Genomic DNA, 49,482 nt, shown 5'->3' with positions numbered 1-49,482 from the left:
CCCCGACCACCCCGACCACCCCGACCACCCCGACCACCCCGACCACCCCGACCACCCCGACCACCCCGACCACCCCGGACGCCCCGGACGCCCCGGGGAGCCCTGGTGACCCCGCGAAGGACGGGCCGGGGGAGGACGCGTGACAGCCGAGACGCCGGGGTTCTGGCCGCCCAGCGGCCCGGAGGTGGTGTTCCTGCTGCTCGGCGTCGTCGTGCTCGGATCCGCGCTGCTGGTGGTCACGACGAGGCAACTCGTCCACGCGGCGCTGTGGCTCGTCGTCTGCTTCGGCGCGCTGGCCGGGAGTTACCTCGTGCTGACGGCGGAGTTCGTCGCCTGGGTCCAGGTGCTCATCTACGTGGGCGCGGTCGTCGTGCTGCTGCTGTTCGGGATCATGCTGACGCGGGCGCCCATCGGGCGCTCGGCCGACCTCGACTCCGGCAACCGGTGGGCCGCGGTCCTCGTCGCCCTCGCCACGGCCGGAGTGCTGGTGAGCGTCGTCGTCGCGGGGTTCGGCACGGCCTACGCCCCGCTCGATCCCGGCCAGGGGGCGGCCAAGCCGCTCGGGTCGAGCATCTTCAAGACCTGGGTGCTGCCCTTCGAGGCCCTGTCCGTGCTGCTGCTGGCCGCGCTGATCGGGGCCATCGTCCTTTCCCGCACCGACATCAGGGGGCGGGAATGACTCCTGCCGCGTGCGACGGGACGGTGGCCTGAGGTGCACATCGTCTACCCCGTCGTCGTCTCCGCCCTGCTCTTCTCAATCGGCGTGTACGGCGTGCTGGCCCGCCGCAACGCGATCCTCGTGCTGATGTCGGTCGAGCTCATGCTGAACGCCGTCAACCTCAACCTCGTCGCCTTCGACGTGTGGCTGAGGGACCGGCTGCACGGCGGCCAGGTGCTCACGCTGTTCGTCATCGTGATCGCGGCCGCCGAGATCGGCCTGGGACTGGCCATCGTCCTGGCCGTCTACCGCAACCGGCGGAGCATCGACGTCGACCGCCTCCGCGACCTCGCGGAGGGCGGCTCGCCGGAGGTCTCCCAGCAGTCCGAGGCCTCCCCCGACCGGGCGGCCGTGGGCGAGGACGCCGACAGGGAGGCCAGGTCGTGATCTCTGTGGTCGCTCTGATCGTCCTTTTACCGTTCGCGGCCGCCGTGGCGGGGCTGCTCGGTTCGCGGTGGCCGCGCGGCGGGAGCCGTACAGAGGAGAACGACCGCGCCGCCGCACGCCGGGCGGCGTGGTTCGCGATCGCGCCCGTCACGGCGTCGTCCCTCCTGACGCTCTGGCTGGCGGTGTGGTCGGCCCGCGCGCTGCCACGCGGCTCGGCGTCCTATACGGGTTCGGAATTCTGGGCCGGGCTCCTCCCGGGCAGCACCGAGGGCACGCTCACCGTGGTCGACACGGGGTCGGTGCCCATCTCGGTCACGTTGCGGGCCGACGGGCTGTCGATCCTGATCGGCGTCCTCGTGGTCGTCGTGGCGCTCGCCGTCCAGGTGTACTCGGTCGGGTACATGCGCGACGATCCGCGCTACGCCTCCTACAGCGCCTTCATCAGCCTGTTCACCAGTGCGATGCTCCTGGTGGTCTACGCGGGGGACCTGATCGTCCTCTACGCCGGCTGGGAGATCATGGGCCTGTGCTCCTACCTCCTGATCGGGCACTGGTGGGAGGACCGCGCGAACTCCAGGGCCGCGGTCAAGGCGTTCCTCGTCACCCGGCTCGGCGACGTCGGCTTCCTGTTCGGGATCTTCTCGCTGGGGATGGCCGCGGGCAGCTTCCGGATCGACGCCGTGCTGAGCGCCGACATCCCCCGGGGCACCCTGATCACCGCGACGATGTTGCTGCTCGCCGGCGTCGCGGGCAAGAGCGCGCAGGTGCCGTTGCAGACCTGGCTGCCGGACGCCATGGCCGGTCCCACCCCGATCAGCGCGCTCATCCACGCGGCCACGATGGTCGCGGCGGGCATCTTCATCGTCGCGCGCCTCTACCCCGCGTTTCTCGGCGCCCAGCCGACCCTCGACGTCCTGGGCGTGGTCGCGGCCGTCGGCATGCTGGGCGCCGCGCTGGCCGCCCTCGCGCAGAACGACCTCAAACGGGTCCTCGCCTATTCGACGATCAGCCAGCTGGCGTACATGGCGGGAGGACTCGCGGCGGGATCGGACAAGGCGGCGATCTTCCATCTGCTGACGCACGGCGCGTTCAAGGCGCTGCTGTTCCTCGGGGCCGGCGCCGTGATCCACCATGTCGGGTCCAACCTGATGAGCCACATGGGCGGGCTGCGCACCTCCATCCCGTTCACGTTCGCGGGGATGACGATCGGCTTCGCCGCCCTGATGGGGCTGCCTCCGGCGAGCGGCTTCTTCAGCAAGGACGCGGTGATCGCCGCCATCGAGCACTCGCACTCCCCGGCCCAGCCCTTCCTGTACGGCGCGGCGTTGCTGACCGTCGGAGTGACCGGCGCGTACGCGATGCGGGCCTGGCTGCGCACGTTCTTCGGGCCGTCGAGGGTCGAGGCGCTGCCCGAGCCCCCACCCGGCACGGCCCACGTGTTCGACGGCCGGGAGGCGCCGAGGTCGATGCTCTGGCCGATCGGCGTGCTCGCCGTGCCCGCCCTGCTGCTGGGATTCGCCGGGGTCTCCGAGGTCGACTGGGGGTCCGCGCTGGTGAGCCTGATCGTCGCCCTGCTGGGCGCCGGCGTCGTCTACACCTTCTGGCGCGGAGCGCCGCACCAGGACCCGGCCCGGATGCTCGGCCCGTTCCGAACGGCGTGTGAGCGGGCCTTCTACGTGGACGAGGCGTACCGGGCGGTGTTCGCGCGGCCGATCCTCCGGCTGGCTCACGGGGTCGTCAGGGCCGACCGGCAGGTGGTCGACGGCGCCGTCCGAGGGTCGGGCCGGCTGACGATGGGCCTGTCCGGGGTCGTGCGCCTCGCCCAGAACGGCAACGCCCAGCTCTACGTGACGGGCCTGCTGGCCGGACTCTTGCTGATCACGGTGGCGGCGGTGGTGCTGGGATGAGCTGGCTTCTGCTCGCGCTGCTCGCGGTGCCTCTTGCCGGCGCCGCGAGCCTGACCGCGCCCGCGTTCGCCGGACGGGCGGCCGGCCGGTTCGGGATCGCCGTCTCGGCGCTGACCTTCCTGCTCGCGGTCGTCGTCGCGGTGGTCTTCGACTACGGCGACGCGGGCCGCATGCAGCTCCAAACCGACTGGTCGTGGATCCCCGGCCTCGATCTGCGGTTCCACCTCGGCGTGGACGGCATCTCGCTGCCGCTGGTCGTGCTGACCGCGCTGCTGAGCCTGCTCTGCTTCGTCCACCTCGCCTGGCGTCCGCCGGACGGCGGGCGCGTCAGGGCGCTGGTGTTCACGCTGCTCGTGCTCGAAGTCGGGATGATCGGCACCTTCCTCGCCCTCGATCTGCTGCTCTTCTTCGTGTTCTTCGAGGTCGTGCTCGTCCCGATGTACTTCGTCATCGCCATTTGGGGCGGCCGCGACCGGCGTGCGGCGGCGGTGAAGTTCATCCTCTACACGCTGCTCGGCTCGGCCGTCCTCCTGCTCGGCCTGCTGGTGATCTGGGCGCAGGCGGGCACCCTCGACATGGTCGAACTGGCCGCCGGGCACGGGGCGGGCATCGCGAGATCCATGCAGATCGTGGCGTTCCTGGCCGTCGGGATCGGCCTCGCGGTCAAGACGCCGATGTGGCCGCTCCACACCTGGCTGCCCGACGCGCACACCGAGGCGCCGACGGTCGGCTCGGTCCTGCTGGCGGGCGTGCTGCTCAAGATGGGCTCGTACGGCTTCGCCAGGATCGCGATCCCGATCCTGCCCGAGGGCGCCGCGGCCCTCGCCCCCTGGCTCGGGGCGCTGGCGGTGGTCGGGATCATCTACGGATCACTGGCCTGTCTCGCCCAGCGCGATCTCAAGCGCATGATCGCCTACTCGTCCGTCGGCCACATGGGCTTCGTGCTGCTCGGCTTCGCCACGCTCACGCCCGTGGGCATGAACGCCGCGCTGTTCGGCAACATCGCGCACGGCCTGATCACCGGGCTGCTGTTCTTCGTCGCCGGAGGGATCAAGGAGCGGTACGGCACGGCCGACATGGTCAGGCTCGGCGGCGGCATGCTGCGCCGACTGCCGTACATCGGCTCGCTGCTCACCTTCGCCTGCGTCGCCTCGCTCGGCCTGCCGGGGCTGGCCGGGTTCTGGGGCGAGATGCTCGCCCTGCTGGGGGCGTTCCGGCCCGCCGCCGGTCTGTCCCGGCCGCTCTTCCTCGTGTTCATGACCGTGGGCGGCATCGGCACGGTGCTCACGGCGGCCTACTTCCTGGTGATGTTGTCGAGGGTGACCCACGGCCGGCCGCGGGAGACGGTCCCCGTCGGGCCGGCACTGGCCTCGGCTGAGGAGGTTCGCGTCGTGCTCGGACCCGGCGAGCCCGTCGCCACCGGGACGGCCGTCGCCGAGGTCGAGGAATCCCATCCGCCGGCCGGCCGCCTGGCCGACGTGACGGCCGGTGAACTGGTCGCCTGGGTGCCGCTCGTGGCGCTGACCATCCTGTTCGGCGTCTGGCCCAAGGCGCTGCTCGACCTCACGGGTCCCGCCGTGCAGGCGATCTTCGGTCTCGGGGGTGGCGCCGGATGATCCAGTCGATCGACTACACCGCCATCGCCGTTCCGCTGATCCTCGCCCTGACGGCGGGGCTGGTCCTGGTGCTCGACGCCTTCCTCCCCGCGCGCCCCGGCGGCGGGCGGCTGCTGGGCGTCGTCGCGCTCGGCGGCGTCGCCGCGGCCCTGGCCGTCCTCGTGGCACAGGCCGTACAGGGAGGGGTGCGGCGCACCTTCTGCGTGCCCGCCTCGCTCGGGGGCGGCGAGTCGTGCTCGTTCGTCCTCGACCGGTTCACGCTCGTGTTCACGGGCCTCGTGCTCGCGGCCGGGGTCGTGGTCGTCCTGCTGTCCATGGCGGAGCTGACGAGTGGGCGGGTTCCGGTCGGCGAGTGGTACTTCCTGCTGCTCGGCACGCTGACCGGGGCGGTGCTGCTGGCGGCCTCGCGTGACCTGATCATGTTGGTCGTGTCCCTGGAGCTCGTCTCCCTGCCCGTCTTCGCGCTGACGGCGATGCGGCGCTATGACGGCCGGGCCTCCGAGGCGGCGCTCAAGCTGTTCCTCGTTTCGGTGGTCTCCACCGCGATCATGTTGTTCGGCGTCTCGTTGATGTACGGCGTGACCGGCTCGGTGTACCTGGATCGCATCGCCGCCTTCTACGCGTCCGGGCAGAGCGCCGCGCCGGCCGGGGTCGCCCCGGGCGTCACGACCGTCGCGATCGTGCTCGTGCTGGCCGGATTCGCGTTCAAGGTCGCCGCCGTGCCGTTCCACTTCTGGGCGGCCGACGTCTACCAGGGCGCGCCGATCCCGGTGGCGGCGCTGCTGTCGGTCATCTCCAAGGCCGCGGGATTCGCCGGACTGATCCTGATCCTGACGACCGCGCTGGCGAGCCAGGCCGCCGTGTGGGCGCCCGTCGTCGCCGTCATCGCCGCGCTGACCATGACCGCCGGCAACGTGCTGGCGATGCGGCAACGCCAGGCCGTACGGCTGCTGGCCTGGTCGTCGGTCGCCCAGTCCGGGTACATCCTCGCCCCGCTGGCCGCCTTCGCCGGCGTCCCCCGGGACGCGGCCGGCGCGTCGGTGGCCTACCTGGCGTTCTACGCGGCGATGAACCTGGTGGCGTTCGGCGTGGTCATGCTGGTCGCGCGGGCGCGGGAACGCAACGACCTGGACGACTACCAGGGGCTGGCCTTCCACAGCCCGGTCGCGGCGTTGTCCCTCGCCTTCTCGCTCATCTGCCTGGCGGGGCTTCCCCCCGGCCTCGCGGGCCTGTTCGCCAAGGTCGTCGTCTTCCGCGCGATCGTCGACGGAGGACTCGGCTGGCTCGCCGTCGTGATGGCGGCCAACACTGTCATCGGGCTCTACTACTACATCGCCTGGACGGCCCGGCTCTTCACCCCGCTCTCCACGGGGGCGAGCCGGCCCAGGTCCGGGCCCGTCGCGGTGGCCGTGGGACTGGCGGTGGCCGTCACGCTGGCCTTCTCCGTCGCCCCGCAGGTGGTGCTGTCGGCGGTCGGCTGAGATCACAGCGCCTGTTCAACGGGGAACGTTCAGCCAGGCCGTAGGCGTTAGTAAGGCTGAACGCACCTGACCGTGAGGAGGAGGCGTGCACCACAACGGCCTGCGGACCGCGATCCTTCTTGGAGCGCTGTCCGCGTTGATCCTGGTGGTGGGGGCCTGGATCGGAGGTGGCGCGGGGCTGCGGCTCGCGCTGGTGCTCGCGCTCGTCGCGAACGGTCTCGCGTACTTCTTCTCCGACAAGATCGCGCTGTCCGCCATGCGGGCCCGGCCGGTCGCCGAGGTCGAGCAGCCGGTGCTGTACCGGATCGTGCGGGAGCTGTCCTACGACGCCCGCCAGCCGATGCCCCGGCTCTACGTGTCCCCGACCATGCAGCCCAACGCGTTCGCGACGGGCCGCAACCCGCGCAACGCGGCCGTCTGCGTCACCCACGGCATCCTCGGCATGCTCAACGAGCGCGAGCTCAAGGGAGTCATCGGGCACGAGCTGTCGCACGTCTACAACCGCGACATCCTCATCTCCTCGGTCGCCGGCGCGCTCGCCACGATGATCACCTATTTCGGCTACATCGGCCTGTTCTTCGGCTCGGACGACGACGAGGGCCCGGGAATCCTGGGCGCCCTGCTCGTCATGATCCTCGGTCCGGTGGCCGCGTCGATGATCCAGATGGCGATCTCCCGGTCGCGCGAGTTCGCCGCCGACGAGTCCGGGGCCCGGCTGACGGGCGACCCGCTCGCGCTGGCCTCCGCTCTGCGGAAGATCGAGATGGGCATCCGCCAGCTGCCGCTCCCCGAGAACGGACGGCTGGCGTCGGCGAGCCACATGATGATCGCGAACCCGTTCCGCCAGGCAGGGATCGGCAGGCTGTTCTCCACCCACCCGCCGATCGCCGAGCGGATCTCCCGCTTGGAGCGGATGGCCGGCTACCGGCGCTGACGAGGTCAGGAACGCAGGGTCACCGGGTCGGTCTCCTCGGCCCGCAGCGCGGGCAGGCCGTCGATGCTCTCCCGGTTGTGCCTGGCCCGGTAGTCCCGCTTCTGCTGGACGTCCTTGCGGTCCGCCCACTCGTCGAGCAGCGTCCTGTCCTGGTCGTAGGTCATGAACGGCACGGAGTACCCGCACGAGTCGGAGATCCGGTCGCAGGCGACCACGATGATCGACCTGACCCCCGGATGCGGGCCGAACAGCGTGAGCAGGTCGCCGAAGTCCGCGTCGTGCGGCGTGACGACGCGGCCCGTGCCGTACAGGCGGACGATTTTCGGGGGACCGGTGAAGGCGCAGAACATCACGGTGACGCGGCCGTCGTCGCGCAGGTGGGCGATCGTCTCGACGCCGCTTCCGTCCAGGTCCAGATAGGCGACCGTGGTGTCGTCGATCACGGCGAAGGTGTCCGCGTACCCCTTGGGGGACACGTTCACGTGTCCGCCGCCCTGCGGGGCCGTCGCGACGAAGTAGACGGGCTGGGTGGTGATGAAGCCGCGCAACCGGTCGGTGAGCCGCTCGTAGATCTTCCCCATGTCGCGACGATAACCCGGCGGTCGCCAGTCGTTAATCCCCGGTCCGGGTGGCTTCGGTCACAGGCGGGTCAGACGTCCGCCGCCGCCGCCAGCCGGTCCATGAGCTCGCCGGCGAGGTACAGCAGGTGGCGCTCGGCGGGCGACAGGTGCCGGGCGATCGCGGCCGCGAGCCACTCGTCCCGGTACGACATGTCCTCGATCAGCGCCGCCTGCCCGGAGGGCGTGAGGGTCAGCAGCGACCGCCGCCCGTCGGAGGGGTCGCGGTCACGCCTCACGAGCCCGTGCCCTTCCAGGTCGGCCAGCACGCGGGTCATCGACTGGGCCTGCACGTGGTCCGCCGCGGCGATCTCCTTCGGCGTCATCCCCCCGTTCCGGTAGAGGTGAGCGAGCACGCTCAGCTTGGCGCCGCTGAGGCTCTCCGCCGGTCTCTCCGCGCGCAGCCGTCTGGCGAGCCGCATCGCGCCCCGCCGTACGGCGGCCGTCCCCTCGTGCTCTTCCACTTACGAGATCCTACGCTCTTGCTTGCTAACACCCAATATTTCAGGCAAAAATCGTAAGACTATGCGTATTAAAATTCCCCGCTCCTTCGTCGCCGCGGTAGGCACCGCCGTGACGCTGGGCGTACTGGCCTCGGGCGAGCGGCAGTCGCTGGGCGTCGTCATCCTGGGCGTCGTCCTGGCGATCTCGCTGGAGCGCGCGAAGGCGGGCCGCCGCTCGCTGCTGGTCGTGCCCGTGGTCGTCGTCACCGGCCTGATCGGCGCCCTGATGCACTGGTCGCCGCTGCTGGGAGAGGCCGTCTTCGTGGCCGCGGTCTTCGTGTCGGTCCATCTGCGCAGGTACGGTCCCCGGGCCGCCGCGATCGGGCGGATGATGTTGCTTCCGCTGATCGGGCTCTTCATCGCGCCGGTGCCCGTGGGGCACGACCCGTGGAGCGCTCTGGTGTGGGCGGTCGTGGCGAGCGTCGTCGCGGTCGGATGGACCGCCCTCACCTCGATCCGCGCCCCCGCCGGGGAACCGGCACCGGAGGGAACCGCCGGGTCGGTCCACACGAGGTTCGCCGCGCAGTCGGCCGCCGCGCTCGCCCTGGCGTTCTCCCTCGGCCATCTGATCTTCCCCGGCCACTGGCCCTGGGTGGTGATCAGCGCGTTCACCGTGTCGGTTGGGGCACGCTCCCGGGGTCACGTCGTGCACCGGAGCATCCAGCGCACCGGTGGCGCCCTTCTCGGAACGGCGACCTCCACCCTCGTCGGGGTCCTCGTCCTCGGTCACGGGTGGCTCGTGGCCGTAATGATCTTCGCGTACCTCCTGGCCGGGCTGATCCTGCGTGACCGGAACTACGCGTACTGGTCCTTCTGCGTCACCAGCATCCTCGCCCTGCTGTACGGCCTCGCCGCTCCGGCGGGGGTCTCCGGGATCGAGGTCCTTGGGGAAAGGCTGGCCGCGGTCGTCGTCGGCTGCCTGTGCGGGGTCCTTCCGGCCTGGGTCCTCGTGCCGGTGAGGACGGAGGCGGTCATGCGGAAGAACCTGGCGCGGACGCTGGCCGCACTGGGGGCGCTGCTCGAGAAGCCCGGCGAGGACGGCCGGCGCGAGTTCGACAGGAGCGTGGCGGCGCTCCGCGTGGCCGCGGAACCCGCTCTGGCCTGGCGCCGCGTCGTCCGGCGTCCAGGCCTGGCCGACTGCGTCGAGCCGCTGGCGTCCTGCGGACCCCTGTCCGACGCCCTCGACCCGGGACGGGAACCGGGGCCGGGAGACCCGGCGGCCGAGCGGGCGCGACGGGCCGCCCACGGCGCGTTGCGGCGCAACATCGGGGCCACCCGGCTGGCCCTCGCCCGCAAGCCCGTCCCCGAGTTGGTGCCGGTGACCGCGCCCGATCCGGAATCGCCGCTCGCGGCGCTCGACCGGACGCTCCGGCAGGTTCACACGACCGTCTCAGCAGCGCTCGTCCCGGCGCCGAGCCTGCAGGGCTCGCCCGCACCCGGCGCCGGGACGGCGTCCGGCTAGTCGCCCGGATGTAGGACGCGGTGGAGGAACTCGCGTGTCCTGTTGTGCTGAGGTGCGGCGATGACCTGCGCCGGCGGCCCGTCCTCGACGATCACGCCCTGGTCCATGAAGACCACCCGGTCGGCCACCTCGCGGGCGAAGCCCATCTCGTGGGTGACCACCAGCATGGTCATGCCGTCCTCGGCGAGACGCCGCATGACCTGGAGGACGTCGCCGACGAGTTCGGGGTCGAGCGCAGAGGTCGGCTCGTCGAACAACATCAGCGACGGGTTCATCGCCAGGGCCCGGGCGATGGCCACCCGCTGCTGCTGTCCGCCGGACAGCTGAGCGGGGTAGGAGTCCGCCTTCTCGCTGAGCCCGACCTTCTCCAGGTTCTCCCGCGCGATCCGTACGGCCTCCGCCCGCGGGCGCTTGAGCACCCGCTCCTGGGCGATGGTGACGTTGCGCAGCACGGTGAGGTGCGCGAAGAGGTTGAACTGCTGGAAGACCATGCCGAGCCGCCGCCTGGCGGCGTCGATGTCCACATCGGGGTGGGTGAGTTCGATGCCGTCGACGAACACCTGGCCGGAGGTGGGCTGCTCCAGCAGGTTGACGCAGCGCAGCAGCGTCGACTTGCCCGAGCCCGACGGTCCGATGACGCAGACGACCTGGCCGGTCTCGACGCTGAAGTCGATGCCCTTGAGGACTTCGAGCTTGCCGAAGGACTTGTGCAGATTCCTGATCTCGACGGTGCTCATCGGCTCGCTCCCTGGCGTGCCTCCAGGCGGCGTGCCGCGTATCCCAGAGGGATCGTGATCAGCAGATAGGTCAGACCGGACACCAGGATCGGCGTCGGGTTGGCGTACGTCGAGGCCTGGTCGTTGCCGAACTTGGCCAGCTCGACCTGGGTCGCCGTCACCCCGAGGAACAGCACCAGCGAGGAGTCCTTGAACAGCAGGACCAGTTCGTTGGTGAGCGGGGGGATCACGATGCGGATCGCCTGCGGGATCACGATCGAGACCATCGCCCGCATGTGCGGCATGCCGAGCGAGCGGGCCGCCTCCATCTGCCCCTTGGGCACGGCCTGCAGGCCGGCCCGGAACGTCTCGGCCATGTAGGCCGCCGAGACGACGCCGAGGCCCAGTGCCGCCTGGCCGTACACCTCTCCGGGGATCTGGAAGCCGGGGAAGGCCAGCGGGAGGCTGCCGATCATGAGGAAGATCAGCAGGGCGGGCAGTCCGCGGAAGATCTCCACGTAGCCCGCCGCGATCCATCGGTACGGCGCCACGGAGGACTGCCGCATGAGCGCCAGCAACAACCCGACGGCGAAACCGCCGATGAATCCGCTGATCGTGTAGATCACCGTGTTCTTCAGCGCCACCGTGAACAGCTGGGGCAGGCCCTCGCCCGCGACCTTGGAGCTGAGGAACGACTCCTTGATGGCCGGCCAGTCGGCCAGCAGGGCGAGCACGACGACGATGACGAGCAACACGCCGTACTGGATGCCCCGGCTGATCCGCTGCCTCTGGCGAGGGCTGAGCCGCCTCTGGGGAGAGGCGGCTGCCTGTTGGTCGGCCATCATGTCACGGAGTCGGGGTCGCGGACGGGGCGGCGCCGGGCTCGGTGCCGAACCACTTCTTGTAGATGGCGTTGTAGGTGCCGTCGGCCTTGGCGGCCGTGATGGCCTCGTCGATGACCTTGGCCAGGGCGGTGTTGCTCTTCTTCATGCCGATGCCGTACTGCTCGCCGGTGTTGAGGCTGGCCACCTGCGCGAACTTGGCGCCGATCTCCGGCTTCTTCAGCCAGGTCTGCACGACCGGGAGGTCCTGGACGATCACGTCGACCTGGCCGGTCTGGAGGGCGAGGAGTTCCTTGGGCGAGTCGGCGTACTCGACCGGGTTGAAGCCCTTGCCCTTGACGTAGTCGAGACCCGTCGTGGACGCCTGGGCGCCCAGCTTGAGGTTCTTGGCCTTGACGTCGTCGAGCGAGGTGATCCCGCTGTCCTTCTTCGCCATGAGCGACTGGGTGGCGTCGAAGTACGGCACCGAGAAGAGGATGTTCTGCTTGCGCTCGTCGGTGATCGTCATGCCGGCTGCGGCGACGTCGCACTTGCCGGAGTTCATGGCCGCGCCGCTCTTGATGGCGGCGAAGTCGATGTCGACGATGTCCTGCGTCACGCCGAGCTTCTTGGCCGCCAGGTTGACGATGTCCACGTCGAAGCCGACGACGTCGCTGCCCTGGTTGAACTCGAAGGGCTCGTAGGGGATATTGGTGCAGGTTGTGATCTTGCCTGCGTTGACGAGCTTGACGCCCCCGGGGGCCGGGGCGGCGGTGGAAGTGCCGCCGGAGTCGCCGCCACAGGCCGAAGCGGCCAGCGTGATCGCCAGTGCCGTCGTGCCGATCGCGGCCGCTCGTGGGATGGTGGACCAGAGAGCCACGCAGGCCTCCTCATTGTGAAACAAACCGAACTTCCTGCATGCGCAGTTTAGGGGCACATTGCAGCAGGTCATCTTCGGGCTGAACTTTAGGGTCGAATCCCCATATAGAACAACAGACCCATCCAAAACGACAGTTGTTTAGAGACCATCGCGTTACAGGGCCGAGAACGCGCTGGAGACCTCCGCGACGCGGGGGCGGCGACCGCTGTCCCGCCCCTGTCCCGGCGCTGTCGCCGACCAGCGACCCTAGCGTCGATCATGCCTCTGGCCTGCGGTCCGCTCATCCCGGCGCTTCTCGTCATTTCGCACGCGCGCACGTTGTCGTGCCCGGAAATGCGGCCTCGCCGACTCTCCGCTCGCCGGGCTGCAACCGGGGAGCGTCCATCGGGATAGAGGACGGTGTCAGCACCTTGGACAGGGAGGCAGCACCCATGAAGGGACACACCGGCCCATGGTTACGGCGAGAGTGGTGAGTCCGCCCGCGGAGAAGCTCGACGATTCGGGAATCGTCGCCGCCTCCCTGGAGGATCCCGAGGCGTTCGGCGAGTTGTTCCGCCGCCACGCGCCACGACTGCACGCCTACATCAAGCGGCGTCTAGGGCCTTCTCTCGCCGATGACGTCGTGGCGGAGACGTTCGCCACCGCGTTCCGGCAACGGGGCAGATTCGACGGGCGAGCGGAGTTCGCCGCGTGGCTGTGGGGCATCGCGAGCAACGTGATCGCCCGGCACCATCGGCAGGAGACCCGCATGTACCGGGCGTTCGCCCGGACGGGGGTCGACCCCGCCGAGGACGGCGTCGCCGAACTGGCCGGCGACCGCGTCGACGCCCAGGCATGCGGCCCTCGTCTGGCGAAGGCCCTCGCCTCACTGAGCGCTCAGGACCGCAGCGCCGTGTTGTTGCTCGCCTGGGGCGAACTGTCGTACGCCGAGATCGCGGCGACGTTGGACCTGCCGCTCGGCACCGTCAAGGCCAAGATCCACCGGGCTCGGACGAAGCTCCGCAAGGCCCTCCCCGAGGAGAAGAACGATGGATGAAATCGACGCGCTGCGGCGGATGCGGACGGCCCTGGCCCATGAGGAGAGCCCGGACCGGCTCGCCCCGCGCACCGACTGGCGGTCCGGCGTGGCACCGCGTCCCCGCCGCAGCTTCAAGGTTCCGGTCCTGAGCGTGATCTCGACGGCCGCTCTGGTCGCCGGGGCCGTCGTCGTCATCTCTGTGACGTCCTCTCCGGCACCTGACGAAGGCCGGCCGGTTCGCATGGGGGAGAGCAAGGGCCCTCTCGAGCCGGGCAACGCGCTGCTGGTGGCCGCCACGAACGTGGAGAAGGGGGCGACGGGCAAGTACTGGCACACCACCCGCATCACCGGGGAGATCTACGCGATCGGCAAGAGTGCGGCGGACCACTACAAGCTCGAATCGAGGATGCAGTACGACGAGTGGACCGACTCACGCGGCAAGCAGTGCGTCGCCTTCGGCGACCTGCCCGCCCGCCCGTGGACCGCCCTCGACAAACAGAAGTGGGAGAAGGCGGGGGCTCCCACGACGGTGGAGTTCCCCATCCCGGAGGGGACCGGCGGTCTGTTCCTGAAGCCCACGAGAACGGGGGGGCCCTGCCGCGAGGTCGGTGAGCGGCGATTCCTCGGTATGACGGTGAAGCAGCTCGCCGGGTTGCCCACCCAGCCTGAGCAGTTGGAGAAGGCCCTGTTGAACATCAAGGGCAACTGGGAGGCGGTCAGCTCGAAGCCCGGAGAGCGGCCGATTCGGGCACTGAAGGGCGACAAGCGGGTTCGGGCGCTGAGCGATGCGGCCGGCACCCTGCTGGGCGTCGCGCCCGCCCCTCCTGAGGTACGGGCGGCGGCGTTCCGCATGCTCGCCACCCTCCCAGGCGTCAAGGCCGAGGGCGAGACGACCGACCCCCTGGGCCGCCCGGGGACGGTGATCTCTCTGCCAGTCGAGACGACCGTTCCTCTCGGCATCTACACCGCGCCCAAGCAACTCGGCACCTACCGGCGGCAGTGGATCATCGACCCGGATAACGGGACGCTGCTGGCCGTACGGGATCTCGTGGCGACGCCACCGCACGGCTCACGGGAGCTCCCCCCGGGCGACGACGGAAAGCCTCGTCGCCTGACGGTCGACACCCAGCCTGACCGGTTCCACAAGCGTGGCGAAGTGTCCGATTACGAGGTGTACGCGAAGGCGGAGTGGAGCGACGCGGTGCCGCGCTAGTTGAGGATGTCGATGACGGGGATGTCGGGGTAGCGCGCCTGGAGGACTTCGGGGCGAGCGGTCAGGATGGGCCAGCCGCGCAGGTCGTAGAAGGCGGCCGCATGGGCCAGGGACAGGTCGCTGACGGTGGTGCCCTTCAGCAGCCGGTAACTGACGAGGAGCGCCTGCTGGGAGGTGAGCGCCGACTCCACCCCTCCCAGGGTGAAGTCCGCTCCGAGTATCTGTGTGATCAGCCAGCGTTCCTCGTCGGTTCCGGCCCGGGAGAACGCCTCCGCCACGCAGACGGAGGGGATCAGCAGGGAGGCCGACATCTCCTTGATCTCCCCGAGTCGCATGAAGGCTGCCGGTTCCTGGCGCGCCCATGCCTCCAGGGCACTGGTATCCATGATCAGTCCGGAGACGGTGTTCACTCGCCCTCCGCGCCGCGTTCGCGGGCCGCCTTCCCGGCGGCGAGGGCGGTACGGAAACCGGCGCCGTTGTCGTAGATGCGACGGTACTCGTCGGGGTCGGTGACCTGGAGCGCCTCGACCCGCGCCTGCAGCAGCGCGCTCACCTGTGCGGCTCTGCTGAGCTTGTATTCGGCCGCCTCGGCGAGGAACGCCGAGATGGACGACGCCTCACCCGCCTTCAGCCGCTCGCGGATCTTCGCCACGAGGTCGCTGGGGAGGCTGACGGAGAGCTTCTCTGTCGTTCCCACGCCGCGATGCTACTCGGGTAGCACCGGGCTGACCAATTGGCCTTCACGCCGTCGCCGTGGTCAGGGGGAGCCGGCAGGAGCGGCTTACTGGTTCACCCGGGGCCTTGCGGGCGCTCAACCTGGCCAGGGCCTCCTCGGAGGGGCCGGGCTCCGCCTGGCTGAGGCCACCTGCCTGCCGGGGCCTGCGCTCCATCTGATTCACAACGGCGCAAGCATGACGGCGGGCCATGCCACTCCCGGAACACCTGAGTGGGGGGAGTGGCCTGAGCCTCGCGATCAGCCCCGTCGTGACGTCGACGATGTGTCCGGCAAGTGCCCTGGTCTCGGCCGCTGTCGATGAAACGCCAGGTCGGCGCCCCTGTGTCAGCGGTAGTTCGTGAACTGCAGGGCGATGTCGAGGTCCTTGCCCTTGAGCAGGGCGATGACCTCCTGGAGATCGTCCTTCTTCTTGCTGCTGACGCGGAGCTCGTCGCCCTGGATCTGTGCCTTGATGCCCTTGGGGCCCTCGTCGCGGATGAGCTTCGAGATCTTCTTCGCGTTCTCCTGGTCGATGCCCTCCTTGAGGGCGATCGTCAGCCGGTACTCCTTGCCGGACAGCCTCGGTTCGCCCGAGTCGAGGACCTTCAGCGAAAGGCCTCGCTTGACGATCTTCTCCTTGAACACGTCGAGGACCGCGTTGGCGCGCTCCTCGCTGTTCGCCTTGATCTCGATGCTCTCGCCCGACCAGGAGATCTCGGCCCCGGTGCCCTTGAAGTCGAATCGGTGCCCGACCTCCTTGGCCGTCTGATTCAGGGCGTTGTCGACCTCCTGCCGGTCGATCTTGCTGACCACGTCGAAACTGCTGTCGGCCATCGGTGTCCGTGTCCTCTCCTCGTTGCCTTCTGAGATTAGTGGCCCAGGCGTGATCAGAGGTCTTTGCGCATCACAACACGGGGTTCCATGTCGATGCCCAGCGCGTGCTCCTGCCGTACGAGTGCGGTCAGCCCGGGCCCCCACTCCTCGGGGGGAAGCACGGCGAAGCCGTGGCCCGCGTACCAAGGGGCGTTCCACGGGACATCGCGAAACGTCGTCAACGTCATCGCCGTGGCACCGCTCGCCGCGGCCGCGTCACAGGCGGCGTCGAGCAGTCTCGTGCCGATGCCGCGTCTTCCATGATCAGGGTGTACGGCGAGCTGCTCGAGGTGCGCGAGCCCGTCGACGGTCCCGAGCATGGCGAACCCCACCGGCGGCCGGCCTGCGACGATCACGGTCTCCGGGTCGTCACACTCCTCGATCATCGTGGTCCCGGGAGGGAAGTGGATGCCGAGAGGGGCGAACATGCCGTCGGCCGCCAGTTCCACCTCCACCAGCGCCGGGAGGTCAGCGGTCTCGGCCCATCTGATCACGGTTCTACTATGGCGCGATCCGGCGGCTGGGTGGCGAAATCTACTGTTCGCCCGAGTCCTTCCCCGGAAAAACGGGCGTCACGTGCACCCTGGAAGTCCGCTATCCTTCTTGCTGTCGCTGCGGTCAGCAGCTGACACGGCAGGTTGCCCGAGTGGCCAAAGGGAGCGGTCTGTAAAACCGTCGGCTCAGCCTACGCAAGTTCGAACCTTGCACCTGCCACAGGGATTTTCCCAGCTCAGAGGCCCTACGGGGCCTCTTTTGCTTTCCAGGGCCATGCAGCCGTAGGTTGCCCTGAGCCGCCAGTTGTCGCGGGTCGCGCAATATGCACGCAATGATCTTGAGTGCATCTTCACCGGTCACGCAGAGCTTTGCTCCGATACCTGCCTCCAGCGGGCAGTCCCGCCGCTACCGGCCGAACCGAGCCGGTGACCGCGACGCCAACCGTGCCCTGCACGTGATCGCTGTCAACTGCCTGGCCCACGACGAACGCACCCGCGCTTACGCCGCCCGCCGCACCAGCGAAGGCCTGTCGAAGAAAGACATCCTGCGCTGCCTCGAGCGCTACATCGCCCGCGACGTCTACCGCATCCTCAACTGCGGCGACGTACCCGCAACCAAACCCACTACTGCCTCTTGACAGGACATAGGAGCATCCCCTTTGTCCGTACCGCATACCCCGGTCGTACCGCACCGAGCGCTATCCGTCACGAGCCGAAGACTCTACGTATTCAGCCTGTGTGGTGGGTTCGCTCCCCAGGGAGCCGTTCTTGGGCGAAGGTACGGATCTGTTCGGCGACCACGTCGGGCGCGTTCAGGTCGGGCGCGTTGTGATCCAGTCCAGGCAGGATCACATGCCTGGCGTCGGGCACGACACGGGCCAGGCGAGGCAGTACGTCGGTGACGTAGGCAGGGGTCTTCTCGCCACCGAGCAGCAGCGTCGGGGAGTCGACGCCCGCATACCTGGAGCCGTCGGAGTCCAGGCGGAAGATCTCGTTCATCTCGGGTGGGGTGGTCGGCATCATCGCCCGCGTCTCCCGGCCGTCGGTCCCGAGTAGCAGCAGGAACGCCAGCGCACGGAACACCGGCGTCGGCGCGTCTCCGATGGGGGCCAGGCGGGTGGCCTTGAGGAATGTCGCCATGGCCGCCGTGTGCTTGCCCTCGTTCAACAGACGGGTGAACGAGGGGAGCCACGAGGAGGGAAAGCCCCCGCCGATGCTGACAGCCGGTTCGTAGGCCATCAGCGCGGAGACCTTCCGCCGCAGTCCGACGTGCAGGGTGACCAGGCCGCCATAGCTGTGTCCGAAGAGCATCTGCGCGCCTGTGCGGTCCATGACGGCCAGTGCGTCGTCGGCCTCGGTCTCGATGCTGTAGTCCGGCCCCTGCGGGCCGCTGAGGCCGCGTCCGCGGCGGTCGATCACGTGCACGCTGTAGGTGTCGGACAGCGCTTGTGTCAGAGCTTGGTAGTGGTGAGCGCATCGGTTGTTGCCGGGTATTACCACCAGCCCGGGTCCTCTCCCTGCGCCGAAAAAGGAGATCCTCGTCCCGTCCTGCGAGGTGACCGTCCCGCTCTGCCATTCGGCGGGTTTCTTGCCGCTCATGTACTGCCTGCCTTCCGGTGGAGGGTCATGCTGCAGCAGGTGCACTGTTTGCAGATTATGCAAACTTTGCATAGTATGCACGCATGGAGTCTGTAGTTCAACGTCGACGCGAACGAGCAAGGCAGCTCAAGCGTCGAGCCATCGCGGACGCCGCCGTGCAGCTGGCCTTGAAGGAGGGGCTCGACGCGGCGACCATTGAGGCGATCAGTGAGAGCGCGGACATCTCGCCGCGGACGTTCTTCAACTACTTCTCCACCAAGGAAGACGCCCTTGCCATGGGCCCGTCGGTGGCGGTGGATGAGTTGGTCGCATTCGTTGCGGCCCGGCCGCCAGAGGAGCCGGCCGCACGTACGATGCGGGCGCTGGCCAAGCACGTGGCCGACTCCTTCGTACCCAGCCAGGACCAGATCGCGCTGTGGAGGCGGTACCCGCAGCTTCTGGCCCGCGCCCAGTCGGGCCAGAAGGATGAGCTGTTCCTGGCCGTCATGACGGCCGTCGCCGACAGGGAGCACCGCGACCTCACTGCCGACGTCTATCCGAGCGTGCTGGTCACCACCACGTTCGCAACCATCCAGTGGGCTGTGCGCGCGTCCTGGGTCCCCGAGATCGGCAAGACCGTCGACGAACTCCTCGATGCCGCTTTCGACTTGCTCGAACGCGGCCTGTAAGGCAACTGATCTCTGCACCGCGGCCGAGCCGTCGGCTCGGCCGGCGAACAACGCTGCGCGTGAGGAGCCACCATGTCATCGCCCCCACCGCCCATCGGCACACCAGTCGCGCCCACCCGCATTGCCGTCGCTGCCACAGCCTGGGTCACGTTGATCCAGTTCTTCGTCGTACAAGTCGTGGCGCAATGGGCGAGCACAGCCCCCTACCACGTGACACGACAGTTCATCAGCGATCTCGGCAACACGGCCTGCGCGCCGTACAGGTACTACACCACCGACGAACTTGTCGAGGTGTGCTCAGCGCAGCACGCCCTGGTCAACACGTCGTTCATCGTCTCCGGCCTGCTTCTGATCACCGGCCTGCTGCTGGCCTGGAGCCACTGGCCCCGGCATCCCGCGATCACGACCGGCAAAACCATGATCGTGTTCGCCGGACTCGGCTGGGCCATAGCCGGGCTCAGCCCCGAGAACGAGAACATCTTCGTCCACAGCATGGGCGCGATGCTGCTCGTAGTAGGCGGCAACGCCGGAGTACTCATTCTCGGACTGGTGTCCCGCAGCCGTGCCGGATGGCGCGTACACGGCACATGGACACTGGTGACCGGCGCGATCGGCACCGCCGCCACGATCCTGTACTTCACCAACCAGTACCTCGGGCTCGGCCTGGGCACCATGGAACGCCTCGCCGCGTACCCCCTCGTCGCGTGGGCCATCGCAACCGGCCTCGGATGGCTCACCTCTCGACGCCGGAGCCTGGCCAGCCCGGCCATCCGGGTCTAGGAGGGCGCTTTGCCCGCGGCGCCGTTAGGGCCGAGGAAGCCGAGGGATCTTGCCTCGGTGGGCGGCCAATGTCGATGCCGCGTAGGGCGTGTACGGGACCCTCACCTGCTCACCGACTGCGTTCTTGCTTTGGGCGGTGCCGCCGGTCTGCTGGGTGCTGGAGGCCGAACTCTCGGCCCGTTTACGGATCTTGACTGTGGGGGGCGTGGGAGGGCGCCGACAAGTCCGGCAGCCACGCGAATCGGGGCGCCGCCGACGGGGATGGTGGCGATCACGGTGTCGGCCGCGGTGTTGATCACCGACACCGTGTTCGAGTTGAAGTTGGTGACGTAGGCCAGCACTTCGTGCATCCGACACGGACACGCCCGCTCCACGCATTACTAATACAGCGTGATCTACGTGTCTTCGCCGCGCACATGCGAGAGCAGCGCGGATGGGCTGTCGCGACAAGTCAAGGCTGGGGTAGTAGTGGCGGCCAGGGGGGACCACCTACTCGGTTCGCGTGCGACGCAAGAGCCTGCAGACGACGGCGGTGTGTCGTGAGTGACCGTGGTTGCCCCCTTGTTAGCCTGTCTAGTCGCACGCTAATTGCATGGCGATCAGCCCGTGACCTGGCTTCCCTGCGCGGCAGGCATACCTCGCCGGGACCGCGAGCAGTCTCCCGCCAACCACGCGAAGTTGGCACCGGGCGTGCGCACGCGCTCACTGACCTCGATGGTGAACTTGTCGGGGCATCCTAGGGGCCCTGGATGGCCATCGTTAAGTGTGATCCAGTTGGTCACTTTGCATGTTGTTGACCTGTGATTTTTTATCGTGCCTGGCATGAGCACTCCTCTTGGGGAGTTCCTGCGCGCTCGGCGCCAGCTCATGACCGTTGATCAGGTGGGGCTGACGCGTGTAGGCGGGCGTCGCCGGACTCCGGGGTTGCGCCGCGAAGAGATCGCGATGCTGGCCGGCCTGAGCGCCGACTACTATGCGCGGCTGGAGCAGGGGCGGGATGTCAACCCGTCGGATCAAGTGCTCGCCGCCTTGGCGCGGGTTTTCCAACTCTGTCCTGATGCAACCGAGTACCTGTACAAGCTGGCACGCCCGCGAGCGTGTGTCGAAGGGGTCGTTCCCTGCGTGGATCAGGTCAGTCTGTGTGTGTTGAGGTTCATCGAGAAATGGGATGACGCGTCAGTTTTTGTGGTGAATCGTCGGCTAGACATTCTGGCCAAAAATCGGGTGGCCGCCGCGCTCTTCGAGGGGGTGGATTACACCGACAACCTGATCAGGTTGGCCTTTCTCAACCCTGCGGCACGAGAGTGGTGGTTGAACTGGGAAGAGGAAGCGGCTGAGAATGTCGCTCACCTGCGTGCCGCGGCGGGAACAGATCCCGACGACCCATACTTGCTCGAGTTGGTTGACGAGCTGTCACGTGAAAGTGAGGACTTTCGCCGGCTCTGGGCTCGCCACGATGTACGTGGCAGGAATCAGGGTCTCATCCGCTTGCACCACAGCGAAGTTGGCGAGATGACCTTTTCCCTTGAGACGTTGCGTATCGAGAGCGCTCCCGGCCTGCGCATCCTCGTCGCTGAGGCTGTGCCACGCGGCCCCGCTGACGATTGCTTGGCCAAGCTACGCGTGCTCACCGCTAGCCGGCGGTGATTCGAGCGGACGTGCGGCTTGCCACAGCCCCGCAACTCGCTGCGGACTGAGTGACTATCCAGGGGCCGTCTGTGGGCCGTCCGAAGGCGACCAACGATGACGGACAACGACCATCATCGAGCGGCGGACCGCGAGGAGCTGCGGAAAACGACTCCAAAAACCCCATGTCAGTCCTCGTCGTCGACATACTCCCGTGCCGTCTCGAGGAACTCGGCGACCGTCTCGGTCAGCATGTCGTCGGGGCCCAGGGCCTCGGTGCAGGCGGCGAGCGTCTGCTCGTACAGGGCGATGCACTCCTCCCGCCCGGCGTTGAAGAGGAACCACGCCAGGTTGGACTGGCAGGTCAGCGTGTCCGGATGATCCTCTCCGAGGGGCCGGCGATAGGCGGCGAGGGTCTCCTCCTGCAGGGTGATCGCCTCGTCGTGCCGCTCGACCAGCGACAACGCGGTCGCGAGGTTGTCCTGGCAGTGCAGGGTGAGCGGATGGTCGGGTCCGAGCAGTTCCCGGCACTCCGCCACGTTCTGTTCGTGAAGATTCAGCGCGTTGTCATGCCGGGCGGCGAACAGGTAGGCCGCCGCCAGCTGATCGGTCACCACCAGGGGCTCTCCGCCGTCAAGCGCCTCGCGGGCGAGATCGGATCGGATCGCGTGCTCCCGCCGCTCCTCCGCGTCGATCAGTTCGACGAGTGCCTTGATCTTGCGGTCCGATTCGAAAAGGGTCACGTCGATCACCCACTCCGGCGAGGGCTCGTGTTCGCGTCTTACACCATGAACTCGCATAAGAGCGCCGGAAAGGCCCGGCCTGATGTCACAACGACACCCATTGCGCGCCCGTCAGGTCCTTCGGCAGCGCGTGCGGCGGCACCCCGGTCGCCCGCAGCCATTCGCGTACGGCGAGGCGGTCGATGCGTCCGGTCCTGTGGAGGGTCTCTCCCAGCCCACGCGCCTCGGGCCGATCAGTGGTCGTAGCCGTCAGGTGGAGGCGGCCGTTCAACGACGTGGAGGCTCGGGAGCCGGCCGGCTGTCCCGGCGGTGTGCCGGGCCGGTCGGCCGGTCGTCGTGGGCGGGGTGGAAGCCCTCGAGCAGCCTGGTGCGGACGGAGCGCGTGTCCTGATCGCCTTCCAGCCAGCGCCTCGTGACGTCGGAGGCCATGGTGATCAGATCGGCGGTTCGCCGGAAGTCGATGGGCAACACGTCGACCGGGCACAGCGGCGGGAGCAGGTGCAGTCTCGTGGGCTGTTCGACTCGGGCGATGGAGGCCGCCATGCGCTGCTCGGCGAGCAGGTTGTACGCGTGGAGCATCATGCCGATCACGCTGGACGGCAGGCTCGGCAGCCGGCAGGAGAACCCCGGGCTGAGCACGTACACCTCGTCGGCTCCACACGTGACGGCCGCGTCGAGCGTGGTGTGCCGCGCGAGGCCACCGTCCATGAGCATCCGGCCGTCGACCTCCACGGTGGGGTAGAGGCCCGGGATCGCCGTGCTGGCCAGCAGGGCGGGCAGTGCCGGCCCGCGCGAGAGCAGTACCGGATCCCCGTTGCGCGCGTCGGCCGCCAGTACGGCCAGCCGGATCTCGGTGTTCTCCAGGCGGTCGATGGGCAGGGCCCGTTCCAGGAACCGGGCCAGTGCCTTGTTGTCGAAGAGATGGTTCCGCCTGCCTGTGGCCACCGCCTCGATGGTGAGCGGATTCACCGGAAACGCGTAATTCCGCAGACCAAGCGCGCGCAAGCCCCCGCGCAACGGATGCCACGGGAGGTACTGGGCCAGGACGTGGGCCATCTCGGCCGCGCTGAGCGGATAGACATCGTGACGGCCCACCGACAACCACAGTTTCGCGAGGTCCTCGACGCCTTCTGCGCTGGGGTGGGTCGCGTGATGCGCCGCGTTGAGCGCACCCACGGACGCCCCCACGACGAGATCGGCCCGGATCCCCTGTTCGGTCAGCGCCCGCAACATCCCCACCTGGGCGGCGCCGAGGCTTCCCGCGCCCCACAGGACGAACGCTCTCATCGCCCCACCCCCGTGAATGATCCGGCGTCGGCGGAAGCCGGAGCCGATTCGAGAGCATCCCTCACAGCTCAGGGGCAGCGTCGCCATCGAGGGAACCGAGGGTCGTCGCCTTCGTTGCTCGGGCCGAGTCCGCTGGCCGAAATCAGGGCCTGGAGAAGAGCCGGAAACGGCCCGGCAGCGGGCACGTGCCGGTTACCAGTGGCCCACCCAGTAGTTCTGCGTGATGTGGCAATTGTTCTTCCACTTGCAGGACGCGGACTGAACGGCGGTGACGCCGCTGTTGCTGTTCAGCAGTTGTGTCCCACGTTGGAAGACGGGGCTGTGCTTCAACCGCACAAACGACATGCTTCTCTGGTTGTGATGAGTCTTGTTCTGGCTTTCGTTGCCCTGTGCTCCGAGTTTGTTCTTGTCCTTCTGCGAGCCGGCTCCGGTGTTTCGCCCGCCGGTTCCGCTGGGGCCCTCTCCAGCCGACGTCGCGACCGCCGGCGACGCCATGACGATTGTGCCCAGCGCGATGACAGCCGGCAGCAACGCCATTCGGCGCCGGGTGAGCCCTGCCCTGGCAAGCGGATTCACCGTACGATGTCGACTCATTTTCAGCGCACCTTCAGGGTGACTAGTGCTGGCACTTCGGATCGGTCGGATATGTACCCCGCGATCCGGAGCAGGTCCTTCTCCGAATGATGCTCGGTGCAGAACGTTGCCGGCTCTTTGTGATGGGCGGTCCGACTCGGCGGCGCACCCGTGTTTCACCCGTAAAGGATCACATGGTCGCGGTCGAATGGGCCGTAGGCGTGCGCCATGCGGGCTCCAAAAGACCCTGCGGGCCCGCGATCTTCGAGGCGGCCGGCGATCCTCCGCGGCAGCCGGCCGACACCGTCTCGTCGCGGGCCCCTCATTCGGGGTTCGGTCCGGGTGCGCGGTGCACACGCTCGGGACCCGTCTCGAAGTAGGCGTGGCCGAGTTTCGGAAAGCGGCTGGCCTCGGCGATGACCAGGCGGCGCACACGCAGTTGGGAGGGCTGCGTGAGCATGTGGACGAACTTGTGCGCGACCGTCCGAAGGGTGGTCGCGACGTCGTCCGGTCCCCGTACGGACGGCCGTCCTCACGCCGAACGTCAGGACCTGCCGACGGGTTCGGGCTCGGGCATTCCGAGAGGGATGTCGCGCATTCCACGCAACGGTGAGAAGAACAACCACAGTCCCGCGCAGCAGCCGCCGACGACGGCGATCCACAAGGTGGTCTGTACGCCGAGGGCGGTGGCGAGCGCGCCGCCGGCCAGGCCACCCAATGGCAACGTGCCCCAGTTGATCCAGCGTGCGGCGGCGCTGACCCGGCCGAGCATGTCCGGAGGGCAGGCGGCCTGGCGGTAAGTGGTCAGCGAGATGCCTGCGACGGTGGAGGCGAAGGTCCACGAGATCCAGCCGAAGCCGAACAGCAGCACCCACCAGCCGTGCCCGGCCAGTGGGATCAGCAGGCCGGGCAGCGACAGGACGGTCATCGCGATCCAGCTGATCCGGGCCGAGCCGACCTTCCGGGCGAGGAACCGCGCCGCCACTCCGCCGGCCACTCCGCCGACGGCTCCCAGCGCCAGCAGGAGCCCGACCAGTCCCGGAGACAGATGCAGCGTGCGGATCAGGAACACCGGGCCGAGGGTCTCCACCATGATGACGAAGAAGTTGGCGGTGCCGTTGAACGCCACCGAGTTCCGCAGGATGGGATCGCGCGCCACATAGGCGAGCCCCTCGCCGATCTGCGACCGCAGTGTGGGCCGCGGTCCGGCTTCGGCCCGGGAGGGACGCGGCTCGCGAGTGCGGATCGCCGTCAGCGAAGCCGCCGACACCGCGAAGGAGAACGCGTCGGCGGCCATCGTCGTCGCGGCGCCGACGAGCGTCACCAGTCCCGCGCCCAGACTGGGCCCAGCGATCTGCGCGACCGACCGTGAGGCGGCGAGCTTGCCGTTGCCGTCCATGAGCTGGTCGCGGTCGAGCAGCACGGGCAGATAACTCTGGTAGGCCACCGAGAAGAACACGGCGAACACGCCGGAGACCAGCGCCACGGCGTAGAGCTGGGCGAGCGTCAGCGCACCGAAGGCGTGGGCCAGCGGCACCGAGCCGATCACCAGGCAGAGCGCGAGGTCGCACCAGATCATCAGGCGGCGCTTGGCTACCCGGTCCACTATGGCCCCGGCGGGCAGCGCCACCAGCAGATACGCGCTCGTCTCCGCCGCCGCCAGCAGACCGACCTGGAACGGGGAGGCGTGCAACACCACGACGGCGACCAACGGCAGGGCGAGTACGGAGACCTGCGTCCCCATCTCGCTGACCGTCTGGCCGCCCCATAACAACAGGAACTCGCGATGACGCCAGATCGAGGGGTGTTGTCCATTAGGGGCGGGCATCCGCCCAATGGTGTCATCGGTCCCACTCTTATGGACGGACGAGCACACACGCTCCGAGCGAACAGGTCGCTCGTGGCCGGCGACCCATTCGCCAGGGTTCCCTAGGAAACTCCCGGGTCACGGCACAAGATCATGCCCGCTCAGTGCCTTCTCCAGATCGGCGATGCCTCCGTACAGGACGCCGGTCATCCCGAGTGCCTCGGCGGCCTCGACGTTCTCCCTGCGGTCGTCGACGAACAGGCACTGTTGCGGAGAGACGCTCGCGCGTTCGGCGGCGATCTCATAGATCCGTCTCTCCGGCTTGACGACGCCGACGCGGGCGCTGCTGACGACGTCGTCCGCGAAATGGCTCAGCCCGAGCGAGAGGAGGTCGGCTTCCAGGGACAGCGTCGCGTTGGTCACGAGCACGACGGGCACGTGAGCCTGTACGCGGCGAAGCAACTCGAGCACGTCTTCGTCGACCCGGAACTCGGCGGAGGCGAACGCCTCGGCCAGTCCTCGCGCCTGTTCCTCCGGGACCAGCTCGGACAGCCCGGTCGCGATCGACTGCACCCACTGCTCGGTCGTGATCTTTCCCAGCAGCGCCGGCAGGTCTCGCTCCTGAGAGAAGGCGATCCTGCTCGTGGTGCCTTCCGGCAGCCCCGCGGCCCGCTCCAGGCGGGCCACCTCGGCGGTGTCGTAGAAACGGATCACTCCGTCGAAGTCGCATAACACCGCGGCGAAGGGCAACGTCATCGGATCTCCCTGTCCAGCAGCGAACCCGGGTCGGGCGCGATGCTCGTACGATCTCTCCGGCCGCGACTTCCGGGACGCGGTCAGGCGTGATCAGGGTAGTCAGAGATCGTGTGATCGGATGCGGTCCGCCGTGCGGGCCACAGCGTGTGGTATTCGACCCCCGGAACGAGAACGCGCCCGCCGCGGGAGAGATCCCGCGACGGGCGCGCCGCCTGGCTGAGGATCAGCCGAAGAGGTTGAAGGACGTGAGTCCGGTCTTGACCCGCTTGGCGCCGGCGAAGTTGCCCTTGCCGTCGCCCTTGTAGAGGTACATGTAGCCGGAGCTGATGACCGTCACGATGTCGGACTTGCCGTCACCGTCCACGTCGCCCGGGCTGAAGAAGTACTTCGCGGACTTGAACTTGGTGGTGCTCAGCAGCTTGCGGGAGCCCATGGAGAAGGTCCCCTTCGTGTTGCCCGCGTGCAGGTAGACGGCACCCTTGCTGGTGCGGCCGATGAGGTCGGGCCGCCCGTCGCCGGTGTAGTCGCCGTGCCCGATCACCTGGGCGTAGGCGAGCCAGCCGGTGCTGAGCCCTCGGGCGCCGACGAAGGTGCCGTTCCCCTTGCCGCCGTAGAGGTACAGGGAGCCCTTGGAGGTCACCGACAGCAGGTCCGGCTTGAGGTCGCCGGTCACGTCGCCCGGAGTGATGAGCTGCTTGACGGTCTTGAAGGCGGACGAGATCTTGGTGTTGACCATCTTGGACCCGGACTTGTGCCGCCAGTAGAGGTTGCCCGCGGTCGTCCGCACGATGTAGTCGTTGACGCCGTCCCGGTTGAGGTCCGACTGCAGGACCTTGTTCCAGCTGCTGAAGCCGCTGCCGGCCGACGAGTACGTGCTGAGCGTCTTGCCCTTGTAGACCCTCGCGGTGCCGCCCTTGGTACGGGCGAACACGTCCGCGTTGCCGTCACCCGTGTAGTCGGTGTCGTAGGTCCGTGCCTTGGCGACACCGGCGTACGTGCTCACCTTGGTGAAGACCGGGTAGGTGCCCTCCACGCCGCAGTTCTTGATCCACTCGCCCGAGCTGTCCTGGATGCCGATGCCCCAGGAGACGATGCCCACGACCTTGCCGCTGACCAGCAGGGGGCCGCCGGAGTCACCGGGGCAGGTGGAAACGGTGGTGGAGTCGTTGCCGGTTCCGGGCGGGCCGGCGCAGACCATGTGTCCGTTGACGAACATGTCGCCCGCCGAAGGATCGCGCAGTGCCGCGTCGCAGGTGGAGTCCGCCTGGATCGGCAGCGTGGCCTTCTTCAGCACATTCGACGGACCGGCGGGGGCGGAGGTGGTGGTGCCCCAGCCGAAGACCGTGGCCTTGGTGCCCGTCTTGTACAGCGCGGTGTCCGAGCCCATCGCGATCGGGGCGACGCTCAGCGGCATCGGCCGGTCGAGCGTGAGGATGGCGATGTCGTTGTCGAGCGCGTTCTTGTTGTAGGACGGGTTGACCCACTGACGCTTGACGAGCGCCCACTTGTAGTTCGTGGCGCTCAGGGTGCTGACGCCGCCGTCGACCTCGCCCTTGTGCACCCAGTCGAAACCGGAGACACAGTGAGCGGCCGTGAGCACCTTGTTCGGTGCGATCAGCGTTCCGGCGCAGTAGAAGAGCACGTAGTCCGGACGGTTCGCGTCCTGGTACCACAGCTGGACGACGTAGGGCGCCGAACTGATGGTGGTCGTGGAGCCGCCGACGATCTGCGGCCTGGGAGCGGATGTCGAGAGCGCGGACGAGTTCGGGGTGGAACTCGTCTGCGACCCTTGCCTGACCGACTTCCTGATGATGCCGCGCTTCTCGGCGACGGCGCGGAGCTGCTGGGTACGGGCCACGGCTTCCCGGGGGGTGTCGGTCACGGGTGCCGAAGCGTTGGCGGAGGTAGCAGAGACGGTGGTGGCCACGCCGGTGCCGACCAGCCCTAGCGCGAGGATGGCAGCGGAGAGGGCACGGCTGATGCCAGTCCTTCTCCCGCCGGGCTGAGCAGGATTCAAGGGGTCCCCTGTGAGAAGAAGGCACACTCCCCGAGTGCGCCTGACGCTTGATGTCAGAGGGCCTCACACGCCTGAGGAACGCGTGTTAGCGCACATCCGACGATGGAGATGCTAGCCGGACGTATCAAGGCAAGGTAGATCGTGAGATCTCTTTGTGACTCATCAAAGACATTGGCGACGCTGCTGACCGTTTCGGACTATTTCTCGAGTTCTCACTTCGAAAAGGCCGAACGGAATTCCGGGTTCGGATCCCTGGACAGCGCGATCGTCCTGTGCTGTCGCGTCCGGCCGCGAGTGACGGTCCGCGGTGGGGCGGATCGCGGCGGGGGCGGATCACGATATTTCGTGATCGAAGATCCTCTGTTATCGTCAGTTTGACGATTAAGGAGATGGTCGTGGCGCTCGCCGATCTGCTGGGGCCCTTACTGGAGCCCGCGTTCACCTTTCGGGGCGTGTCCACGAGTTGGGCGGAGGTGCTCGGCTTCGCGTCGGGCGTCCTCACCGTCTGGCTCGTGGTCCGCCAGCACATCTCGAACTGGCCGATCGGCATCGCCAACGTCGTTCTGCTGGGCCTGGTGTTCCTGTCCGCCGGTCTGTACGCCGACGCGGCCCTGCAGATCGTCTACGTCCTGCTCGGGCTGTACGGCTGGTGGCAGTGGTTGTACGGCGGAGCCGGACGGAGCAGGCTCTCGGTCACCCGCACCGGCCGGGCCGAATGGACCGGCCTCGTGCTGGCGGGTGCCGCGGCGACCGCCGTGCTCACGGCCGTCCTGACCGCGTGGACGGACTCCGCGGTGCCGTTCTGGGACGCCCTGACCACCGCGCTGTCTCTCATGGCGACCTACGGCCAGTGCCGGAAGCTGGTGGAGTCGTGGTGGTTGTGGATCACAGTCGACGTGATCTACATCCCGCTCTACGCCTACAAGGACCTCTACCTGACGGGCGCCCTCTACGTGATCTTCCTCGCCCTCTGTGTCGCGGGGCTGCTGTCGTGGCGCAGGGAGATGGCCGTCCGTCCGGCGCAGGTGACCGCGTGAGCCGGCGCTTCGCCCACGGCCTCGTGATCGGCAAGTTCTATCCTCCCCACGCCGGTCATCACCATCTGATCGACACCGCCGCCGCACGCTGCGCCACGGTCACCGTCGTCGTCGCGGCGTCGAGCGTGGAGAGCATCCCCCTGGCCTGCCGTACGGCATGGCTCAGAGAGGCGCACCCGCAACCGAACGTCGTGATCGCCCCCGTCGTCGACGACGTCGACATCGACTACGACGACCCGGAGATCTGGGCGGCCCATGTCGCCGTGTTCAGGCACGCGCTGGCGGGGGCCCACGGCACGGTCCCGGAGATCGACGCGGTCTTCTCCTCCGAGCCCTACGGCGCCGAACTGGCGCGCAGGTTCGACGCCGACCACGTCGGCGTCGATCCGGCACGTGAGCGGTATCCGGTCAGCGGCACGGCGGTCCGGGCCGACCCGGTTTCGACGTGGCACCTCCTCCACCCCGCCGTGCGCGCCTCCCTCGCCCGCCGTGTCGTGGTCGTGGGGGCCGAGTCGAGCGGTACCACGACCCTCGCCAGGGCTCTGGCGGCGAGCTACGCCGCACGCGGCGGAGCCTGGGCCGGCACGCGCTGGGTCCCCGAGTACGGCAGGACCTACTGCGAGGAGAAGCTCGCGACGGCACGCCGTACGGCGAAGGACGACGGCGAACCCGAGCCGTGGCTGGACGACCTGACCTGGGAGTCGGCGGAGTTCACCCTGATCGCCGAGCGCCAGCTCGTCTGGGAGGACGCCGCGGCCCGGGTGGGCTCGCCGCTGCTCGTGTGCGACACCGACGCCCTGGCCACCTCCATCTGGCACGAGCGTTATCTCGGCTCGCCGTCGCCCGACGTCGTCCGGATCCACGAACGGGCGCGACACGATCTGTGGATCCACACGTCCGTCGAGGGCGTGCCGTTCGAGCAGGACGGCTGGCGGGACGGCGAGCTCATCCGCGCCGACATGGACCGGCGCATCCGGCACGTCCTGCGGGAAGGGCGCCTGCCGCACGTGGTCGTCACGGGTTCCCCGGACGAGCGGTTGGCGAGGGCCGTACAGGCGGTCGACGCGCTGCTGGACGGAGGCTGGGCGTTCACGCGTCCGCTCACGGCGGAGGAGTGAACCGCCTTCCTCCGGCCTGCCGAACAGAGTCGCCGGATCGCATCGCCGAAGATCCCACGATGAACGCACGTGGTCTCCGGATGCGCGTGTCATTTCGAGAAATGGGTGGGAAAAGCAGCTAGCTTGTGCACCTATGGGCAGGCGATGGGTGGGACCTGACGGTTACGAGATCGTGCCCGCGGATCGCTGCGGTCGCCAGGTCCTCCGCATCCGGCGCAGGGGCTGGATCGTCGCCGACTGCCTGTCCGTCGAGGAGGTGGCCCGATTCGTCGATCTGGCCGACCTCTGCGAAGTGATCCCTCATCCGCGTGCGGGAGACTACCTGCGGACGGCCGTCCGTTAGGCCGGTGCGCGAGGCGTAACCCCTCTAGCGTCGGGGAAACAGAGACGCGAGGGGGAACCAATGCGCCTGACCGCCGCACCCACGACGGTGTCGATCTCCAAGACGCGCCGTTTCGCGGCGCTGTGTCTGCTGACCGTCGGCCTGGTCGCGCCGGCTGCGACGTCCTGCGGCTCGCCCGGCTCGGCGACGGGTGCGGACGACGGCACGGAGATCCCGGTGTACGTCCTGAACTTCCACGGCGCGGAGGAGGGCCGGAGCGACCAGCGGCCCGGCGACCTGACGCTGTCGGAGTTCAGCACGCTCAACCAGGTGGTCTGGCAGAGCTGGGGGCCCACCAAGGCCGCCGGCTCGGGGAAGCTGACCGGGACGTGGTGCCTGCCCGGATGCATGGACAGGCCCTACGAGGCCACGGTGACGCTGAGCAACGTGTCGCCGGTCAAGGGCAAGGGCTACTTCACGAAGTACGAGATCACGGCACCTGTGCCGGAGGAGCTGCGGGAGAAGGCCGACCTGACCGGCGCGCTGCCCACCCCCTGAAACAGCCTCCCGGACCCGCCCGGAAAGGACTCGGAGATTGATTTCGCATCGGTCGTCGCGGACGTGTAAGGTTGCACCTGTCCGCAGCGCGAAAGCCCCTGCGGGCGCGCCCCTATAGCTCAGTCGGCAGAGCGTCTCCATGGTAAGGAGAAGGTCAACGGTTCGATTCCGTTTGGGGGCTCTGGCACAAAAGTCCTATCCGATCGCTTTCGGGTGGGGCTTTTGGCTTGGTAGGGGTAGCCTCCCCTGCGGTACCCGATCATGGTCTGCTCGCGCGCGTGCGCAGGTGCCGTACAGGTCGGGTATCCTTGCGTGGCCGGTCCCTGTTTTTCCGGTCAAGGCGGAGTAGCTCAGTCAGGCAGAGCAAGCGGCTCATAATCGCTGTGTCGCCGGTTCAAGTCCGGCCTCCGCTACCACCCCAGCCGGGTCCCCCTCAAAGGTGATCAGGCCGGGGTTGTCCAGTAGTCCCGAACGCAGAAAGGCACTCCCACGTGGCTGCCACCGACGTTAGGCCTAAGATCACGCTGGCCTGCCAGGAGTGCAAGCACCGCAACTACATCACGCGGAAGAACCGGCGTAACGACCCGGATCGGCTTGAGCTGAAGAAGTACTGCCCCAACTGCAAGTGCCACCAGGCGCACCGCGAGACCCGCTAGTCGTTCTCGCGATGTACCGCGAGACCTGCTGGTACTGCGAGTCCGCCGGGCACCCGCGGCGGTCGGCTGGACGGGGTTGAGGCGTCACCGTGCCCTTGGGGCAGGGCGGACGCCACCGGCCGCACCGAGACTCGTTGAGGCGTACAGCCGATCGAGTTGACGGGATCTTCAGCGACACTTCAGGACATCTCCATACATACGACCGGCGGTCTCCTTGCGGGATCGCCGGTTCGTCATGTCCGCACACGCGTACGCCGGTCCTTGTGTCGGCCGACGGATCTCCCGCCCTCCCTCCTCGCTAGGGTTGACTCGGCCGACGGGGGCGGTCAGCCGTCCCACGACAGCGGAACCTTGTTCTGTTAGCGTCGGCCCCGACAGCTCTTCAGCCGCGAAGGAGCCCCACCTCATGGCTTTGAACCGCGATTTCGTCGGGCGGACATTCGAGGCGTCCGCTCCCTACGAGGTCAGCCGTACGAAGATCAGGGAGTTCGCCGCCGCCATCGGCGACGACAACCCGATCTACCGGGACAAGGACGCCGCCGTCGCGGCCGGTCACCCCGACGTGATCGCTCCGCCGACCTTTCCCATCGTGTTCAGCCTCTCCGGCGCCGGCCAGGGGATCTCCGACCCCGGCCTGGGGCTCAACTACGCGATGGTCGTCCACGGTGAGCAGCGCTTCGAGTACCGCCGCCCGATCTACGCCGGCGACGAGCTGGTCTGCACCTCGACCATCACGGAGATCCGCAGCGTCGGCCGCAACGAGTTCCTGACCATCCGCAGCGATGTCACCAGCACCTCGGGCGAGCTCGTGTGCCAGACCTACAACACCATCGTGGAGCGGGGAGGGGCGGCGTAACCATGGCTGCGACGATCAAGTACGACGAGGTCCAGGTGGGCCAGGAGATCCCGGCCGTCGAGTACCAGGTCCGGCGGGTCAACCTCGTCATGTACGCGGGCGCCTCGGGCGACTTCAACCCCATCCACTGGAACGAGCGGCACGCGAAGTCGGTCGGCCTGCCCGACGTCATCGCGCACGGCATGTTCACCATGGCCGAGGGCGGCCGCTTCGTCACGGACTGGGCCGGCGACCCCGGGGCCGTCGTCGACTACGGCGTGCGCTTCTCGTCGATGGTGGTCGTGCCCGACGACGACCAGGGGGCCACCATCACGATCAGCGGGGTCATCGAGGACAAGCTCGAGGACAAGCGCGTCGTGGTCGCGCTCAACGCGCGATCGGGCGACGCCCGGGTGCTGTCCAAGGCGCGGGCCGTCGTTCAGCTGTCCTGAAGTCGATCTTTCGGCCGCCGCCGGCGTTCCCGGGACGACGCGCCCCCGCGAGATCGTAAGCTGGCAGAGCCGTGGGATCGCCTCGGCGTCTCCGCCCGGTCATCACGGCCGGGCGGTTTCCGATATTCCTGAGGAATCCCATGGCTGACCGGCTGGCAGAGGTACGGCTCGGGCCGTACACCACATTGCGGATGGGCGGTCCCGCGCGCGCCTTCATCGAGGCCAGCACGCAGGACGAGCTGGTCGCGATCGTCTCCGAGGCCGACAGGGAAGGCGAGCCGGTTCTGATCCTCGGCGGGGGCAGCAACCTGGTCGTGTCCGACGAGGGGTTCGACGGCCTGGTGGTCCACGTGTCCAGCAAGGGAGTGGACGTCGCGGACACCGGTGACCGGATCGTGGCCACCGTCCAGGCGGGTGAGGACTGGGACGCCTTCGTCGCCCGATGCGTCGCCGAGGGCTGGTCAGGGCTCGAGTGCCTGTCCGGCGTGCCCGGGCTGGTGGGCTCGACGCCGATCCAGAACGTCGGGGCCTACGGGCAGGACGTCTCGCAGACGATCACCGGGGTGCGGGTCTACGACCGGATGACCGGCGAGATCAACGATCTCACCGCGGCGGAGTGCGGGTTCGCCTACCGGCACAGCGCGTTCAAGGACGATCCGGGCCGTCACGTCGTGCTCGCGGTGACGTACGAGCTGGAGCGGTCGGAGCTGTCCGGGCCCGTCGCGTACAAGGAGCTCGCCGACCGGCTGGGTGTGGAGGCCGGGGCCCGGATGCCGCTGGCCGACGTGCGGGGGGTCGTCCTCGGCCTGCGCCGCGGCAAGGGCATGGTCCTCGACCCGGCAGACCCTGACACCCGCAGCGCGGGGTCGTTCTTCACCAACCCGATCCTGAACGCCGCGCAGGCGGCCGAGCTGGAGCTGCGAGCGCCGGGACATCCCCGGTGGGACATGCCCGGCGGATCGGTCAAGGTGCCCGCGGCCTGGCTGATCGAGCACGCCGGCTTCCCCAAGGGCTACGAGCGCGGCGCCGTGCGGATCTCCACCAAGCACACGCTGGCTCTGACCAACCCGTCAGGCGAGGCGAACGCCCAGGACCTGCTCGCCCTGGCACGCGAGGTACGCGACGGCGTCGCGGAGAAGTTCGGCGTGACGCTGGTGAACGAGCCCGTCCTGGTCGGAATCAGCATCTGACCGCCACCCGCGGCAGGGCATTTGACTCCTGCCGCTAAACTCTGACAGAACCATCCGAAGGGGAGTAGTCCACAATCCACTGATCGACACACTGGCCCGAGCCTCCCCGGCTCGAACGGCCCGGTCGTGGAGCCCATGCGGCGGACGAGACTTTCGGCCCGACAGCCATGCTGCCGGGCCGAAGCCATGCCCGGACTCCCCCGGGTGAGGATCGCCGGCCCGGTCGCGCGTGAAGAAAGGCGACCTGTGCAGGCGTTCTGGATCTCTCTACTTGTGATCTTCGTGGCGGAGCTCGGCGACAAGAGCCAGCTCATGGCCATGACCTTTGCGACCCGGTTCAAGCTCTTACCGGTGCTGACGGGCATCACGATCGCCACGGCGCTGGTCCACCTCGTGAGCGTCGGCCTCGGCGGTCTGATCGGCGACAACCTCCCCACCACCGCGATCTCCATCGCGGCGGGCATCGCGTTCCTGGGCTTCGCCGCGTGGACGTTGCGCGGCGACGAGCTCACCGAAGAGGAGCGGAGCAAGGCCGCCAGGGCGCGGCGCACCGCCATCATCGCCGTCGGGATCGCGTTCTTCCTCAGCGAGCTCGGCGACAAGACCATGCTGGCGACCATCACGCTGGCGACGCAGCACGGCTGGTTCGGCACCTGGATCGGCTCCACGGTCGGGATGGTCGCCGCGGACGCCCTCGCGATCGGCGTGGGCCGCGTGCTGGGCAAGCATCTGCCGGAGAAGTGGATCCGGTACGGCGCGGCCGCCGCGTTCGCCGTCTTCGGCGTGATCCTGGTGGCCGAGCCGCTGCTCGCCTGAGTTGTTCGCCTGAGCTGTTCGCCTGAGCTGTCTGCTCGAATCGGGGGTCAGCCCAGCAGGGAGAGGCGGTGCGCGGCCGCCGCCGCCTCGCCCCGGCTGGAGACGCCGAGCTTGGGCAGGATGTTCGATACGTGCACGCTGGCGGTCTTGGCCGAGATGAACAGCTCGGCGGCGATCTCCCGGTTGCTCCGCCCCGCGGCCACGAGCCGCAGGACCTCCAGCTCACGTGGCGTCAGAAGGATCTGCTCGTCGGCGGCCTGCCGTACCGGCTCGGAGAGCAGACCCCCGACGCGGCGGGCCAGGGACTCGATCTGGGTCACCAGGGGAGCGGCGCGGAGGGAGACGGCGAGCGGGTGGGCGACGCGGAGCCGCTCACAGGCGCCGTCCCGGTCGCCGCCGGCGGCGGCGTCGCCCGCGGCATGGAGGAGCGCCTTGCTCTGGGCGTAGGGACGTTTGAGCTGCTTCCACACCTCGGCCGCGGCGTCGAAGTCACCCGCGTAGATCAGCCGGAAGGCGTCGACGACGGGCCCGCTGCTCTTCATGCGGTCCGCCAGCGCGTCGCCCCCCGCACGTACGGCGGCCGTCCGCGTCTGGTCGATGGGCGCGGCCACGTCACAGACGAGCCGGATGGAGGCGAGCAACCGCCAGCCCAGCATGGCCTTCTGCGCCAGAGGCGGGTTCGTCAGCGCCATCTCCGCCATCTCGAGGGCCTTCAGAGGCTCGCCCTGGAGCAGGTGCCAGGCCAGGCGCAGGCGGGTGTTGTAGATCCATTCCTGCGTCCACTGGGCGGGCAGGGGAGCCAGCGCACCCACCTCGGCCAGGATGTTCTGGGCGACGTCTTCCTCGCCCCGCCCGATCGCGATATCCGCCCTGATCCGCAGCAGATGCCAGCGGTTCCTCAGGGACGGGCCCATCTTCATGGCGTGGTCGACGATCTCGATCGCCTCGTCCCAGCGGCCGAGGGACTCCAGTGCCTCCGCCCGATTGTTGGCGATGAACACTCCCTGCTGCCGGTACCTGCCGTACTGCCGTGCGAGCTTCTCGCCCTCGATGGCCAGCGCGACGGCGTCCTCCGAGCGGCCCAGGTTGTCGAGCGCGTCGACGTTGTTGCCGAGCGCGCGGAGTATGACACGGGCCGACTTCAGCCGCGTGCCGATGGCCAGCGCGCGTTCGTTGGTCGCGAACGTCGTCTCGAGATCTCCCGAGATCGAGTGCCCGAGGGCCAGGTTCATCAGCAGGTCGGCCTCCTGGACCTCGTGCCCCCTCTGACGCGCGACCTGCAGCGCCTCCTCGGTGAGCGCGGTCCCCTCGGCGACCTCGTTCATCAACATCAGCTCGGCGCCCAGCCGGGCGAGCACGAAGGTGCGCATGTCGCTTGGACGGGGGACGAGGCGCTCGGCGTGCCGGAGCTCGTCCAGGGCGCCCGGCTTGCCCCTCTGCTGCTTGATGTTGGCCATCCGCACCAGGAGCTCGGCCACCCGCTCCGGTGTCTCCTGCTCGTCGAGCTCGCTCAGCGCGCCCTTGACGAACTTCATGCTGCGATCCATCTCCCCCGAGACGTACGCCGCCTCGGAGGCGCGCTCCAGCACCGTGACGTGGTCGGCGCCGATCCGCTCCGCGGCGTCGGGGACCTTGTTCCACAGGGTCAGCACACGTTCGAGGAGCTGGATCTGCTCGGTGTAGGCGAACGACTTGGCCGCCTTCTTGGCCGCCTCCCACGCGGAGATCAGAGCCCACAGGTCGTCGCGGGCGGAATACCAGTGGTGGGCGATCTCGATCGCGGCCCGGCCGTGGGGCACCAGCCTGCGGTCCCTGTCGATCTCCTCGGCGTACCGCGCGTGCATCCGCGCGTGCTCCCCGGGCAGCAGCTCGTCGTGGACCGCCTCGCGGATCAGGGCGTGCCGGAAGGCGTAGGTCTCGCCGTCCGCCACCTGGAGCACGTTGGCCGCGATGGCGGGGCGCAGCGCGTTCTCGAGGTCGATGTCCGACAGGTCGCTGACCAGCGCGAGCAGCGTGTGGCCCACGCGCATGCCTCCGGCGGCGGCCGTCCGCAGGACCCGTTGCGTCTCCTCGGGAAGCCGCTCGACCGAACCGATGATCAGGTCGTGGAGCGACTCGGGGAACGAGCAGTCGTCATGCTCCAGGAGCGCCTCGACGAAGAGCGGGACGCCGCCGCTGCGGTCGTAGACGTTGTCGACTCTGGCGAACTCGGGCGCGACGCCGAGGATGCCGGCCATCTGCGCGGCGACCTCGTCCTGGGTGAAGCGGGGCAGGTCGACGCGGATGACGCCCTCCACGCGGGCGAGCTCCGCCAGCACGGGACGGAGCGGATGGGTCCGGTGCAGCTCGTCGGACCGGTAGGTCATGACCATGAGGACGGGAGAGGTCCTGAGGTTGCGGCTGAGGAACGCGATGAGGTCACGGCTCGACCGGTCGGCCCAGTGGATGTCCTCGATGAGGAGGACCAGCGGCCGCCGTTCGGCCAGCCGTTCCAGCAGGGTGAGGATCAGCTCGAAGAGCCGGGCCCTCGCGGAGTCGCTCTCCTCGTCGCCGCTGGGCTCGCCGAACTCGGGAAGCAGCCTGGCCAGTTCGCGGGCCGCCCCCTCGGGCAGGAGAGCGGCCACCTCGCCCGCGCTGGACTCACGGACGAGCTGCCGCAGGACCGCGGTGAAGGGGGCGTAGGCCAGACCCTCCGTGGACAGCTCCACGCAGCCCCCGACGAGCACGTGGGCGCCGTCCTGAGCGGCCTGCTCGGCGAACCGGACGGTCAGGCGGGTCTTCCCCACACCGGCCTCGCCGCCGACCAGCACGGCTGACGTCGCCTGCTTACGGGCCTGCTCGAATGCCTCGTTCAGGGTCCCCAGTTCCGCACCCCGCCCGACGAAGACAGGGCTCACCGCACGGCGCGTCATGTCGTTCAGCATTTCATGCCCTCTGCGTTGGCTTCCCCTGATTTATCTGGAGGTGAATGGTTCGCTCGCGGATGTCCCCGTAGGTGTGTTCACGGGGGTACGAAAGCCCGGCCGGGAGGGAGGTGCCGGCCGGGCTTCGGGACGGTTCTCATGAGGTGGTGGTCTTGCCGAACACGCCGCGCCGGCGCTCGCCGCGCTCGTGCGCCTTCCTGGCCGACTTCGCCTGGCGGGCGCGGCGGTGGTTGGCGGCCTCCTCCTGGAGGTCGGCTACCCGGTTGATGATGAGCTGGTACTGAAGCTCGGGACCCATTTCGGTGTCTCCTTGTGTTGCCTCTTCTCTGACAACTCAAGGTTCGGTCTAAGGCCCCCACCGCCACATCGGGCGGATGCCCTATCTCGGGCACTACCTGAGGCGTAGGACGTCTAAGGCGGGCGTACGGCCGCCTTAGACGGGCAGTAGAGATCACTTCGGGCCAGATTTGCCAAAAAACCCAGGGGAGGCTCGGCTGTGGTCAGTTTGGAATCATTCGGACTGGTCGGCGATGCTGGTGCGGTGTCAACTACGACTGCTCCGCTCGCGGAGGTCGCCGCTTCCAACTCGACGCTGCGGGCGTTCCTGCACGGCCTACCCGGTGTGGACCGGGTGGGCGCGGACGCCCGGGCCGCGATGCTGAGCACGCGATCCATCAAGACCACGGCCAAGAAGCAGGCCATCGACCTCGCCATCAGGATGGTAGACCTCACGACGCTCGAGGGTGCGGACACCCCGGGCAAGGTGAAGGCGATGTGCGCCAAGGCGGTTCACCCCGACCCGACCGACTCCTCCGTCCCCTCGGTGGCGGCGGTCTGCGTGTATCCCGACCTGGTCGCGACGGCCGTACAGGCTCTCGGCGGTTCGGGGGTGAAGGTCGCCTCGGTCGCCACGGCGTTCCCGAGCGGCCGGTCGTCGCTGGACGTCAAGGTCGCCGACACCGCGCTCGCGGTCGCGGCCGGCGCGTCCGAGATCGACATGGTGATCGACCGCGGCGCGTTCCTCGCGGGCGACTACCTCACGGTCTTCGAGCAGATCGCGGCCGTCAAGGCCGCCTGCGGCAGCGCGCACCTGAAGGTCATCCTGGAGACCGGCGAGCTGTCGACGTACGACAACGTGCGCAGGGCGTCCTGGCTCGCGATGATCGCGGGGGCCGACTTCATCAAGACCTCGACGGGCAAGGTGTCGCCGGCCGCGACCCTGCCGGTCACGCTCGTCATGCTGGAGGCCGTCCGCGACTTCCTCCGTACGGCGGGCAGGAAGGTCGGCGTGAAGCCCGCGGGCGGCATCCGGACCACCAAGGACGCGATCAAGTATCTGGTGCTGGTCAACGAGACCGCCGGCCCGGACTGGCTCGATCCCGACTGGTTCAGGCTCGGCGCCTCGTCGCTCCTCAACGACCTGCTCATGCAGCGCCAGAAGATGGCCACCGGCCGGTACGCCGGGCCCGACTACTTCACCCTGGACTAAGGCGGCCGTCCCATGTTCGAGTACGCACCCGCGCCAGAGTCGCGGGACATCGTCGACATCAAGCCGTCGTACGGCCTGTTCATCAACGGCGAGTGGGTCGAGCCCCTCGGCGAGGGGCGGGACAAGACGGTCAACCCGGCCAGCGAGGAGGTGCTCGCGGAGGTCGCCGTGGCGGGGGAGGCCGACGTCGACCGCGCGGTCCAGGCCGCACGCAAGGCCTTCACCGTGTGGTCGGCCATGCCGGGCTCCGAGCGGGCCAAGTACATCTTCCGCATCGCCAGGATCATCCAGGAGCGGGCCCGCGAGCTCGCCGTCCTGGAGTCCCTCGACAACGGCAAGCCGATCCGCGAGTCGCGTGACGTGGACCTGCCGCTGGTCGCGGCCCACTTCTTCTACTACGCCGGGTGGGCGGACAAGCTGTCCTACGCCGGGTTCGGCCCCTCGCCTCAGCCGCTCGGCGTGGCGGGGCAGGTCATCCCGTGGAACTTCCCGCTGCTCATGCTGGCGTGGAAGGTCGCGCCCGCGCTCGCGTGCGGCAACACGGTCGTCCTCAAGCCCGCCGAGACCACGCCCCTCACGGCGCTGGCCTTCGCGGAGATCTGCCGGCAGGCCGACCTGCCTCCCGGCGTGGTGAACATCGTGACGGGCGCGGGTTCGACGGGCGCGGCGGTTGTCGCCCACCCCGACGTCGACAAGGTGGCCTTCACCGGCTCGACGGAGGTCGGCCGCCTGATCGCGCGATCGGTCGCCGGGTCGCGCAAGAAGGTCACACTGGAGCTCGGCGGCAAGGCCGCGAACATCGTCTTCGAGGACGCGGCGCTGGACCAGGCGGTCGAGGGCATCGTCAACGGGATCTTCTTCAACCAGGGTCACGTCTGCTGCGCGGGCTCGCGCCTGCTGGTTCAGGAGTCGGTCGCCGAGGAGTTGCTCGACGCGCTCAAGCGGCGGCTGTCCACGCTCAGGCTCGGCGACCCGCTGGACAAGAACACCGACATCGGCGCGATCAACTCGGCCGCCCAGCTCGCCAAGATCCGGGAGCTGTCGGACGCCGGCGAGGCCGAGGGGGCCGAGCGGTGGTCGCCGGCGTGCCCGATCCCCGACAAGGGCTTCTGGTTCCCGCCGACCGTCTTCACCGGGGTCGCCCAGTCGCACCGCATCGCCCGGGAGGAGATCTTCGGCCCGGTGCTGTCCGTGCTGACGTTCCGTACCCCGGCCGAGGCGGTCGAGAAGGCCAACAACACGCCGTACGGCCTGTCGGCCGGCGTCTGGACCGAGAAGGGATCGCTGATGTTGTGGATGGCGTCCCGGCTCCGGGCCGGCGTCGTCTGGTCCAACACGTTCAACAAGTTCGACCCCACGTCGCCGTTCGGCGGCTACAAGGAGTCCGGCTACGGCCGCGAGGGCGGGCGTCACGGTCTGGAGGCCTACCTTGCGGTGTGACGACTTGTGTGACGACCGCCGGCGCCGCCGTCTCGTGCGCCGCATGAACGCGGGCGCGGGTGAGGGCTACTCCCGTGCGCTCCGTTCCTCCCGCTTCGCCGTACGGCATGGCTGGTTCGCTCACCGGGGCGGCGTATGCCGATGCGGCCAGACCTACCAGCCGGCCCGTCCACTCCAGATTGGATCCTTCGATGAGTGAGCGCCTGGCCGTGCGCAAGACGTACAAGCTGTTCATCGGTGGCGCTTTCCCCCGGTCGGAAAGCGGAAGGTCGTATGTCGTGAACTCCTCGAAGGGCGAGTTCCTGGCGAACGCGTCCAAGGCATCTCGTAAGGACGCCAGGGAGGCGGTGGCCGCCGCGCGGAAGGCCTTCCCCGGCTGGTCGGCCGCGACCGCGTACAACCGCGGCCAGATCCTCTATCGCGTCGCGGAGATGCTGGAGGGACGTCGCAGCCAGTTCGTGGCCGAGCTCGTCGACGCCGACGGCGTGGGCGTGCGCAAGGCAGGCGAGCTGGTGGACGCCGCCGTGGACAGGCTCGTGTGGTACGCGGGCTGGTCGGACAAGATCGGCGCGATCCGCGGATCGGCCAACCCGGTCGCCGGGCCGTACTTCAACCTGTCCAGCACCGAGCCGACCGGTGTGGTCGCCGTCGTGGCCCCCGAGGCCGGGCCGCTGCTCGGGCTGGTCAGCGTGATCGCACCGGTGATCGTCACGGGCAACACCTGTGTGGTGGTCGCGTCGGAGCGGGCGCCGCTGCCGTCGATCACGCTGGCCGAGGTGCTGGCCACGTCGGACCTGCCTGGAGGGGTGGTCAACATCCTCACGGGCTCGGCAGCCGAGATCGCGCCCTGGCTGGCGGGACACATGGACGTCAACGCCATCGACCTGACCGGCGCCGACGCGGAGTTGGCGGTCACGTGTGAGGAGGCGGCGGCGGAGAACCTCAAGCGCGTCCTGCGCCCGCCGTCCGCCAAGGTCGACTGGCTGGCCGACCCCGGTACCGAGCGAATGACGGCCTTCCTTGAGACGAAGACCGTCTGGCACCCGATCGGCACCTGATGACGCTTGTGGCGTGATCATGCACAGGTTCGGGGGTCGGTGTGTCGACCGGCCCCACCCCTGTGCATGATCACGGCACCTGGGGGTGGGAGTCAGCCGCGGAAGATCAGCTCGGCTACGGTGACGCGGTAGTGGTACCGGGTTCTGACGCCCATGACCATCGTCAGCCACATGTCCTCATTGATCCGGTAGACGGCCCTCTCCTGCGGAAGCGCAGGGTGTTTGGGCGAGTGCGCCATCGCGAGCTCGTGGGCGATCGCCCGGGCCTCTTCGCGCTCACCCTCGACCTCGTAGATGTCGGAGATCCGCCACTCCTTGTGGTCGGCGCCGCCGATGTTCTCCTCGATGAGGACACGCCACTGGCTCATGCGTGTGATCATGCCTGGTTCGTACGGTTCTCACACGCGGACGCCCGGGCGTCACGCGTTCCGGAGTGAGAGGAGCAGCTCCGCGTTCGAGCCGGTGCCCTTCAGCGTCGCGAGGAACGGCTCGACCGTGCCCTGGTCGTGCAGCGCCCTCCGCAACTTCCACAGGAGGGGCAGCTCGGCCGGGTCGACCAGGAGTTCCTCCCGGCGGGTGCCCGACCCGGTGACGTCGACGGCGGGGAAGACCCGCTTCTCGGACAGGCTCCGGCTGAGCCGCAGCTCCATGTTGCCGGTGCTCTTGAACTCCTCGAAGAGGTTGTCGTCCATCTTCGAGCCGGTCTCGACCAGGGCGGCCGCCAGGATGGTGAGCGAGCCCGCGCCCTGAAGGTTGCGCGCGGCCCCCAGTACGCGCTTGGGCGGGTGGACGGCCCGGACGTCGATGCCGCCGGTCAGGATGCGCCCGCCGCTGGGCGCCGTCATGTTGTACGCCCGGCCGAGCCGGGTGATCGAGTCGATGAGCATGACGACGTCGTGCCCCAGCTCGACGAGCCGCTTGGCCCGCTCGACCGCGAGCTCGGTGACGGCGATGTGGTCTGTCGCGGGACGGTCGAAGGTGGAGGCGATGACCTCCGCCTGGACGGACTCCCGCATGTCCGTGACCTCCTCGGGCCGCTCGTCGACGAGGACGATCATGAGGTGGCACTCGGGGTGGTTGGTGGTGATCGCGTTCGCGACCGCCTGGAGGAGCATGGTCTTGCCGGCCTTCGGCGGGGCGACGATCAGGCCGCGTTGTCCCTTGCCGATCGGTGCCAGCAGGTCGATGACGCGGGTGGCGAGGACGGCGGGGCCGGTTTCGAGACGGAGCCGCTCGGTGGGGTGAATGGGGACCAGGTCGGCGAAGTCCGGCCGCGGTGCGCCGGGCGGCAGGCCGTTCACCGTCTCGACGCTGATCAGCCTGCCGTTCTGGGCGGTGCCGTCGACGACGTCTCCGGTGCGGAGCCCGTGGTCGCGGACCAGCGCGGGCGGTACGGAGACGTCCTTCGGCCCGGGGAGGTAGCCGCCGCCGCGGATGACGGCGTTCTTGGCGGCGCCGTCGAACAGGCCGCTGACGGTCGTGGGTTCGGCGGCGGGTCGCGGCGCACGGGCCGCCCCGTTCACGCCGGAGGTCTTGGCCGCGGTCCTGGATCCGTTCCTGGATCTGGTTCTGTGCGCGGTCCGCGGGATGGTGTCTGTAGTCGTCATGGTGGATTCCTTGTCTCGGGGGGTTCGTGCGGATGGCGCTCGAATCGGTCCGGAGCTTGAGTCCGTCCGTCGGTGGGCGCTCACCCGTAGCGGGCGATGGCATCCGCGGCTCTGGGACGTGGTCGGCGTCGCCGTACGGCGGAGGACGCCGGCGGCATGCCGCGCCCGCCCTCTCGTGCATGATCACGCAAGGAGAAACGGCAGGTCACACGAGGAACAGAAGAACTTGCGCATGATCACGATGTGGGAAAGCGCAGGTCGACCCGTATGATCGCGAACTTCTGCATGATCACGCCCGAGGGGCGGGGTGGTGAAGAGAAAAACCAGGTGCATGTGCCTGAGATCAGGCCAGAACCATGCGACCTATGGTCAAGATAACACGGCATTCGGTCCGGGGATTCCCGGGCCGCGCCGTCGAATTCGGGTCAGCGGGCCTGGAGGGCGTCCAGGGCGACGGCCATCGCGATGATCAGACGCCGGTCGATGCGCGGGTCGTGGATCTCGATGAGGTACCGGTCGCGCAGCCCCCACTGGCGGTTCACCGAGAAGACGATCGAGGCGCCGACGCTGAAGTCGAAGTGGTACGGCAACCATGACAGGGAGTCGGCGAACCGGCGCAGCAGAGCCACGACGAGGCGACGCTCCTGGCCGGTCATCGTCGGCAGGCCGTGCTGCTGGACGTGCCACGTCGAGCGCAGCAGCGACTTGGCGAAGTCCTTCCGGAACGAGCCGATCTCCGCTCCGGTGCCGTCGGTGACGTCGTACTCACCGGCGAGGTCCATGACCTTGCGGGCCTTGAATCCGGCGAGCGCCTGCTGCCGCGACTCGTCCGTGAACAGGGTGACCTGCTCCTTGAGCGCCATCCGCTTCTGCTCGGCGAACGCCACGATCGGACCTTCGGACCCGTCGGGCTCGGCGACGTGGACGACGTACCTGTTCACCATCATGGTGATCTTCTGACGCAGGATGAGCCGACTCTGCGCCTGGAGTTGTGAAATATCCATGTGATCTCCAAAGACGGTGTGACCACACCCTATACGCGCTAAGCAAAAGGTAGATCGCCGGTGAGATAACGCTGGACGGCCGGGGCGACGCAGGCCACGAGTTGCTCGCTGTCGAGCGAGGCGACCGGTCCGATGTTCAGTACATAGCGGGTGAAGGCGATTCCGATCAGATGGGATCCGGCGAGGATTCCCCGGGTCTCCGCCCGGTCGACCCCGAGTTGTTTGGCGAGCGGCTGAAGCACCTCGCTGGTGATGAACTCCTTGAGCATCACGGCCGCCGCCGGGGAGGACGCCGCCGAGCCCACGACGGCCCGCAACTTGGGGCCGTGCTCCGGGCTCTCCCAGAGTGAGAGATAACGGCGCACCAGCCGCTCGCCGACCCCCTCGATGTCGCCCTCCATGACCTCGCCCAGCTCGCGCAGGGGCAGGCCGCTCGCCCTGATGGCGGCGTCGAACAGCCCGTCCTTGTTGCCGAAGAAGTGCATGACCAGCGCCGGGTCGACGCCGGCCGTACGCGCGACCGCCCGGATCGTCGTCGCGGCGTAACCGCCTTCGGTGAAGGCCTCGACCGCCGCGTCGAGGATCGCCTCCCGCGTCTGGGGCGATCCGGGACGCCGTCCGCTCTTGCTTTCCATGGGGGCTATTCAACCACGTTGAATTCATCTATGTTGAAGTCAACGCTGTTGAAGTCAACACATGGAGAATTACGATGCGCAAGCTGATCGCGATCGTCGGAGCGGTCACGGTCCTGGGGATGGTCTTCGCGGCCTCGTTCCTGGGCGCGCTCCACCAGCCCGAACCCCATGACGTGCCCATAGCGGTCGTCGGGCCGTCCCAGGCGGCGGCAGGGATCGACGCCGTCCTCGACGCCAAGGCACCCGGAGCCTTCACCCTCACGCCGTACGCCGACGAAGGCTCCGCGAGGAACGCCCTCGCGGACCGGGAGGTCGACGCCGTCCTGATCCCGGACGCGGGCAGGCTCGTGGTCGCCAGTGCCGGCGGCCGGACCGGCTCGACCGTCATCACGCAGGTATTCCAGGCCGCCGCGCAGGCCCAGGGCCGTCCGCTCGCCGTGGAGGACGCCATCCCCCTCCCGCCTGGCGACGCGGGCGGCATCTCGGGGATGTTCTACGTGCTCGCCCTGGTGATTCCGGGCATCGCCGTCGCCGTGCTGACGTTCCGGGTCGCCCCCGGGCTCGGCCTCGCCGGCCGCCTCGGTCTGCTCGCCGTGGCCGCTCTTGTCGTCGGTACGGCGAACGCCTGGTTGTCCGACGTGGTGTTCGGTGCTCTGCCGGGCCGGTTCGCGGGCCTGGTGGCGGTGTCGGCCGGGGTCACGCTGGCCATCGGCCTGGTGTCCTCAGGACTCATGCGGATCGCCGGCGCTCCCGGAGTCGGGCTGGCGGCGCTGCTGTTCATCCCGATCGGCCTGCCCGCGAGCGGCGGCCCGCTCGGTGCCCGCTTCATCCCGGAGTGGTACGCCGCAGTGGGCCAGGTCCTGCCGGTGGGCCAGGCCGCGGAAGCCGTCAAGAACGTCGTGCACTTCGACGGCGCGGCGCTCGCGACGCCGCTGTTCGTGCTCGGGGGCTGGGCCCTGCTCGGTCTCGTGCTGCTGGTCGTGCCGCGCCGGCGCACGGAGACCGCCGCGCGGCCGGTGCTGGTGGGGTGACACTCTTCCCCGGGCCCGGCCGTTGGGAGAGTTGCGTCACCTTGTGGTCTCGCCAGGAATACAGCCGCGATCCCGATGGCTCTTCGCTGGTGAGGGGTCCGTTCCGGCTTGCCGGAACTCGGAAATCTCGGGCGGGGCAACTGCCGCTGATCCGGCATCGCCCCGCCGTCGCGTGAGAGCGACGATGCATCGGTACGCACACGATGCGGCCGTCGCTCACGCGGGCCGTATAGGAAAGAAGAAGTGGTGGACATGCCTCGTTGGGTGAGATGGGCACTGGGCGGCGTCGCAGCCGGTCTGGTGGTGTCCGTCGTCAAGAGCGGGTTACCCGACCCCGATGAGGTCTGGCATTCGATGTCGGGACTCAACGCCGGCTGGCTGAGCGTGGCCGTGCTGGCGCAGATCCTGTCGATGGGAACCTTCGCCCGGCTGATCCGCCGTCTGCTCATACTCGGCGGAGCGCACCTGACGGTCTCACGGGCCGTCGCGCTGACCTACGCGCGCAACGCCGTGTCCAACTCGCTCCCGGCGGGCCAGGTCGTCGGCATCGCCTACGCCACCCGACAGTTCGCGCGGCTGGGCGCGGCCAAGCCGCTCATCGCCGCCACGTTGGTGCTCAGCGGCGTGTACTCGACCGCGGCCTTCGTCGTGCTCGGGGCGGTGGCCGTGCTGGGTGAGCCGTCCATCCGCCCGGCGGGCCTGACCGCGGTGGCACTCGTGCTCGTGCTCGTCGGGACGCTCTCGCTGTTTCGGCCCCGCGCGTTCGGCGAGTGGCTGAGGCGCCGTTTCCCCAAGGCGACGGACCAGTTGCGCGCCGCACGGCGCGCGGTCACGGTGGCGGGCCGCGACCGGCTGATGCTGGCCGGGCTCGCGCTGGCCAACTGGCTGCTCGACGTGGCATGCCTGGCCGCTGTGTGCGAGGCGGCCGGCGTGCACATCGGCCCGCACACGGTGTTGCTCGGATACGTCGCCGCCAAGGCGGCCGCGGTGCTCCTCCTGATCCCCGGCGGCCTGGGAATCGCGGAGATCGGGCTGGCCGCCACGCTGATCAGCGGTGGTGTCACGGCCGGCACGGCGGCGGCCGTGGTGCTGCTGTACCGGCTCATCTCCTACTGGGGCGTCCTCGTGGCCGGCTGGGCCGCGTGGCTGCTGCTTCTCGACGGTCTGCGTGCCCGGCTCAAGGCCGGTGGGCACTGGTTCTGGGACGCGTTCGTCCGCTGGTCGGTCTCGCTGAGCCCGTGCATGCCGTACGCCTCCCGGGACCTCACGCGTTGATGTCGCGTGTCGAGCGTCTGGGGACCCGTGGGTGAGGGTGGGTCAGGGTTTTATCAGGGTTCTCGGTGGAACAGGTGTCCGACGCCGGTTCGTTGAACCGGCGACGAAAGGGGTCACCGATGTACCGGTCCAGAGAACACAAGATCATCGCGGGCGTGTGCGGTGGCATCGCGGAGCGTTTCGGGATGCCGCCCACCTTGGTCAGGCTGCTCTTCCTGCTCTCCTGTGTGCTGCCGGGTCCGCAGTTCGTCATCTACCTCATCATGTGGGTCGCCGTCCCGAAGGCTCCCGAAAGGCACTATCAGTACTGAGCGGAGCGCCGGTTCCCCAGGGGCGCGGGGCCCCGCCGCGGCATGCCGTACCGGCGCTTATGCTCGCAGGTGGAAAGGTGACGTGACGATGCGCGAACGACCTCTGGCACTGATCAAGGACGACCTCGTCGACTACGAGAAGGCCATGGAACGCATGGACGCCCTGGTCGAGGAGCGGCAGAACGACGAGCGGCCGGACACAATCTGGCTGCTCAGCCATCCTGCGGTCTTCACGGTCACGAAACGGACCCTCCAGTCGCACCTCCCGGATCCGTCGTTCGGCATCCCCGTCGTCCAGACAGGCAGGGGTGGCCAGCTCACCTATCACGGTCCCGGCCAGCTCGTCGGATACCTGATCGTCAAGCTGCGCACGGGCGAGGGCGTCGTCGACTACATCCGTGAGGTGGAGTTGCGGCTGGTCGAGGCGCTTGGGACGCTCGGCGTCCCGGCGGAGCGCCGGGACACCCCGCCCGGTTCGGAACTGCTCACCGGCGTCTGGACCAAGGACACCGTACGCAAGATCGTTTCAGTGGGGATGCGGGCGAGCCGTTCGGTGACCAGCCACGGCTTCGCCCTCAACGTCGACGGCGATCTGAGCCCATGGGAGCTCGCGATCCCCTGCGGGATGCCCGACGTGGACATGACGTCCGTCGCCCGAGAGGTCGGGGAGACGTCCATGGACGAGGCGCGTCTCGCCGTCGCCCGGGCGTTCGAAGCCTCCTGAGCCGTCAGCGGGGGTTTTCGGACCTGTGGTCGCTGTGCATCATGGGTCCGTGGATCTGAATTACTACGACACGCTCATAACGGTCGCCGACGACTGCCCTGTCGACGGCGCCGTGGTGCCCGCTCTGCGGGGCGGCAAGCAGACGGCCGCCGTGATCCAGTTCGACATGATCTCCGCTGATCCCGGCGGCCTGACGCAGGAAGACGTCCTGTTCGAGACGTGGCTGCGGCGGCAGGAATCGGATGCGCCCTCGGAGTCCGAGCGCGCGGAGTTGCGTGCGCGCTTCTTCTCCAGGTCCCAGGCCTGTCTGCGGGCCTCGCCCCTGCCCAAGAAGTACGGCTGGGGCCTGCGCTTCGACGCCGCCGGCCGGGTGACGCTGTGCCCGAAGGGTTCGGCGGAGTACGAGCAGATCATCGCCGGTGAGGTGCCGGGCGTGACCGTCCTCAAGGCGATGCGGTCCAAGCGCGCTTAGGTCGTCGTATTTCGGCACGCTGCTCGGGTGGGGCGTGCCGGCATGGCGGGTGGTCTCGGCCGTGCGGCGCATTTCGGAAATATGTTGATTTAATTCGGGCGCGATTTGGCGTCCGGTATTTCAGTTGGCCGGATTTGTTATTTTCGCGACCTTTGGTGTTGTGTCGCGTTCAAGTGAGTTGCTGCAGGTCGGGATGATCTGAGGTGGCTCGCGACAGCCGGACAATTATTGATATCTCGCCTATTCCTGTGCTTGCTAGATTCGAGCATATCGAAATTACTCGCCGATTACTCGCTGGTATTAGTTGTCCCGACGCT

At 68.6% G+C, this 49,482-nt stretch carries 53 protein-coding genes, 3 tRNA genes and 2 pseudogenes; 33 read left to right on the top strand and 25 right to left on the bottom strand.

The window, feature by feature from the left end:
• Positions 1-139: 139 nt before the first annotated feature.
• The 6 genes from Pph01_RS14125 to htpX all read left to right on the top strand — a co-directional run bounded on the left by Pph01_RS14125 (position 140) and on the right by htpX (position 7,043).
• Complete coding sequence (locus tag Pph01_RS14125) at positions 140-679, top strand: NADH-quinone oxidoreductase subunit J family protein (protein ID WP_204073535.1); 540 nt, start codon at positions 140-142, stop codon at positions 677-679.
• A gap of 33 nt (positions 680-712) precedes the next feature.
• Positions 713-1,105, top strand: a complete 393-nt coding sequence (nuoK, locus tag Pph01_RS14120) for an NADH-quinone oxidoreductase subunit NuoK (RefSeq protein ID WP_239116683.1) — start codon at positions 713-715, stop codon at positions 1,103-1,105.
• Positions 1,102-3,012, top strand: a complete 1,911-nt coding sequence (locus Pph01_RS14115) for an NADH-quinone oxidoreductase subunit 5 family protein (RefSeq protein WP_204073534.1) — start codon at positions 1,102-1,104, stop codon at positions 3,010-3,012. The genes nuoK and Pph01_RS14115 overlap by 4 nt, the downstream gene beginning before the upstream one ends.
• A complete protein-coding gene (locus tag Pph01_RS14110) occupies positions 3,009-4,628 on the top strand; it encodes a complex I subunit 4 family protein (protein ID WP_204073533.1) in 1,620 nt (539 codons plus the stop codon). The genes Pph01_RS14115 and Pph01_RS14110 overlap by 4 nt, the downstream gene beginning before the upstream one ends.
• Positions 4,625-6,109, top strand: a complete 1,485-nt coding sequence (locus tag Pph01_RS14105) for an NADH-quinone oxidoreductase subunit N (RefSeq protein WP_204073532.1) — start codon at positions 4,625-4,627, stop codon at positions 6,107-6,109. The genes Pph01_RS14110 and Pph01_RS14105 overlap by 4 nt, the downstream gene beginning before the upstream one ends.
• An 85-nt stretch (positions 6,110-6,194) precedes the next feature.
• Positions 6,195-7,043, top strand: a complete 849-nt coding sequence (htpX, locus tag Pph01_RS14100) for a zinc metalloprotease HtpX (RefSeq protein WP_204073531.1) — start codon at positions 6,195-6,197, stop codon at positions 7,041-7,043.
• A 5-nt stretch (positions 7,044-7,048) separates the two neighbouring features.
• Here htpX and Pph01_RS14095 read toward each other — a convergent pair whose 3' ends face one another.
• Together Pph01_RS14095 and Pph01_RS14090 are read right to left on the bottom strand one after the other, a co-directional pair.
• Positions 7,049-7,624 carry a pyridoxamine 5'-phosphate oxidase family protein gene (locus Pph01_RS14095; protein ID WP_204073530.1) on the bottom strand — a complete coding sequence of 192 codons (576 nt, stop codon included), beginning with the start codon at positions 7,622-7,624 and terminating at the stop codon, positions 7,049-7,051.
• Positions 7,625-7,692: 68 nt separating this feature from the next.
• Positions 7,693-8,124, bottom strand: coding sequence for a MarR family transcriptional regulator (locus Pph01_RS14090; protein ID WP_204073529.1), 432 nt, complete (start codon positions 8,122-8,124; stop codon positions 7,693-7,695).
• 61 nt (positions 8,125-8,185) lie between these two features.
• On the opposite strand from Pph01_RS14090, the gene Pph01_RS14085 reads away from it, so the two are divergent.
• Positions 8,186-9,625 (top strand): FUSC family protein, encoded by a 1,440-nt coding sequence (locus Pph01_RS14085; protein ID WP_204073528.1) that lies wholly within the window; start codon positions 8,186-8,188, stop codon positions 9,623-9,625.
• Here the strand turns inward: Pph01_RS14085 and Pph01_RS14080 are convergent.
• From Pph01_RS14080 to Pph01_RS14070, 3 genes are read right to left on the bottom strand one after another with little or no spacing between them, the layout of a single operon-like run.
• Positions 9,622-10,362, bottom strand: coding sequence for an amino acid ABC transporter ATP-binding protein (locus Pph01_RS14080; protein WP_204073527.1), 741 nt, complete (start codon positions 10,360-10,362; stop codon positions 9,622-9,624). The genes Pph01_RS14085 and Pph01_RS14080 overlap by 4 nt on opposite strands.
• On the bottom strand, positions 10,359-11,186 hold the full coding sequence (locus tag Pph01_RS14075; RefSeq protein ID WP_239116682.1) for an amino acid ABC transporter permease: 828 nt from the start codon (positions 11,184-11,186) through the stop codon (positions 10,359-10,361). Before Pph01_RS14075 ends, Pph01_RS14080 begins: the two co-directional genes overlap by 4 nt.
• Position 11,187: 1 nt before the next feature.
• A complete protein-coding gene (locus Pph01_RS14070) occupies positions 11,188-12,042 on the bottom strand; it encodes a transporter substrate-binding domain-containing protein (protein ID WP_239116681.1) in 855 nt (284 codons plus the stop codon).
• A 469-nt stretch (positions 12,043-12,511) separates the two neighbouring features.
• On the opposite strand from Pph01_RS14070, the gene Pph01_RS14065 reads away from it, so the two are divergent.
• Both Pph01_RS14065 and Pph01_RS14060 read left to right on the top strand, forming a co-directional pair.
• Entirely contained in the window at positions 12,512-13,078 is a 567-nt protein-coding gene (locus Pph01_RS14065; RefSeq protein ID WP_239116680.1) for an RNA polymerase sigma factor, read from the top strand.
• Positions 13,071-14,273, top strand: coding sequence for a CU044_5270 family protein (locus Pph01_RS14060; RefSeq protein WP_204073524.1), 1,203 nt, complete (start codon positions 13,071-13,073; stop codon positions 14,271-14,273). The genes Pph01_RS14065 and Pph01_RS14060 overlap by 8 nt, the downstream gene beginning before the upstream one ends.
• On the opposite strand, the gene Pph01_RS14055 is transcribed toward Pph01_RS14060, so the two are convergent.
• The 4 genes from Pph01_RS14055 to Pph01_RS14040 all read right to left on the bottom strand — a co-directional run bounded on the left by Pph01_RS14055 (position 14,270) and on the right by Pph01_RS14040 (position 16,355).
• Positions 14,270-14,683 carry a hypothetical protein gene (locus tag Pph01_RS14055; protein WP_204073523.1) on the bottom strand — a complete coding sequence of 138 codons (414 nt, stop codon included), beginning with the start codon at positions 14,681-14,683 and terminating at the stop codon, positions 14,270-14,272. The genes Pph01_RS14060 and Pph01_RS14055 overlap by 4 nt on opposite strands.
• A complete protein-coding gene (locus Pph01_RS14050) occupies positions 14,680-14,970 on the bottom strand; it encodes a type II toxin-antitoxin system HicB family antitoxin (RefSeq protein ID WP_204073522.1) in 291 nt (96 codons plus the stop codon). Before Pph01_RS14050 ends, Pph01_RS14055 begins: the two co-directional genes overlap by 4 nt.
• Before the next feature lie 363 nt (positions 14,971-15,333).
• On the bottom strand, positions 15,334-15,822 hold the full coding sequence (locus Pph01_RS14045) for a YajQ family cyclic di-GMP-binding protein (RefSeq protein WP_204073521.1): 489 nt from the start codon (positions 15,820-15,822) through the stop codon (positions 15,334-15,336).
• A gap of 53 nt (positions 15,823-15,875) precedes the next feature.
• Entirely contained in the window at positions 15,876-16,355 is a 480-nt protein-coding gene (locus Pph01_RS14040; protein WP_239116679.1) for a GNAT family N-acetyltransferase, read from the bottom strand.
• 138 nt (positions 16,356-16,493) lie between these two features.
• Here Pph01_RS14040 and Pph01_RS14035 point away from each other — a divergent pair.
• A tRNA-Tyr gene (locus tag Pph01_RS14035) sits at positions 16,494-16,575 on the top strand.
• Between the two features lie 112 nt (positions 16,576-16,687).
• Positions 16,688-16,993: a transposase gene (locus tag Pph01_RS14030; RefSeq protein ID WP_204073520.1), complete on the top strand. Its 306-nt coding sequence runs from the start codon at positions 16,688-16,690 to the stop codon at positions 16,991-16,993.
• A 91-nt stretch (positions 16,994-17,084) separates the two neighbouring features.
• Here Pph01_RS14030 and Pph01_RS14025 read toward each other — a convergent pair whose 3' ends face one another.
• Positions 17,085-17,999: an alpha/beta fold hydrolase gene (locus tag Pph01_RS14025; RefSeq protein WP_204073519.1), complete on the bottom strand. Its 915-nt coding sequence runs from the start codon at positions 17,997-17,999 to the stop codon at positions 17,085-17,087.
• A 38-nt stretch (positions 18,000-18,037) separates the two neighbouring features.
• On the opposite strand from Pph01_RS14025, the gene Pph01_RS14020 reads away from it, so the two are divergent.
• Both Pph01_RS14020 and Pph01_RS14015 read left to right on the top strand, forming a co-directional pair.
• Positions 18,038-18,622, top strand: coding sequence for a TetR/AcrR family transcriptional regulator (locus tag Pph01_RS14020; RefSeq protein ID WP_204073518.1), 585 nt, complete (start codon positions 18,038-18,040; stop codon positions 18,620-18,622).
• 72 nt (positions 18,623-18,694) lie between these two features.
• Positions 18,695-19,402 (top strand): DUF998 domain-containing protein, encoded by a 708-nt coding sequence (locus Pph01_RS14015; RefSeq protein ID WP_204073517.1) that lies wholly within the window; start codon positions 18,695-18,697, stop codon positions 19,400-19,402.
• 101 nt (positions 19,403-19,503) lie between these two features.
• Here Pph01_RS14015 and Pph01_RS14010 read toward each other — a convergent pair whose 3' ends face one another.
• Positions 19,504-19,752: a hypothetical protein gene (locus tag Pph01_RS14010; RefSeq protein WP_204073516.1), complete on the bottom strand. Its 249-nt coding sequence runs from the start codon at positions 19,750-19,752 to the stop codon at positions 19,504-19,506.
• 472 nt (positions 19,753-20,224) lie between these two features.
• Between Pph01_RS14010 and Pph01_RS14005 the strand changes: the two genes are divergently transcribed.
• Complete coding sequence (locus Pph01_RS14005) at positions 20,225-21,049, top strand: helix-turn-helix domain-containing protein (RefSeq protein ID WP_204073515.1); 825 nt, start codon at positions 20,225-20,227, stop codon at positions 21,047-21,049.
• A 167-nt stretch (positions 21,050-21,216) separates the two neighbouring features.
• On the opposite strand, the gene Pph01_RS14000 is transcribed toward Pph01_RS14005, so the two are convergent.
• The 8 genes and pseudogenes from Pph01_RS14000 to Pph01_RS13965 form a co-directional block, all read right to left on the bottom strand.
• A complete protein-coding gene (locus tag Pph01_RS14000) occupies positions 21,217-21,771 on the bottom strand; it encodes a tetratricopeptide repeat protein (RefSeq protein WP_204073514.1) in 555 nt (184 codons plus the stop codon).
• 85 nt (positions 21,772-21,856) lie between these two features.
• Positions 21,857-22,042, bottom strand: coding sequence for a hypothetical protein (locus Pph01_RS13995; RefSeq protein WP_204073513.1), 186 nt, complete (start codon positions 22,040-22,042; stop codon positions 21,857-21,859).
• On the bottom strand, positions 22,039-23,058 hold the full coding sequence (locus tag Pph01_RS13990; RefSeq protein WP_204073512.1) for a patatin-like phospholipase family protein: 1,020 nt from the start codon (positions 23,056-23,058) through the stop codon (positions 22,039-22,041). The genes Pph01_RS13995 and Pph01_RS13990 overlap by 4 nt, the downstream gene beginning before the upstream one ends.
• Positions 23,059-23,250: 192 nt before the next feature.
• Complete coding sequence (locus Pph01_RS13985) at positions 23,251-23,652, bottom strand: hypothetical protein (RefSeq protein WP_204073511.1); 402 nt, start codon at positions 23,650-23,652, stop codon at positions 23,251-23,253.
• A gap of 301 nt (positions 23,653-23,953) precedes the next feature.
• A pseudogene (locus Pph01_RS13980) lies at positions 23,954-24,112 on the bottom strand (TetR/AcrR family transcriptional regulator C-terminal domain-containing protein); the annotation flags it as partial.
• 63 nt (positions 24,113-24,175) lie between these two features.
• Positions 24,176-25,459, bottom strand: a complete 1,284-nt coding sequence (locus Pph01_RS13975; protein WP_204073509.1) for an MFS transporter — start codon at positions 25,457-25,459, stop codon at positions 24,176-24,178.
• Positions 25,460-25,576: 117 nt separating this feature from the next.
• Positions 25,577-26,194, bottom strand: a complete 618-nt coding sequence (locus tag Pph01_RS13970; protein ID WP_204073508.1) for an HAD family hydrolase — start codon at positions 26,192-26,194, stop codon at positions 25,577-25,579.
• A gap of 223 nt (positions 26,195-26,417) precedes the next feature.
• The gene (locus Pph01_RS13965; RefSeq protein ID WP_204073507.1) at positions 26,418-28,076 is read right to left on the bottom strand and encodes a trypsin-like serine protease; all 1,659 of its coding nucleotides are present in this window, start codon (positions 28,074-28,076) and stop codon (positions 26,418-26,420) included.
• Positions 28,077-28,606: 530 nt separating this feature from the next.
• On the opposite strand from Pph01_RS13965, the gene pnuC reads away from it, so the two are divergent.
• From pnuC to Pph01_RS13910, 11 genes are all read left to right on the top strand, one after another.
• Positions 28,607-29,248 carry a nicotinamide riboside transporter PnuC gene (pnuC, locus tag Pph01_RS13960; protein WP_204073506.1) on the top strand — a complete coding sequence of 214 codons (642 nt, stop codon included), beginning with the start codon at positions 28,607-28,609 and terminating at the stop codon, positions 29,246-29,248.
• Positions 29,245-30,366 (top strand): AAA family ATPase, encoded by a 1,122-nt coding sequence (locus Pph01_RS13955; protein WP_204073505.1) that lies wholly within the window; start codon positions 29,245-29,247, stop codon positions 30,364-30,366. The genes pnuC and Pph01_RS13955 overlap by 4 nt, the downstream gene beginning before the upstream one ends.
• 133 nt (positions 30,367-30,499) lie before the next feature.
• Complete coding sequence (locus Pph01_RS13950; RefSeq protein ID WP_204073504.1) at positions 30,500-30,709, top strand: transposase; 210 nt, start codon at positions 30,500-30,502, stop codon at positions 30,707-30,709.
• Positions 30,710-30,769: 60 nt separating this feature from the next.
• Positions 30,770-31,246: a hypothetical protein gene (locus tag Pph01_RS13945; RefSeq protein ID WP_204073503.1), complete on the top strand. Its 477-nt coding sequence runs from the start codon at positions 30,770-30,772 to the stop codon at positions 31,244-31,246.
• Between the two features lie 108 nt (positions 31,247-31,354).
• Positions 31,355-31,427 (top strand) — tRNA-Thr (locus tag Pph01_RS13940).
• Positions 31,428-31,585: 158 nt separating this feature from the next.
• Positions 31,586-31,662 (top strand) — tRNA-Met (locus tag Pph01_RS13935).
• 75 nt (positions 31,663-31,737) lie between these two features.
• Positions 31,738-31,902, top strand: a complete 165-nt coding sequence (rpmG, locus tag Pph01_RS13930) for a 50S ribosomal protein L33 (RefSeq protein ID WP_203881979.1) — start codon at positions 31,738-31,740, stop codon at positions 31,900-31,902.
• A gap of 406 nt (positions 31,903-32,308) precedes the next feature.
• The gene (locus Pph01_RS13925; RefSeq protein ID WP_204073502.1) at positions 32,309-32,758 is read left to right on the top strand and encodes a MaoC family dehydratase N-terminal domain-containing protein; all 450 of its coding nucleotides are present in this window, start codon (positions 32,309-32,311) and stop codon (positions 32,756-32,758) included.
• Positions 32,759-32,760: 2 nt separating this feature from the next.
• Positions 32,761-33,189 (top strand): MaoC family dehydratase, encoded by a 429-nt coding sequence (locus tag Pph01_RS13920; RefSeq protein WP_203958578.1) that lies wholly within the window; start codon positions 32,761-32,763, stop codon positions 33,187-33,189.
• Between the two features lie 140 nt (positions 33,190-33,329).
• Entirely contained in the window at positions 33,330-34,379 is a 1,050-nt protein-coding gene (locus Pph01_RS13915; protein ID WP_204073501.1) for a UDP-N-acetylmuramate dehydrogenase, read from the top strand.
• Between the two features lie 246 nt (positions 34,380-34,625).
• Positions 34,626-35,195, top strand: coding sequence for a TMEM165/GDT1 family protein (locus Pph01_RS13910; RefSeq protein WP_204073500.1), 570 nt, complete (start codon positions 34,626-34,628; stop codon positions 35,193-35,195).
• Positions 35,196-35,242: 47 nt separating this feature from the next.
• On the opposite strand, the gene Pph01_RS43310 is transcribed toward Pph01_RS13910, so the two are convergent.
• Positions 35,243-38,107 (bottom strand): ATP-binding protein, encoded by a 2,865-nt coding sequence (locus Pph01_RS43310; protein WP_275412830.1) that lies wholly within the window; start codon positions 38,105-38,107, stop codon positions 35,243-35,245.
• Between the two features lie 148 nt (positions 38,108-38,255).
• Positions 38,256-38,417, bottom strand: coding sequence for a hypothetical protein (locus tag Pph01_RS13900; protein ID WP_204073498.1), 162 nt, complete (start codon positions 38,415-38,417; stop codon positions 38,256-38,258).
• Positions 38,418-38,660: 243 nt separating this feature from the next.
• Between Pph01_RS13900 and deoC the strand changes: the two genes are divergently transcribed.
• The 3 genes from deoC to Pph01_RS13885 all read left to right on the top strand — a co-directional run bounded on the left by deoC (position 38,661) and on the right by Pph01_RS13885 (position 42,106).
• Positions 38,661-39,608 carry a deoxyribose-phosphate aldolase gene (gene deoC / locus Pph01_RS13895; protein ID WP_204073497.1) on the top strand — a complete coding sequence of 316 codons (948 nt, stop codon included), beginning with the start codon at positions 38,661-38,663 and terminating at the stop codon, positions 39,606-39,608.
• A 12-nt stretch (positions 39,609-39,620) separates the two neighbouring features.
• Positions 39,621-41,048, top strand: a complete 1,428-nt coding sequence (locus Pph01_RS13890; protein ID WP_204073496.1) for an aldehyde dehydrogenase family protein — start codon at positions 39,621-39,623, stop codon at positions 41,046-41,048.
• A 191-nt stretch (positions 41,049-41,239) separates the two neighbouring features.
• Positions 41,240-42,106 (top strand): aldehyde dehydrogenase family protein, encoded by an 867-nt coding sequence (locus Pph01_RS13885; RefSeq protein WP_204073495.1) that lies wholly within the window; start codon positions 41,240-41,242, stop codon positions 42,104-42,106.
• A gap of 92 nt (positions 42,107-42,198) precedes the next feature.
• Here the strand turns inward: Pph01_RS13885 and Pph01_RS13880 are convergent, their stop codons facing one another.
• The 4 genes and pseudogenes from Pph01_RS13880 to Pph01_RS13865 form a co-directional block, all read right to left on the bottom strand.
• Positions 42,199-42,474 carry a hypothetical protein gene (locus tag Pph01_RS13880; RefSeq protein WP_204073494.1) on the bottom strand — a complete coding sequence of 92 codons (276 nt, stop codon included), beginning with the start codon at positions 42,472-42,474 and terminating at the stop codon, positions 42,199-42,201.
• Positions 42,475-42,525: 51 nt separating this feature from the next.
• Positions 42,526-43,581, bottom strand: a pseudogene (gene rho, locus Pph01_RS13875) (transcription termination factor Rho); the annotation flags it as partial.
• 557 nt (positions 43,582-44,138) lie between these two features.
• Positions 44,139-44,717: an LURP-one-related family protein gene (locus Pph01_RS13870; RefSeq protein WP_204073492.1), complete on the bottom strand. Its 579-nt coding sequence runs from the start codon at positions 44,715-44,717 to the stop codon at positions 44,139-44,141.
• 38 nt (positions 44,718-44,755) lie between these two features.
• Positions 44,756-45,352 carry a TetR/AcrR family transcriptional regulator gene (locus tag Pph01_RS13865; RefSeq protein WP_204073491.1) on the bottom strand — a complete coding sequence of 199 codons (597 nt, stop codon included), beginning with the start codon at positions 45,350-45,352 and terminating at the stop codon, positions 44,756-44,758.
• 74 nt (positions 45,353-45,426) lie between these two features.
• Here Pph01_RS13865 and Pph01_RS13860 point away from each other — a divergent pair, with 74 nt between their 5' ends.
• From Pph01_RS13860 to Pph01_RS13840, 5 genes are all read left to right on the top strand, one after another.
• Complete coding sequence (locus Pph01_RS13860) at positions 45,427-46,383, top strand: hypothetical protein (RefSeq protein WP_204073490.1); 957 nt, start codon at positions 45,427-45,429, stop codon at positions 46,381-46,383.
• A gap of 252 nt (positions 46,384-46,635) precedes the next feature.
• The gene (locus Pph01_RS13855) at positions 46,636-47,658 is read left to right on the top strand and encodes a lysylphosphatidylglycerol synthase transmembrane domain-containing protein (protein ID WP_239116684.1); all 1,023 of its coding nucleotides are present in this window, start codon (positions 46,636-46,638) and stop codon (positions 47,656-47,658) included.
• A 119-nt stretch (positions 47,659-47,777) separates the two neighbouring features.
• The gene (locus Pph01_RS13850) at positions 47,778-47,969 is read left to right on the top strand and encodes a PspC domain-containing protein (protein ID WP_204073488.1); all 192 of its coding nucleotides are present in this window, start codon (positions 47,778-47,780) and stop codon (positions 47,967-47,969) included.
• Positions 47,970-48,057: 88 nt separating this feature from the next.
• Positions 48,058-48,693 carry a lipoyl(octanoyl) transferase LipB gene (gene lipB, locus Pph01_RS13845; RefSeq protein ID WP_204073487.1) on the top strand — a complete coding sequence of 212 codons (636 nt, stop codon included), beginning with the start codon at positions 48,058-48,060 and terminating at the stop codon, positions 48,691-48,693.
• Positions 48,694-48,742: 49 nt separating this feature from the next.
• Entirely contained in the window at positions 48,743-49,165 is a 423-nt protein-coding gene (locus tag Pph01_RS13840; RefSeq protein ID WP_204073486.1) for a DUF6157 family protein, read from the top strand.
• Positions 49,166-49,482: the final 317 nt, after the last annotated feature.

The sequence above is a fragment of the Planotetraspora phitsanulokensis genome (assembly GCF_016863295.1).
Taxonomy (GTDB): Bacteria; Actinomycetota; Actinomycetes; order Streptosporangiales; family Streptosporangiaceae; genus Planotetraspora; species Planotetraspora phitsanulokensis.
This window is presented reverse-complemented; position numbering and strand designations above follow the sequence as displayed.

Coding starts and splice junctions, on each gene's coding strand:
- Pph01_RS13860 (WP_204073490.1), top strand. CDS start 45,427: ATGCGCAAGCTGATCGCGATCGTCGGAGCGGTCACGGTCCTGGGGATG.
- Pph01_RS14005 (WP_204073515.1), top strand. CDS start 20,225: ATGAGCACTCCTCTTGGGGAGTTCCTGCGCGCTCGGCGCCAGCTCATG.
- Pph01_RS14095 (WP_204073530.1), bottom strand. CDS start 7,624: ATGGGGAAGATCTACGAGCGGCTCACCGACCGGTTGCGCGGCTTCATC.
- Pph01_RS13925 (WP_204073502.1), top strand. CDS start 32,309: ATGGCTTTGAACCGCGATTTCGTCGGGCGGACATTCGAGGCGTCCGCT.
- Pph01_RS13985 (WP_204073511.1), bottom strand. CDS start 23,652: ATGAGTCGACATCGTACGGTGAATCCGCTTGCCAGGGCAGGGCTCACC.
- Pph01_RS14010 (WP_204073516.1), bottom strand. CDS start 19,752: ATGCACGAAGTGCTGGCCTACGTCACCAACTTCAACTCGAACACGGTG.
- Pph01_RS13975 (WP_204073509.1), bottom strand. CDS start 25,459: ATGCCCGCCCCTAATGGACAACACCCCTCGATCTGGCGTCATCGCGAG.
- Pph01_RS14085 (WP_204073528.1), top strand. CDS start 8,186: ATGCGTATTAAAATTCCCCGCTCCTTCGTCGCCGCGGTAGGCACCGCC.
- Pph01_RS13855 (WP_239116684.1), top strand. CDS start 46,636: ATGCCTCGTTGGGTGAGATGGGCACTGGGCGGCGTCGCAGCCGGTCTG.
- lipB (WP_204073487.1), top strand. CDS start 48,058: ATGCGCGAACGACCTCTGGCACTGATCAAGGACGACCTCGTCGACTAC.
- Pph01_RS14045 (WP_204073521.1), bottom strand. CDS start 15,822: ATGGCCGACAGCAGTTTCGACGTGGTCAGCAAGATCGACCGGCAGGAG.
- Pph01_RS13945 (WP_204073503.1), top strand. CDS start 30,770: ATGCGCCTGACCGCCGCACCCACGACGGTGTCGATCTCCAAGACGCGC.
- Pph01_RS13870 (WP_204073492.1), bottom strand. CDS start 44,717: ATGGATATTTCACAACTCCAGGCGCAGAGTCGGCTCATCCTGCGTCAG.
- Pph01_RS13885 (WP_204073495.1), top strand. CDS start 41,240: ATGAGTGAGCGCCTGGCCGTGCGCAAGACGTACAAGCTGTTCATCGGT.
- Pph01_RS13850 (WP_204073488.1), top strand. CDS start 47,778: ATGTACCGGTCCAGAGAACACAAGATCATCGCGGGCGTGTGCGGTGGC.
- Pph01_RS13865 (WP_204073491.1), bottom strand. CDS start 45,352: ATGGAAAGCAAGAGCGGACGGCGTCCCGGATCGCCCCAGACGCGGGAG.
- Pph01_RS14030 (WP_204073520.1), top strand. CDS start 16,688: ATGATCTTGAGTGCATCTTCACCGGTCACGCAGAGCTTTGCTCCGATA.
- Pph01_RS14105 (WP_204073532.1), top strand. CDS start 4,625: ATGATCCAGTCGATCGACTACACCGCCATCGCCGTTCCGCTGATCCTC.
- Pph01_RS13900 (WP_204073498.1), bottom strand. CDS start 38,417: ATGGGTCCCGAGCTTCAGTACCAGCTCATCATCAACCGGGTAGCCGAC.
- Pph01_RS13990 (WP_204073512.1), bottom strand. CDS start 23,058: ATGAGAGCGTTCGTCCTGTGGGGCGCGGGAAGCCTCGGCGCCGCCCAG.
- Pph01_RS13915 (WP_204073501.1), top strand. CDS start 33,330: ATGGCTGACCGGCTGGCAGAGGTACGGCTCGGGCCGTACACCACATTG.
- Pph01_RS14060 (WP_204073524.1), top strand. CDS start 13,071: ATGGATGAAATCGACGCGCTGCGGCGGATGCGGACGGCCCTGGCCCAT.
- Pph01_RS13890 (WP_204073496.1), top strand. CDS start 39,621: ATGTTCGAGTACGCACCCGCGCCAGAGTCGCGGGACATCGTCGACATC.
- Pph01_RS13880 (WP_204073494.1), bottom strand. CDS start 42,474: ATGAGCCAGTGGCGTGTCCTCATCGAGGAGAACATCGGCGGCGCCGAC.
- Pph01_RS13970 (WP_204073508.1), bottom strand. CDS start 26,194: ATGACGTTGCCCTTCGCCGCGGTGTTATGCGACTTCGACGGAGTGATC.
- Pph01_RS14015 (WP_204073517.1), top strand. CDS start 18,695: ATGTCATCGCCCCCACCGCCCATCGGCACACCAGTCGCGCCCACCCGC.
- Pph01_RS13950 (WP_204073504.1), top strand. CDS start 30,500: ATGGGCAGGCGATGGGTGGGACCTGACGGTTACGAGATCGTGCCCGCG.
- Pph01_RS13920 (WP_203958578.1), top strand. CDS start 32,761: ATGGCTGCGACGATCAAGTACGACGAGGTCCAGGTGGGCCAGGAGATC.
- Pph01_RS43310 (WP_275412830.1), bottom strand. CDS start 38,107: ATGACGCGCCGTGCGGTGAGCCCTGTCTTCGTCGGGCGGGGTGCGGAA.
- Pph01_RS14110 (WP_204073533.1), top strand. CDS start 3,009: ATGAGCTGGCTTCTGCTCGCGCTGCTCGCGGTGCCTCTTGCCGGCGCC.
- Pph01_RS14075 (WP_239116682.1), bottom strand. CDS start 11,186: ATGATGGCCGACCAACAGGCAGCCGCCTCTCCCCAGAGGCGGCTCAGC.
- Pph01_RS14080 (WP_204073527.1), bottom strand. CDS start 10,362: ATGAGCACCGTCGAGATCAGGAATCTGCACAAGTCCTTCGGCAAGCTC.
- Pph01_RS14020 (WP_204073518.1), top strand. CDS start 18,038: ATGGAGTCTGTAGTTCAACGTCGACGCGAACGAGCAAGGCAGCTCAAG.